Annotated in this window: 53 protein-coding genes (2 of these 53 running past the window's edge); 25 read left to right on the plus strand and 28 right to left on the minus strand. The window is 59.2% G+C overall.

The genetic code is table 11. The annotated features are described in order from the left end of the window. Nucleotides 1-313, minus strand: the start of a protein-coding gene (locus tag L7A20_RS05835; protein WP_237210424.1) for a type II toxin-antitoxin system PemK/MazF family toxin. It extends 326 nt beyond the left edge of the window; 313 of the gene's 639 nt are visible here — the first part of the coding sequence; its start codon is at nucleotides 311-313; its stop codon lies off the left edge, out of view. 143 nt (nucleotides 314-456) lie between these two features. Between L7A20_RS05835 and lepA the strand changes: the two genes are divergently transcribed. Both lepA and hemW read left to right on the plus strand, forming a co-directional pair. Further along, complete coding sequence (lepA, locus tag L7A20_RS05840; protein WP_237185701.1) at nucleotides 457-2,313, plus strand: translation elongation factor 4; 1,857 nt, start codon at nucleotides 457-459, stop codon at nucleotides 2,311-2,313. Further along, nucleotides 2,313-3,563 (plus strand): radical SAM family heme chaperone HemW, encoded by a 1,251-nt coding sequence (gene hemW, locus L7A20_RS05845; protein WP_237222736.1) that lies wholly within the window; start codon nucleotides 2,313-2,315, stop codon nucleotides 3,561-3,563. Before lepA ends, hemW begins: the two co-directional genes overlap by 1 nt. Nucleotides 3,564-3,652: 89 nt before the next feature. Here hemW and L7A20_RS05850 read toward each other — a convergent pair whose 3' ends face one another. After that, nucleotides 3,653-4,069, minus strand: a complete 417-nt coding sequence (locus tag L7A20_RS05850) for a DUF4870 domain-containing protein (RefSeq protein ID WP_237198969.1) — start codon at nucleotides 4,067-4,069, stop codon at nucleotides 3,653-3,655. A gap of 158 nt (nucleotides 4,070-4,227) precedes the next feature. Then, nucleotides 4,228-5,085 carry a DUF3097 family protein gene (locus tag L7A20_RS05855; RefSeq protein ID WP_237222828.1) on the minus strand — a complete coding sequence of 286 codons (858 nt, stop codon included), beginning with the start codon at nucleotides 5,083-5,085 and terminating at the stop codon, nucleotides 4,228-4,230. 177 nt (nucleotides 5,086-5,262) lie between these two features. On the opposite strand from L7A20_RS05855, the gene hrcA reads away from it, so the two are divergent. The 12 genes from hrcA (at nucleotide 5,263) to L7A20_RS05915 (ending at nucleotide 18,609) form a co-directional block, all read left to right on the plus strand. After that, entirely contained in the window at nucleotides 5,263-6,255 is a 993-nt protein-coding gene (hrcA, locus tag L7A20_RS05860) for a heat-inducible transcriptional repressor HrcA (RefSeq protein WP_237198967.1), read from the plus strand. A gap of 46 nt (nucleotides 6,256-6,301) precedes the next feature. Beyond that, nucleotides 6,302-7,432, plus strand: coding sequence for a molecular chaperone DnaJ (gene dnaJ / locus L7A20_RS05865; RefSeq protein ID WP_237222737.1), 1,131 nt, complete (start codon nucleotides 6,302-6,304; stop codon nucleotides 7,430-7,432). 9 nt (nucleotides 7,433-7,441) lie between these two features. Further along, a complete protein-coding gene (locus tag L7A20_RS05870) occupies nucleotides 7,442-8,200 on the plus strand; it encodes a 16S rRNA (uracil(1498)-N(3))-methyltransferase (protein WP_237222738.1) in 759 nt (252 codons plus the stop codon). Between the two features lie 82 nt (nucleotides 8,201-8,282). Beyond that, nucleotides 8,283-9,383, plus strand: a complete 1,101-nt coding sequence (locus tag L7A20_RS05875) for a PhoH family protein (protein ID WP_237222739.1) — start codon at nucleotides 8,283-8,285, stop codon at nucleotides 9,381-9,383. 10 nt (nucleotides 9,384-9,393) lie between these two features. Then, on the plus strand, nucleotides 9,394-9,894 hold the full coding sequence (gene ybeY, locus L7A20_RS05880; RefSeq protein ID WP_423817431.1) for an rRNA maturation RNase YbeY: 501 nt from the start codon (nucleotides 9,394-9,396) through the stop codon (nucleotides 9,892-9,894). A 3-nt stretch (nucleotides 9,895-9,897) separates the two neighbouring features. Further along, on the plus strand, nucleotides 9,898-11,175 hold the full coding sequence (locus L7A20_RS05885; RefSeq protein WP_237198962.1) for a hemolysin family protein: 1,278 nt from the start codon (nucleotides 9,898-9,900) through the stop codon (nucleotides 11,173-11,175). A gap of 39 nt (nucleotides 11,176-11,214) precedes the next feature. After that, nucleotides 11,215-12,297 (plus strand): GTPase Era, encoded by a 1,083-nt coding sequence (locus tag L7A20_RS05890; RefSeq protein WP_237222740.1) that lies wholly within the window; start codon nucleotides 11,215-11,217, stop codon nucleotides 12,295-12,297. A 156-nt stretch (nucleotides 12,298-12,453) separates the two neighbouring features. Continuing rightward, nucleotides 12,454-13,863, plus strand: a complete 1,410-nt coding sequence (locus tag L7A20_RS05895; protein ID WP_237222741.1) for an LCP family protein — start codon at nucleotides 12,454-12,456, stop codon at nucleotides 13,861-13,863. 209 nt (nucleotides 13,864-14,072) lie between these two features. Then, a complete protein-coding gene (gene leuA, locus L7A20_RS05900) occupies nucleotides 14,073-15,815 on the plus strand; it encodes a 2-isopropylmalate synthase (protein ID WP_237198957.1) in 1,743 nt (580 codons plus the stop codon). 111 nt (nucleotides 15,816-15,926) lie between these two features. Next, nucleotides 15,927-16,694, plus strand: coding sequence for a DNA repair protein RecO (gene recO / locus L7A20_RS05905; protein WP_237222742.1), 768 nt, complete (start codon nucleotides 15,927-15,929; stop codon nucleotides 16,692-16,694). Nucleotides 16,695-16,697: 3 nt separating this feature from the next. Further along, the gene (locus L7A20_RS05910) at nucleotides 16,698-17,477 is read left to right on the plus strand and encodes an isoprenyl transferase (protein ID WP_237222743.1); all 780 of its coding nucleotides are present in this window, start codon (nucleotides 16,698-16,700) and stop codon (nucleotides 17,475-17,477) included. Between the two features lie 46 nt (nucleotides 17,478-17,523). After that, on the plus strand, nucleotides 17,524-18,609 hold the full coding sequence (locus L7A20_RS05915; RefSeq protein ID WP_237222744.1) for a quinone-dependent dihydroorotate dehydrogenase: 1,086 nt from the start codon (nucleotides 17,524-17,526) through the stop codon (nucleotides 18,607-18,609). Nucleotides 18,610-18,713: 104 nt separating this feature from the next. Here L7A20_RS05915 and L7A20_RS05920 read toward each other — a convergent pair whose 3' ends face one another. Continuing rightward, entirely contained in the window at nucleotides 18,714-19,283 is a 570-nt protein-coding gene (locus L7A20_RS05920; RefSeq protein WP_237222745.1) for a DUF3043 domain-containing protein, read from the minus strand. A 100-nt stretch (nucleotides 19,284-19,383) separates the two neighbouring features. Here L7A20_RS05920 and L7A20_RS05925 point away from each other — a divergent pair, with 100 nt between their 5' ends. The 5 genes from L7A20_RS05925 to L7A20_RS05945 all read left to right on the plus strand — a co-directional run bounded on the left by L7A20_RS05925 (nucleotide 19,384) and on the right by L7A20_RS05945 (nucleotide 24,444). After that, nucleotides 19,384-20,778, plus strand: coding sequence for a M20/M25/M40 family metallo-hydrolase (locus tag L7A20_RS05925; protein ID WP_237222746.1), 1,395 nt, complete (start codon nucleotides 19,384-19,386; stop codon nucleotides 20,776-20,778). Between the two features lie 84 nt (nucleotides 20,779-20,862). After that, complete coding sequence (locus tag L7A20_RS05930; protein WP_237185683.1) at nucleotides 20,863-21,219, plus strand: HesB/IscA family protein; 357 nt, start codon at nucleotides 20,863-20,865, stop codon at nucleotides 21,217-21,219. A gap of 233 nt (nucleotides 21,220-21,452) precedes the next feature. After that, a complete protein-coding gene (coxB, locus tag L7A20_RS05935) occupies nucleotides 21,453-22,322 on the plus strand; it encodes a cytochrome c oxidase subunit II (RefSeq protein WP_185172909.1) in 870 nt (289 codons plus the stop codon). A 10-nt stretch (nucleotides 22,323-22,332) separates the two neighbouring features. Further along, complete coding sequence (ctaD, locus tag L7A20_RS05940; protein ID WP_185172910.1) at nucleotides 22,333-24,033, plus strand: cytochrome c oxidase subunit I; 1,701 nt, start codon at nucleotides 22,333-22,335, stop codon at nucleotides 24,031-24,033. 9 nt (nucleotides 24,034-24,042) lie between these two features. Beyond that, nucleotides 24,043-24,444 (plus strand): cytochrome c oxidase subunit 4, encoded by a 402-nt coding sequence (locus tag L7A20_RS05945; protein ID WP_237185682.1) that lies wholly within the window; start codon nucleotides 24,043-24,045, stop codon nucleotides 24,442-24,444. Nucleotides 24,445-25,147: 703 nt separating this feature from the next. On the opposite strand, the gene L7A20_RS05950 is transcribed toward L7A20_RS05945, so the two are convergent. The 4 genes from L7A20_RS05950 to L7A20_RS05965 are packed head-to-tail and all read right to left on the minus strand — an operon-like array spanning nucleotide 25,148 to nucleotide 29,438. After that, a complete protein-coding gene (locus L7A20_RS05950) occupies nucleotides 25,148-26,812 on the minus strand; it encodes a cytochrome b (RefSeq protein WP_237210433.1) in 1,665 nt (554 codons plus the stop codon). After that, complete coding sequence (locus tag L7A20_RS05955) at nucleotides 26,812-27,903, minus strand: ubiquinol-cytochrome c reductase iron-sulfur subunit (RefSeq protein WP_185172913.1); 1,092 nt, start codon at nucleotides 27,901-27,903, stop codon at nucleotides 26,812-26,814. The genes L7A20_RS05950 and L7A20_RS05955 overlap by 1 nt, the downstream gene beginning before the upstream one ends. 49 nt (nucleotides 27,904-27,952) lie before the next feature. Continuing rightward, entirely contained in the window at nucleotides 27,953-28,747 is a 795-nt protein-coding gene (locus L7A20_RS05960) for a c-type cytochrome (RefSeq protein ID WP_237193731.1), read from the minus strand. A gap of 52 nt (nucleotides 28,748-28,799) precedes the next feature. Next, nucleotides 28,800-29,438 (minus strand): cytochrome c oxidase subunit 3, encoded by a 639-nt coding sequence (locus L7A20_RS05965; RefSeq protein ID WP_185172915.1) that lies wholly within the window; start codon nucleotides 29,436-29,438, stop codon nucleotides 28,800-28,802. A 238-nt stretch (nucleotides 29,439-29,676) separates the two neighbouring features. Between L7A20_RS05965 and trpD the strand changes: the two genes are divergently transcribed. Beyond that, entirely contained in the window at nucleotides 29,677-30,717 is a 1,041-nt protein-coding gene (gene trpD / locus L7A20_RS05970) for an anthranilate phosphoribosyltransferase (RefSeq protein ID WP_237222747.1), read from the plus strand. A 68-nt stretch (nucleotides 30,718-30,785) separates the two neighbouring features. Here the strand turns inward: trpD and L7A20_RS05975 are convergent, their stop codons facing one another. After that, nucleotides 30,786-31,169 (minus strand): DUF3054 domain-containing protein, encoded by a 384-nt coding sequence (locus L7A20_RS05975; RefSeq protein WP_237185678.1) that lies wholly within the window; start codon nucleotides 31,167-31,169, stop codon nucleotides 30,786-30,788. Between the two features lie 226 nt (nucleotides 31,170-31,395). Between L7A20_RS05975 and L7A20_RS05980 the strand changes: the two genes are divergently transcribed. The 3 genes from L7A20_RS05980 (at nucleotide 31,396) to L7A20_RS05990 (ending at nucleotide 33,441) form a co-directional block, all read left to right on the plus strand. After that, nucleotides 31,396-31,854: an NfeD family protein gene (locus L7A20_RS05980; protein ID WP_237222748.1), complete on the plus strand. Its 459-nt coding sequence runs from the start codon at nucleotides 31,396-31,398 to the stop codon at nucleotides 31,852-31,854. A gap of 30 nt (nucleotides 31,855-31,884) precedes the next feature. After that, a complete protein-coding gene (locus tag L7A20_RS05985; RefSeq protein ID WP_237204942.1) occupies nucleotides 31,885-33,009 on the plus strand; it encodes an SPFH domain-containing protein in 1,125 nt (374 codons plus the stop codon). Nucleotides 33,010-33,102: 93 nt separating this feature from the next. Then, nucleotides 33,103-33,441, plus strand: coding sequence for an RNA polymerase-binding protein RbpA (locus tag L7A20_RS05990; RefSeq protein WP_135011868.1), 339 nt, complete (start codon nucleotides 33,103-33,105; stop codon nucleotides 33,439-33,441). Between the two features lie 68 nt (nucleotides 33,442-33,509). Here L7A20_RS05990 and L7A20_RS05995 read toward each other — a convergent pair whose 3' ends face one another. From L7A20_RS05995 to L7A20_RS06070, 15 genes are all read right to left on the minus strand, one after another. Next, on the minus strand, nucleotides 33,510-34,244 hold the full coding sequence (locus L7A20_RS05995) for a polyprenol monophosphomannose synthase (protein WP_237222749.1): 735 nt from the start codon (nucleotides 34,242-34,244) through the stop codon (nucleotides 33,510-33,512). Between the two features lie 115 nt (nucleotides 34,245-34,359). Next, nucleotides 34,360-35,409 carry a hypothetical protein gene (locus tag L7A20_RS06000; protein ID WP_237222750.1) on the minus strand — a complete coding sequence of 350 codons (1,050 nt, stop codon included), beginning with the start codon at nucleotides 35,407-35,409 and terminating at the stop codon, nucleotides 34,360-34,362. 34 nt (nucleotides 35,410-35,443) lie between these two features. Continuing rightward, nucleotides 35,444-38,284, minus strand: a complete 2,841-nt coding sequence (locus tag L7A20_RS06005) for a DEAD/DEAH box helicase (RefSeq protein ID WP_237222751.1) — start codon at nucleotides 38,282-38,284, stop codon at nucleotides 35,444-35,446. Nucleotides 38,285-38,391: 107 nt separating this feature from the next. Continuing rightward, on the minus strand, nucleotides 38,392-39,240 hold the full coding sequence (tatC, locus tag L7A20_RS06010) for a twin-arginine translocase subunit TatC (RefSeq protein ID WP_237222752.1): 849 nt from the start codon (nucleotides 39,238-39,240) through the stop codon (nucleotides 38,392-38,394). Nucleotides 39,241-39,340: 100 nt separating this feature from the next. Next, on the minus strand, nucleotides 39,341-39,592 hold the full coding sequence (gene tatA, locus L7A20_RS06015) for a Sec-independent protein translocase subunit TatA (RefSeq protein ID WP_237222753.1): 252 nt from the start codon (nucleotides 39,590-39,592) through the stop codon (nucleotides 39,341-39,343). A 5-nt stretch (nucleotides 39,593-39,597) separates the two neighbouring features. Then, nucleotides 39,598-39,912 carry a hypothetical protein gene (locus L7A20_RS06020; protein WP_237222754.1) on the minus strand — a complete coding sequence of 105 codons (315 nt, stop codon included), beginning with the start codon at nucleotides 39,910-39,912 and terminating at the stop codon, nucleotides 39,598-39,600. 147 nt (nucleotides 39,913-40,059) lie between these two features. Then, nucleotides 40,060-42,009 carry a helix-turn-helix transcriptional regulator gene (locus tag L7A20_RS06025; RefSeq protein WP_237222755.1) on the minus strand — a complete coding sequence of 650 codons (1,950 nt, stop codon included), beginning with the start codon at nucleotides 42,007-42,009 and terminating at the stop codon, nucleotides 40,060-40,062. A 72-nt stretch (nucleotides 42,010-42,081) separates the two neighbouring features. Next, nucleotides 42,082-42,483 carry an FKBP-type peptidyl-prolyl cis-trans isomerase gene (locus tag L7A20_RS06030; protein ID WP_237185669.1) on the minus strand — a complete coding sequence of 134 codons (402 nt, stop codon included), beginning with the start codon at nucleotides 42,481-42,483 and terminating at the stop codon, nucleotides 42,082-42,084. Between the two features lie 38 nt (nucleotides 42,484-42,521). Then, the gene (locus tag L7A20_RS11985; protein WP_272879214.1) at nucleotides 42,522-43,574 is read right to left on the minus strand and encodes an FKBP-type peptidyl-prolyl cis-trans isomerase; all 1,053 of its coding nucleotides are present in this window, start codon (nucleotides 43,572-43,574) and stop codon (nucleotides 42,522-42,524) included. Nucleotides 43,575-43,679: 105 nt separating this feature from the next. Continuing rightward, nucleotides 43,680-45,113, minus strand: a complete 1,434-nt coding sequence (gene pafA / locus L7A20_RS06045; RefSeq protein ID WP_237222756.1) for a Pup--protein ligase — start codon at nucleotides 45,111-45,113, stop codon at nucleotides 43,680-43,682. A gap of 52 nt (nucleotides 45,114-45,165) precedes the next feature. Next, complete coding sequence (locus tag L7A20_RS06050; protein WP_237222757.1) at nucleotides 45,166-45,363, minus strand: ubiquitin-like protein Pup; 198 nt, start codon at nucleotides 45,361-45,363, stop codon at nucleotides 45,166-45,168. Between the two features lie 29 nt (nucleotides 45,364-45,392). Next, entirely contained in the window at nucleotides 45,393-46,994 is a 1,602-nt protein-coding gene (dop, locus tag L7A20_RS06055) for a depupylase/deamidase Dop (RefSeq protein ID WP_237222758.1), read from the minus strand. A gap of 2 nt (nucleotides 46,995-46,996) precedes the next feature. Further along, on the minus strand, nucleotides 46,997-48,682 hold the full coding sequence (gene arc / locus L7A20_RS06060; protein WP_237222759.1) for a proteasome ATPase: 1,686 nt from the start codon (nucleotides 48,680-48,682) through the stop codon (nucleotides 46,997-46,999). Between the two features lie 87 nt (nucleotides 48,683-48,769). Beyond that, nucleotides 48,770-49,804, minus strand: coding sequence for a tRNA (adenine-N1)-methyltransferase (locus L7A20_RS06065; protein WP_237206641.1), 1,035 nt, complete (start codon nucleotides 49,802-49,804; stop codon nucleotides 48,770-48,772). Between the two features lie 65 nt (nucleotides 49,805-49,869). Beyond that, entirely contained in the window at nucleotides 49,870-51,015 is a 1,146-nt protein-coding gene (locus L7A20_RS06070) for a site-2 protease family protein (RefSeq protein WP_237222760.1), read from the minus strand. Nucleotides 51,016-51,115: 100 nt separating this feature from the next. On the opposite strand from L7A20_RS06070, the gene L7A20_RS06075 reads away from it, so the two are divergent. Next, nucleotides 51,116-52,000, plus strand: coding sequence for a PAC2 family protein (locus tag L7A20_RS06075; protein ID WP_237222761.1), 885 nt, complete (start codon nucleotides 51,116-51,118; stop codon nucleotides 51,998-52,000). Here the strand turns inward: L7A20_RS06075 and mshC are convergent. From mshC to L7A20_RS06095, 4 genes are all read right to left on the minus strand, one after another. Continuing rightward, complete coding sequence (mshC, locus tag L7A20_RS06080; protein WP_237222762.1) at nucleotides 51,997-53,301, minus strand: cysteine--1-D-myo-inosityl 2-amino-2-deoxy-alpha-D-glucopyranoside ligase; 1,305 nt, start codon at nucleotides 53,299-53,301, stop codon at nucleotides 51,997-51,999. The genes L7A20_RS06075 and mshC overlap by 4 nt on opposite strands. A 118-nt stretch (nucleotides 53,302-53,419) precedes the next feature. Further along, entirely contained in the window at nucleotides 53,420-54,250 is an 831-nt protein-coding gene (locus tag L7A20_RS06085) for an undecaprenyl-diphosphate phosphatase (protein WP_237204928.1), read from the minus strand. 89 nt (nucleotides 54,251-54,339) lie between these two features. Beyond that, the gene (locus L7A20_RS06090; protein ID WP_237211752.1) at nucleotides 54,340-54,642 is read right to left on the minus strand and encodes a hypothetical protein; all 303 of its coding nucleotides are present in this window, start codon (nucleotides 54,640-54,642) and stop codon (nucleotides 54,340-54,342) included. A gap of 153 nt (nucleotides 54,643-54,795) precedes the next feature. Then, nucleotides 54,796-55,758, minus strand: a complete 963-nt coding sequence (locus tag L7A20_RS06095; RefSeq protein ID WP_237185657.1) for an L-lactate dehydrogenase — start codon at nucleotides 55,756-55,758, stop codon at nucleotides 54,796-54,798. Between the two features lie 387 nt (nucleotides 55,759-56,145). On the opposite strand from L7A20_RS06095, the gene L7A20_RS06100 reads away from it, so the two are divergent. Beyond that, nucleotides 56,146-57,671, plus strand: the 5' portion of a protein-coding gene (locus tag L7A20_RS06100) for an MDR family MFS transporter (protein ID WP_237222763.1). Its footprint extends 541 nt past the window's final position; 1,526 of the gene's 2,067 nt are visible here — the first part of the coding sequence; it begins with the start codon at nucleotides 56,146-56,148; the stop codon falls past the right edge of the window.

Here is a 57,671-nt window from a genome sequence, read left to right on the forward strand (position 1 = left end):
CGCCGTCGAGAGCGGGGGAGTAGTCGAAGGCTACCGAGCCGAAGTAGTCGCCGGGGTAGCCGCCCTGTTCCCAGCTTCCGTTGGACTGCCCGGCAGGTGCCTGCTGGTTACTGCCGGGGCCGAAAGTACCAAATTTGCCGTTGCCGGCGTCCGGACGCCGCTGGGTGCGCGTGCCTGCCTGGCTCCTGCCATCAGAGGGGCGGGTGCCGGTGCCCTGCTGCTTATTCTTCTGGCTCTGGTACTTGTTCCATTCCCGGTAGATACGCTGGCCGATGTTCAGCGCCTGCTGGATAGTTCGCATGTTGATCTTCATGGTCACTACAATAATCGCTGCTCCTCGGCGCGCGAGCAGACACGCACCGGCTAAATGTGAGAAACTGGTTAACTGATTTCTACCGTCAGAGACCCGGTAGGCTCCCATGAGCTTTCTGAGAGTCGTGAAAGGACCCAACCCACGTGTCACCCTTGGCGACCAACCCGCCCAAACCGGCGGCCACTGACCCTTCCGTTATCCGTAACTTCTGCATCATTGCGCATATTGACCACGGTAAGTCCACCCTGGCTGACCGCATGCTGCAGGCCACCGGCGTGGTTACTCCGCGCGAGATGAAGGCCCAGTACCTTGACCGCATGGATATCGAGCGTGAGCGCGGTATCACTATTAAGTCCCAGGCTGTTCGTATGCCCTGGGAGGTGGACGGCGTCAACTATGCCCTGAACATGATTGACACCCCCGGTCACGTGGACTTCACCTACGAGGTCTCCCGTTCTCTGGCTGCGTGTGAGGGCGCCCTGCTGCTGGTGGATGCTGCTCAGGGTATTGAGGCTCAGACCCTGGCTAACCTCTACCTGGCTATGGAAAATGACCTGACCATTATTCCGGTGCTCAACAAGATTGACCTTCCGGCTGCCCAGCCCGATAAGTATGCCGAGGAGCTGGCTAACCTGATTGGCGTTGAGCCTGAGGATGTGCTGCGGGTTTCGGGTAAGACCGGTGAGGGTGTACCCGAGCTGCTTGACCGCATTGTTGAGCTGCTGCCCGCACCCGAGGGCCAGGCTGATGCCCCCGCTCGCGCCATGATTTTTGACTCTGTCTACGATTCCTACCGCGGTGTGGTCACCTACGTTCGTGTGGTGGACGGCAAGCTGGAACCCCGCCAGAAGATTAAGATGATGTCTACCGGTGCCGAGCATGACCTGCTGGAAATCGGTGTGATTTCTCCCGAGCCCAAGCCGACCGACGGCCTGGGCGTGGGCGAGGTAGGCTATCTGATTACCGGTGTGAAGGACGTCCGCCTGTCCCGCGTGGGTGATACCGTCACCGGTGCTCACAAGCCTGCCGCAGAAGAGCTGGGTGGCTACGAGGACCCCAAGCCCATGGTTTTCTCGGGGCTCTTCCCGATTGACGGCTCTGACTACCCGGCCCTGCGTGACGCCCTCGATAAGCTGCAGCTCAACGACGCCGCCCTGATTTACGAGCCTGAGACCTCTGCGGCTCTGGGCTTCGGCTTCCGCTGTGGCTTCCTGGGTCTGCTCCACCTTGAAATTGTGCGTGAGCGTCTGGAACGCGAGTTCAACCTCGACCTGATTTCTACTGCCCCCAACGTTATCTACGATGTGGTGGCTGAGGACGGCACCGCCCAGCGAGTCACCAACCCTTCCGAGTTCCCCGAGGGTAAGGTCGCTACCATCCGCGAACCCATGGTGGCCTGTACCATCATTGCCCCGAATGAGTTTGTGGGCGCGATTATGGAGCTGTGCCAGTCCCGCCGCGGCACCATGGGTGGCATGGACTACCTTTCACAGGATCGCGTGGAACTGCGCTACCGCCTACCCCTGGCCGAAATTGTCTTTGACTTCTTCGACCAGCTCAAGTCCAAGACCCGCGGTTATGCTTCTCTGGACTGGAAGTTTGACGGTGAGGAAGAAGCCGATCTGGTCAAGGTCGATATTCTGCTGCAGGGCGAGAAGGTTGACGCTTTCTCGGCCATTACCCACCGCGATAAGGCCTACTCCTACGGCGTGATGATGACCGGTAAGCTGCGCGAGCTGATTCCTCGTCAGCAGTTCGAGGTGCCGATTCAGGCTGCTATTGGCTCTCGCATTATTGCCCGTGAGAATATTCGCGCTATGCGTAAGGACGTTCTGTCTAAGTGCTACGGTGGCGATATTTCTCGTAAGCGTAAGCTGCTGGAGAAGCAGAAGGAAGGTAAGAAGCGTATGAAGATGGTGGGCCGTGTTGAGGTCCCCCAGGAAGCCTTCATCGCTGCCCTGTCTTCCGGTGAAGAAGGTAAGGACAAGGGCAAGAAGTAATGCCAGCCCAGCCTCTGGGCGCTCCGGCCCCTTTGGACGGCAGAATCCCCGTTGATTCTGCCGTCCACGGCGTTGAGCGCGATTTTTCTCTCTACGTGCACGTGCCCTTTTGCTCGGTACGGTGCGGCTACTGCGACTTCAATACCTACGCCACCGAGGATTTCGGCAACGGGGTGGGTTTGGGTACCTATGCCGAGGACGCCATCGCCGAGTTGCGCTTTGCCCGGCAGGTTTTGCGCGAGTCGGGTGTCGCTGACCGTCCGCTCTACTCTGTCTTTTTTGGCGGGGGCACTCCCACCAAGCTGCCCGCAGCTGACCTTGTGAAGATTCTGCGCGAAGCGGTTGAGCTGTTTGGTGTAGAAGAGGGTGCTGAGGTAACGACCGAGGCTAACCCCGACTCGGTGACCCGCGAGGACCTTGAGACTCTGAAGGCCGGTGGCTTTACCCGGGTGTCCTTCGGTATGCAGTCGGTGGTACCTGAGGTGCTTGAGGTGCTCGATCGTACCCACACTCCGGCGAATGTTCCCAAGGTGGTCGCCTGGGCTAAAGAGGTTGGGCTGCAGGTGTCGGTTGACCTGATTTACGGGTCACCGGGGGAGAGCCTAGCGCAGTGGGAGCAGTCGGTGCGGGCAGCGGTATCGTATGCCCCCGACCATATTTCTGCCTATTCGCTTATCGTTGAAGAGGGTACCAAGCTGGCTGCCCAGATTCGGCGGGGCGACTACGCCATGCCCGACGAGGACCTGATGGCGGATATGTACCTGCTGGCTGAGCAGATCTTCAATGAGGCCGGTTACCACTGGTATGAGGTGTCGAACTACGCCAAGTCACCGGAGTATCGTTCCCGTCATAACTATGCCTACTGGCGTAACCAGGACTGGTGGGGAATTGGCCCCGGCGCCCACTCTCATGTGAACGGCACCCGCTGGTGGAACCTCAAACACCCGGTACCCTACGCCAACCGAGTCCGGGCTGGTCAAAGCCCGGCTGCTGCCCGCGAGGTTTTGGGGGAGCAGACCCGCAGGTTTGAGGACATCATGCTACAGGTCAGGGTCATTGACGGCCTAGACATTTCCCGTCTACTGGAGGGTGGTGATGCTGCCCGAATCGAGGCGTCCCTGAACTGGCTTGAGGGGCAGGGTTTGATTGACCCCGAGGCAAGAGCGGGCGGACGCGTGCAGCTCACCCTCCAGGGGCGCCTACTGGGCGACGCGGTGACCAGGGAGCTCCTCCCCGATATTGACAGCTAACTTCTCTTGCCCTGCCAGGGGAAACTAAAGGGGGCGGTCTGACTCAGCTGAGTCAGACCGCCCCCTTCATGTTCTAGCAGCCCGGGTGCCTACTTACCGCGGCGAGTGAGCTTGCTGAAAAGACGGGTATTGCCCTTGTACTGGTAGGGGTTGCCGCGGGTTACCTTTACACCGGCGATCAGAGCTGAGATAGCCAGGTAGGTCCAGGCCAGGGCAGCAATCAGGCCAAAGAGCCAGCCGATAGCCGGAATGTTGCTGAGCATAATAGAGACGGCCAGAACCAGGGTGGGCAGCAGGGTGAAGTCGAGAGCTTCACGGGATTCCTGCTCGGTGAAGGGGCCGCGGCCTCGGTAGAGGTAGTAGATGACGGCCGCGGGAATACAACCTAGCACGCCCCCAAAGTGTGCAGCGGTTGCGATATTGCGGTCTGCGCTAACAGACAGGTGTGCAGCGGTTGCAGGTGACCCCTTGTAGGTGGTCGAGGAAGGTGCTGATGCGGTCTTCAAGAATTCTTCTCTTTGAGGTTGAAGGGCGAATGAGTGATGCGCAGGCTTTTAAGCCCACCAGTCACAATTTTAGTCAAAGCCGGGGGAGGGCGGTATATGTGAAGCCTACGAATTTATGGGGGAGCAGGACGATATTTGTCACACCGCCTGTACCCGCTCTAGCCTGCGGGCCCGTCAAGGGTGACGAAGTCAATGAGGTGTTCTACCGGCCCTAAGAGACTTGGTTCAAGGTCGGTGTAGGAATTGACCCTCTTGAGAATGGAATCCCAGCCGGCGCGGACGTCCTCGGGGGTATCCGCCGCCCGCCCGAAACGCCGCAGTATGCCTGTCTTCCAGTCTTCCCCGCGGGGAACTTCGGGCCAGGCCTGTAAGCCTAATACCTGGGGCTTGACGGCCTGCCAGATATCCACAAATGGGTGGCCCACAATCAGCACGTTATCGCGGGCACCGGCCACGGCCATGGCCTCTTGCGCGATGCGCTCTTCCTTACTTCCTGCCACCAGGTGGTCTACCAGAATTCCGAGTTTGCGGTGGGAGGCCGGGCCAAAACCTGCAACTGCTGCGGCGAGATCGTCGACCCCGTGCAGGGGTTCCACCACGATACCCTCAACCCGTAGGTCGTGGCCCCAGACCTTTTCAATGAGCTCGGCATCGTGCACGCCCTCCACCCAGATACGGCTGGCCCTGGCCGTCCGTGCCGGAGCGTTCTCCACCGCAACCGACCCCGACCGAGAAACCTGCCGCGTAGCGGCCTTGGGCTTCTGCTGAGGCTTGGTCAGGTCAATGCTGCGGCCTTCGAGCAAAAACCCCGGGCCCAGGGGGAAGAACTTGATTCGGCCCCGCCGGTCTTCGAGGCCCACCTGGGGGCCGGACACCGTAGCCCGCAGGGTCACTGCCGCCCCCACAAAGCCGGTGGCGGCGTCCTCTAGCACCATGCCGGGGGCAAGAGGTACCTTGGGCAGGGTAGGACGGTGGGAGGTGAGGTCAGCCTGACCCCAGGTATCGCGGTAGTCCATCGGTGTCTCTCTCACTCTCTCATCCAGGGGCATTAGCCATCAGCGTACCGAGTTCTGATTCTAGTTCAGTGGTATTAGAGTTAACGGGTAACTTAGCACTCAAGGTCATCAAGTGCTAATCTAGCCCCGCAGACCTCTTCGCCCACCAGGCGAAGACCTATGAGCCCAGGAGGTGCCGTGAACCACCCGAGACGCTTGCAAGTTCTGCAAGCCATCGTCGAAGAATACGTGCACACCCGTGAGCCCGTAGGGTCTAAAACCCTGCTCGAGCGGCACCAGCTGGGGGTCTCAAGCGCCACCGTGCGCAACGACATGGCGGCCCTCGAAGAGCAGGGCCTGATCCAGGCTCCTCATGCCAGTGCCGGGCGGGTGCCCACCGACCGGGGCTACCGCCTTTTCGTTGACCAGATATCGTCCCTACAGCCCCTCTCTGACGCTGAAAAACGGGCAATTCACACCCTGCTCGATAGCGCCGAAAGCGTTGATGAGATGATGAAGACCAGCGTGCGTCTGCTCTCATCGCTCACCCACCAGGTAGCTATGGTGCAGTACCCCACCGGCCCGGCTACCAGCGTGCGCCATATCGAGCTGGTCTCCCTCTCCAGCACCACGGTGCTGCTGATTCTTATTACCGACTCCGGCCAGGTTAACCAGCGCACCCTCACCCTTGCCCACAGCCCCGAAGAGCTTGCAGTGGCCCGCCAGCAGCTCCTTGACCTCTACGTCAACCGTACGCTCGACAGCATAGCCGCAGCACCGGCGTCCGCCCCCGGCAATAACCTGCTCAGCCCCCTCACCGAGGCCCTGCACCTACTCGCAGCCCAGGGTGCCTCTTCTCAGGTGCTGATTGCGGGCACCTCCTACCTTGCCGCCTCGACCGTAGATTTTAGAGGCAGCATCGCCCCGGTGCTCGATGCCCTAGAAGAGCAGGTTGTGCTACTCAAACTACTCACCGACCTAGACCACGATGAACGCGGATTTGCCGTGAGTATCGGCTCTGAGAACCGCAGCGAATCCCTGGCCGAAACCTCGGTCGTCGCCAGTAGCTACGGGCCCGGGGGAGCTGCCCACGTGGGAGTCGTTGGACCCACCCGCATGGACTACACCAGCACCGTCTCCAAGGTCAACGCCGTAGCCCGCTACCTATCCAAGATTTTGGGCCAGGCCTAGCCCTGCGCCTACCCCCTTTAAACCAGCCCATCGAAAGAGAGAACCAGTGAGCAGTCACTACGAAACCCTCGGCGTCTCACGCGATGCCAGCCCCGAAGAAATCAAGAAGGCCTACCGCAAGAAGGCCCGCCAGTTGCACCCCGACATCAACCCTTCAGAAGAAGCTGCCGAGGAGTTCAAGCGCGTCTCCCTCGCCCACGATGTGCTCTCTGACCCAGAAAAGCGTCGCATCTACGACCAGACCGGCAACGAAAACGGCACCGCCGGTGGCTTCGGTGCAGGAGCAGGCGGCTTCGGCGGGGGCTTTGGCGGCTTCCAAGACATCTTCGACACCTTCTTCAACTCTACCCCGCGCGGCCCCCAGAGCCGCGTCCGCCAGGGCCAGGACGCCCTCATCAACGTCAAGATTGACCTCAAAGATGCCGTCTTCGGAACCAACAAGCCCATCACCGTTGATACCGCCGTCACCTGTGACCTCTGCAAGGGCGAAGGAACCGCTGAGGGCATCCACCCCGAAACCTGCGACACCTGCCACGGCCAGGGCTACATGCAGCGCCAGGTCCAGTCGATTCTGGGCACCGTCGTGCAGCCCGTTGAGTGCCCCACCTGCCGCGGGTTCGGCACCGTCATTAAGCACCCCTGCGCTGAGTGTTACGGCGAAGGCCGCGTGCGGGAACGCAAGCCCCTCACCATCAAAATTCCCGCCGGCGTCACCAACGGCGCCCGCATCCGCCTGGCAGGCCAGGGTGAGGCCGGTACCGCAGGTGGCCCCAACGGCGACCTCTATGTTGAGCTGCGTGTCAACCCCGACCCCACCTTCAGCCGGGACGGCGATGACCTGGTAGCCACCGTAGGTGTGCCCATGACCGCAGCGGCCCTGGGCACCACCATCACCCTCGACACCTTCGACGGCCCCCAGCAGGTACAGATTCCCACCGGAACCCAGTCAGGTAACGTAGTCACCCTCAAGGACCTGGGCGTCACCCACCTGCGCGGCGGCGGCCGCGGCGACATCCGTGTGCAGATTGAGGTACGTACCCCCACCGACCTCACCGAGGAGCAGAAGAACCTGCTCAAGCAGTTCTCCGAGCTTCGCGGCGAGGACCTGCAGGTCAGCGAAACCGTCACCCACAAGCAGGGCGGCTTCTTCTCCCGCCTCAAAGACCACCTCAAATAGGACGACCCCATGAGCAACGCTGTCTACTACATCGAACCTGATGAGCTAACTGCCCTGACGCCAGGTGCCACCCTGCACCTGACCGGCGACGAGGGGCACCATGCCCTCGTCAAACGTCCGGAGCTCGGGGAAGGGCTCGACGTGGTAGACGGTGAGGGCAACCGCGCTATCACCCGGGTTACTGAGCTGGGTCAGGACGGCCCCGTGCTTGAGGTCCTCGAGCTCACCCAAGATTCGGTGGGGGTAGAGATATACCTTGTGCAGGCCCTGGCTAAGGGGGATAGGGATATCCAGGCCATTGAGATGGCCACCGAGCTGGGTGCCCACGGTATTGTGCCCTGGAGCGCCGACCGGTCGATTGTGCGCTGGAAGATGGAGCGGGCCGTCAAAGCACGGGCTAAGTGGCAGAATACGGTGCGGGCAGCAGCTAAGCAGTCCCGCCGGGCCCTGCTGCCACCGGTCTATGAACAGCACTCAACCGCAGACTTAGCCGATCTTGCCCAGGAGTTGGGGGAGGACGGCCTCTTCCTGGTTCTCCACGAACAGGCAGACTACCGTCTCACCCAAGCTCTTGAGCGGCACCTGACCGATCGGGTAAAAGAGGTCTACTTCATCGTTGGCCCCGAAGGCGGTATCAGCCCCCGAGAACTCGACCTGCTCGCAGAAGCCGGGGCCCACACGGTGCTGCTTGGCCCAGAAATCCTCCGCAGTTCCACCGCTGGTGCAGCCGCTATTTCTGCCCTCAACGTTGCGCTAGGACGCTGGTAAACCCCGTTCTGCTACAGGTAAAGTAAGAACTACCGCGTACGCTTTGTATTTCAAGGAGCTCTGACAGCCCGCACGGGCATCTATGACTACCTCATCTACGGCTAGCAGCCGCCCCCTCTCTGTTGCCCGCACCTTCTCCTTCCGGTCAACCGAAGAGATGGTCGCGGTGCTTGGCCCCCACGACGGAAATATCACCCTGATCGAGCAGGCCTTCCCCGGTCTCACTATTCGACCCAAGGGGCTAGACGTCATCGTTACCGGCCCCTCAGAAACCGTAGCCACCACCGTCCGTCTGCTGGCTGAACTCACCATTTTGGTAGAGAACGACACCCAGGTCACCGGCGAGGTGGTCAAGCGCATCATGGGCATGATGACCGCCAGCCTCTCACACCCAGCAACCGCGATCAGCCAGAATATTCTGAGCTCCCGGGGCAAGAATATTCGCCCGAAGACCATTAATCAGAAGTCCTATGTCGATGCTATCGATGCCAACACCGTGGTCTTTGGCATCGGCCCGGCAGGTACCGGTAAGACCTACCTGGCCATGGCCAAGGCGGTACAGTCCCTCCAGTCAAAGGAAGTCAACCGCATCATTCTGACCCGCCCAGCTGTCGAAGCTGGCGAGCGCCTAGGCTTCCTGCCTGGTTCCTTGAACGAGAAGATTGACCCCTATCTGCGCCCGCTCTACGATGCGCTGCACGACATGATGGACCCAGAGACCATTCCTCGTCTGATGGAGGCCGGGACCATTGAGGTGGCGCCCCTGGCCTATATGCGCGGTCGTACCCTGAACGACGCTTTCATTATTTTGGACGAAGCGCAGAACACTACGGTGGAGCAGATGAAGATGTTCCTGACCCGTTTGGGCTTTGGCTCCAAGATGGTGATTACCGGTGACGTCACCCAGGTTGATCTGCCCGGTGGTCAGGCTTCAGGTCTGAAGCAGATTCGCCAGATTCTTGAGGGCATTGACGATATCCATTTCGCGGTTCTGCAGGCCGAGGATGTGGTGCGCCACTCCCTGGTCTCGGATATTGTGAGTGCCTACGATAAGTGGGACGATGCCAAGACCTCGATGGAGCGCCGCCGCAATCGCAAGGTCAAGCGCCAGACCATTGAGGCTGCGGCCGAAAAGCTGCTGCAGCAGTCAGGTATTGATGTAACCCCCGAAGAGAAGGCCTAGCCCCGTGAATATTGAGTTTGATATTGAAGAGCCCGGCGCAGAGGCGGGCGACTTTGTGCGTGAGTCTTTTGAGGCTGTTGATACCGGTGTGCTGGAGAAGCTGGTAGCCCACGCCTTTACCCACATGAAGGTCTCGCCTGAGACCGAGCTATCTATCGCTATTGTGGGCGAAAGTGAAATGGAGCGCATCCACATCGATTGGATGGACCTGCCCGGCTCCACCGACGTGATGAGCTTCCCCATGGACGAGCTCACCCCCGGCACCGACGATCAGCCTGCCACCGGCGTCCTCGGTGACATTGTCTTGTGCCCGCCCGTTGCTGCCCGTCAGGGGGTGGACGCAGGCCACAGCACCCTCGATGAGCTCTGCCTGCTCACCACCCACGGCATCCTGCACTGCCTGGGCTTTGACCATGCCACGGCGGAAGAAGAGGCTGAAATGTTCGGTATTCAGCGCACCATTCTTGAAGAATTTCTGGGGCGCCCGGCACCTGTAGAGACGAGGCACTAACCGGTGCTTTATTCTGCTTTGCTGGCCTGTGCCGTCCTGCTCTTAGTTCTAGTGGGCTACCTGCTCACCGCCGTTGAGTCGTCCTACACCTATCTGCCCCGTTCTGAGGCCCAGCGCCTGGGGGAGGAGCCCGAGAACAAGAGTATTCGGGCTATTCTCGCTGACCCCGAGCCCTACTTCCGCTCCCTGCGAATCTGGCGGGTTCTGGCTGAGGTGTCTTCGGTCGTCTGTTTCTTCCTGCTCGTCCACGATCTTTTTAGCCGCACCTGGGTGAGCGTCCTGGTCACCCTACTTGTCATGACCGTTGTGGTCTTTGCCTTCTTCGGGGTTGCCCCCCGCCTGGTGGGGCGCACCAAGCATACTCAGGTCTTCTCGGCGATGGCCGGGGTGGTTTACGGGCTAGGCGTGCTGACCCGCCCCTTCTCGTCCGCTCTCACCGCCCTGTCCCGCAAGGTCAGCCCCAAGGACTCCGAGCAGGTTACCGGCATCTTCACTGAAGATGAGATTCTTGAGTTCGTTGACCGCGCCAGTTCTTCTGAGGCTATCGAAGACGACGAGGCAGAGATGGTTCAGTCCATCTTTGAACTCGATGAGACCCGCATCCGCTCAATTATGGTGCCGCGTGCCGATATGGTGACGGTTGACGTGACCGAAAGCCTGGACGACGCTATCTCCCTCTTCCTGCGGTCGGGCTACTCCCGCGTACCGGTGCTGGGGGAGTCCTTTGACGATGTGCGTGGCATGCTCTACCTCAAGGACGCCCTGGCCGCCTCACGCGAGGCGGGGGCAGACCTTAAGAGCTTGGGGATTACCTCTCTGATGCGCCCGGTCCGCTATGAGCCAGAATCCAAGCGCGTGATGGACCTGCTCAAGGAAATGCAGCGTGAATCTACCCACGTCGCTGTGGTTGTTGATGAGTACGGCGGAACCGCCGGTCTTGTAACCCTAGAAGATCTCATTGAAGAACTGGTCGGCGACATCTCTGACGAGTACGACAACGAGAAGCCCGAAATCACCCTGCAAGACGACGGCACCTTCAAGATCAGCTCCCGCCTGAGTATTTGGGAACTGGGCGAGCTCTTCGGCCTAGAACTTGATGATGAGGACGTCGATACGGTCGGCGGTCTGCTAGCTAAACACCTGGGTCGGGTACCGATTATCGGCAGCGAAGTTGTTGTTGAGGGTATTCACATTAAGGCTATTGGTTCTCGTGGGCGCCGCAATAAGATTGGCACGCTCTCTGTTTGGGCGGACCCTGCGCCGCAACACCCTGTAAAGTAAAGCCAAGACATTACTTAATCCCATCATTGGAGTATCTGCATGGAGTTTGCTTCCTTCCCCGACGACTACACTGCGGGCTTTGCCGTTCTGGTAGGCCGCCCCAACGCCGGTAAGTCAACCCTCACCAATGCGCTGGTCGGGCAGAAGGTCGCTATTACCTCCAACCGCCCGCAGACTACCCGACACACCATCCGCGGTATTGTGCACCGTGAGGACTTCCAGCTGGTGCTGGTGGATACTCCCGGTCTGCACCGCCCCCGTACCCTGCTGGGTGAGCGTCTGAACGACATGGTGGCGCAGACTCTCTCGGAGGTCGACGTCATTGGTTTCTGCATTCCTGCTGACGAAAAAATCGGCCCCGGTGACCGCTATATTGCGCAGCAGCTGGCTGCCTCGGGCAACAAGCCCATCGTCGCTATCGTCACCAAGGCCGATAAGGTGGGTCACGAGCAGCTGACCGAGCAGCTTCTTGCCGTTTCGGCGCTGGGCGATGAGATTATGAGCGCTGAGCGGGCAGCCCGCCAGCAGCGCCGCGAACGTCAGGAGCGCAAGAAGAAGGGGGAGGAGCTTCCCTTCCGTAAGGGCAGCGGCCCGGCAGCTACCCGCGATAAGGGCCAGGCTGTGCCTGCTCCTGTTAATGACGGCCGTGGCGGCTGGGCAGATATCATCCCGGTTTCTGCGGTCAAGGACTACCAGGTAGAAGAGGTCGCGAAGCTCCTTTCGTCCTACCTGCCTGACTCACCCCCGCTGTACCCCACCGGCGAGCTGACCGACGAGCCTGAGGCCACCCTGGTAGCTGAGCTGGTGCGAGAAGCGGCTCTGGAAGGCGTGCAGGACGAGCTGCCCCACTCGGTAGCCGTCACCGTTGAAGAAATGGAACTGCGCGAGGGCCGCAGCGAGGAGAACCCCCTGCTCGATATTCACGTGAACCTCTTTGTGGAGCGAGACTCCCAAAAGGGAATTATCATTGGCAAGCGGGGAGCTCGCCTGAAAGAAATCGGTCAAACTGCCCGTAAGAACATCGAGGCCCTGCTCGGCACCAAGGTCTTCCTCTCCATTCACGTGAAGGTGGCCAAGGATTGGCAGCGCGACCCCCGTGCGCTGGGCAAGCTGGGCTTCTAAGTTTTCCCCTCTTATCAGGAGTTTCCTCCCAGTTTTACCCCCTAAGCTGGGCTGAAGAAAATCGGTCACCCCCGTACCGTAGACGAATCGGAGATACCTTTTATGGCGCCACAGGGTCAGCCCCCGCAGCGAGTTGTTACGCCCCTGGGGCGTCATATGAGCAACCAGCCTCTCAAGTCCCAGCGGGTCAAGTGGATAGCGCTCTCGTGCGTTGCCCTTCTCGCTATGGTGGTTGCCTTTAGCGGTTTTGCCCTGGTGCGTTTGCGCAGCAACGTGCAGACCGCCGAGATGAACATTGGTGAGCTCTCGTCGGACCTTGCCAGCGGCCCTCTCGATATTCTCGTGATTGGTTCCGATACCCGCGCCGGTAACAACGGGGCCTACGGTACTGCTGAGGACGCCGCATCCGGGGCACGCTCCGATGTGATGATGCTGGTTCAGGTGAGCGAAGACCGTTCAAACGTCAACGTCATATCCTTCCCCCGCGACCTGATGGTCGATATTCCCAAGTGTACGGATGCCGAAACCGGTGAGGTCTACCCGGCTACCACCGAAACCCAGATTAACGAGTCCCTCGAACGCGGTGGCCCCGGCTGCACCGTGGCCACAATCAGCAACCTCACCGGCATAGCTATTGACCACTTCATGCTGGTGGACTTTAACGCCGTCAAAGCCCTATCGAGCGTTGTGGGTGGCGTTGAGGTCTGTGTAACCGAGCCGATTGACGACACCTACAGCGGGCTCAAGCTCCCCGCCGGAACCTCCAGCGTTGAGGGTGAACAGGCTCTGGCCTTCCTACGTTCTCGTCACGGCTTTGGCGACGGCAGCGACACCGCCCGTATCCAGGCCCAGCAGAGCTTCCTCGCCTCCCTACTTCGGAAGGTCCAGGCTGAGGGAACTCTCACCAACCCGGCTATGCTACTCAACATCGCTGAGGCTATTACCCAGAACGTCACCGTCGATAAGGAACTGACTAACCTGGGTAACCTGGTGAGCATCGGCTCTATCTTTGCCAACATCGACCTGAGCAAGGTCGTCTTTGCAACCGTCCCCAACGAGCCCTACGTCTACGACGAAAACAAGCTCCAGCTCTCTGCCGATGCAGAGGCTTTCTTCACCAAACTTCAGAATGATGAATCCCTGGTCGAGCCTGCCCCCGCGGCCACTGCCACCGCGAGTGAATCGTCCGCCCCGGCTGCTGAGCTGATCTACTCCCTGGGCGTGAGCGTCACCGACGCCACCGGTGTTGAAAACCGGGCCGAAGAGCTAGCCCCCAAGATTGAACAGGCTGGCTTTACCTCGGTCACGGTAGATACCACCGATGCGGTCTACACCGAGTCGGCAATTTACTACCCCTACGGCTATGACGCTGAGGCCCAGGCTATTGCCGACCTCTTCGGTATCACCTCGCTAACTCCCTCGGATCAGTACGTGGGTATTGCCGTTATTCTGGGGTCGGACCTGGCTGAGAACGATGCCATTGCCGCACCCACCTCGGAGATTGCGGCCGGGGCTACCGGCCAGACCGCTGATCAGGTAACCTGCCAGCAGTCCTTCAGCTACTAATCACCCACCCAGCGGTTCCATATAGTGGACGGGCGGCGGCAGGTTCTGCCGCCGCCCGTCTCTGCGTGATACCGTGACAGTATGAGTGAGATGACACTGGTACTCCTTATCTGCCGTATCGAAGCGCCCCGGGTATAGCTTCGATACGGGTCAGTGCTACCCGGGACGATACCCCTTCCTCACCGATCTCAACATCTAAGGTCATCACGATGAAAAACTTTCAGAAGCCCTCACCCATGCCCGTACACAAGTACGTGCCATTTGACCAGCAGATTCAGGTTTCCCTGCCCGACCGCACCTGGCCTAACAAGACCATGACAAAGGCCCCCCGCTGGTGCGCTGTTGACCTGCGTGACGGCAATCAGGCCCTGATTGACCCCATGGATACCGAGCGCAAGCTCGCCATGTTCAAGCTCTTGGTCAAGATGGGCTACAAGGAAATTGAGGTCGGCTTCCCCTCAGCTTCGGCCACCGACTTCAACTTCGTGCGCACCCTCATCGAAGAGGGCCACATTCCCAACGACGTCACCATCCAGGTGCTGGTACAGTGCCGTGAGCACCTGATTCAGAAGACCTTTGAGGCTATCGACGGGGCCCCCAAGGCTATCGTCCACTTCTACAACTCCACCTCTGTGCTGCAGCGCCGCGTGGTTTTCAACCAGGACCAGGACGGCATCTTGGACATCGCCCTCACCGGCGCCCGTCTCTGTAAGAAATACGAAGAGCAGCTGGCTGGCGACACCAAGATCACCTACGAGTACTCACCGGAGTCCTTCACCGGCACCGAGCTGGAATACGCGGTTCGCGTCTGCAACGCTGTCACCGATGAGCTGGGTATTGGCGAGGGCAACGAGGTTATTATCAATCTCCCTGCCACCGTTGAGATGGCTACCCCTAACGTATATGCTGACTCCGTAGAATGGGTCAGCCGCAACCTGACCAACCGTGAGCACGTCATTCTCTCTCTGCACCCCCACAACGACCGGGGCACCGGTGTAGCTGCAGCTGAGCTGGGCTACCTGGCCGGTGCAGACCGTATCGAGGGCTGCCTCTTTGGCAATGGCGAGCGCACCGGTAACGTTGACCTGATTACCCTGGGCCTGAACATGTATACCCAGGGCATCGACCCCGAAATTGACTTCTCCGACATCGACGAGATTCGTCGAACCGTTGAGTACTGCAACCAGCTGCCCGTTCACGAGCGTTCCCCCTACGGTGGCGACCTGGTCTTCACCGCCTTCTCAGGCTCACACCAGGACGCCATCAAGAAGGGCTTCGAGCGCATGGAGAAGGACGCTGCCGAGCAGGGTAAGAGCGTCGATGATTTGGTATGGGCTGTTCCCTACCTGCCCATTGATCCCAAGGATTTGGGCCGTACCTACGAGGCTGTGATTCGTGTGAACTCCCAGTCGGGCAAGGGTGGTGTGGCCTACCTGCTCAAGAAGGACTTTGGGCTCGATTTGCCCAAGCGCGCCCAGCAGGAGTTCTCTGCTATTGTGCAGGCTCAGACCGATGCCCAGGGAGGCGAGGTTGAGAGCAAGGCCCTGTGGGATATTTTTGCCGATGAGTACCTGCCGAGCAGGGAGGCGGACGCCCGCTGGGGTAAGTACCGCATTGAATCGCTCTCTATTGACTCTGAGGAGCACGGCGAGACCACCATGCGGGTTGGCCTGAACATTGCTGGCCATACCTACAACCGAGTGGGTCAGGGTAGCGGCCCCATCGAGGCCCTGCAGTCAATTTTGGCCAAGGAGGGCGTGGACGTCCGCGTGCTCGACTACTCGGAGCACACCCTGGCTTCTGCGGCGAGCGCCCAGGCGGCCTCATACATTGAGGCAGCGGTGGGGAGCCGGGTGCTGTGGGGTGTCGGTATCGACAGCTCGACCACTCGTGCCTCACTCAAGGCTATGATTTCAGCGGTGAACCGCGCGCTGCGTGACTCTGCTGAGTAGAGCATCAGTGTGGGCCGTGCCGGGACTTCCGGTACGGCCCACCTTTTGACAGTGCCCCGTATAACAGGTCAGGGTAGAGACCTGGCACACTGAATGTGGGAGAATAAAGACGTGACTTCAGCGCTATCTACGACTAAGACCATTCGTGATAGCGCTATTGTTTTACGCACCCAGGATCTGGGGGAGCACGACCGCATTATTATCCTGGCTACCCGGCAGCGGGGGATTGTGCACGCAGTAGCCAGGGGAGTGCGCAAGAGTAGCTCAAAGATTGGTGCTCGGCTCGAGCCCTTCATGCTGGTCGATATTTCGGCTGCCCCCGGTAAAAAACTCGCTACGATTTCGCAGGTTGTTACCCGCCGCGCCTATTTGGGGCCGATTATCAACGACTACACCCGTTACACGGTCGCGGCTGTCTTAGCCGAAGTGGCAGAGCAACTTCTCAACCACGAACAAGAGCGCTTAGAGGAGCAGTTCACGCTGTTGGCCGGGGCCCTCTCAGCCCTAGCGCGGGGTACCTACCCGCCCCACCGCGTCCTTGACTCCTACCTGCTGCGAGCCCTGCACAGGGCGGGTTGGAGCATGGCCATTGGTGCCTGTGCCGCCTGCGGCAGTCTGGATGACCTCACCTATTTTTCCCCCTCCCTGGGGGTGCTGTGCACCGGGTGTGCGCGCACCGGTGACTTCCCTCAGCTCAGCCCACTGGCTCCTGAAGAACCTGCCTATTTAGCGGCTCTGGCCACCGGCGACTGGCCCGGCATTTTGAGCGAGCACCCGCCCGCGCTCCGGCAGCGGGCAGAACGGCATATCATGGACTATGTGCAGTGGCAGCTTGAGCGGCCGCTCAAAACTCTGACCACCCTAGAGAAGGAAATCTAGTAGATGACACCGGTGAAGCCCTACAGCCACCCCAGCGGCGCCGTAGCTCCTGCGATTCCGAGCAAGTTCGTGCCCCAGCACGTGGCCGTGGTGATGGACGGCAATGGACGCTGGGCGAATGAACGCGGCCTACCCCGCAATGAGGGCCACCGAGCCGGTGAAGCAGCCCTGCTCGATGTGGTGGCTGGTGCTATCGAAATGGGTATTCCCTATGTTTCTGCCTACGCTTTTTCAACCGAGAACTGGCGTCGTAGCCCCGATGAGGTCGCCTTCCTCATGCGGTTCTCCTCTGAGGTTCTAGAACGTCAGCTAGAGACCCTCAAGAGCTGGGGGGTTCGCATCCGCTGGGCTGGCCGTCGGCCCAAGCTCTGGAAGTCGGTTATCAAACTGCTCGAAAAGTGCGAAGAAGAAACCAAGCACAACACCCTGTGTACCTTGACCATGTGCGTCAACTACGGGGGTAGGGCAGAAATTGCGGACGCCGCCGCCCTGATTGCGGAGGACGTCGCAGCCGGCCGCCTCAAGCCCAAGCACGTCAACGAAAAAATCTTTCAGAACTATCTCGACGAGCCTGATCTGCCCGACGTTGATCTTTTCCTCCGCACCTCTGGTGAACAGCGTTTCTCTAACTTCCTTCTCTGGCAAAGTGCCTATGCCGAGATGGTCTTTATGAACGTGCTCTGGCCCGATGTTGACCGTACGGTACTGTGGCAGGCGGTAGAAGAATACGCCCGCCGTGACCGCCGCTACGGTGGGGCCGTTGATAAGGTGACCCAACCCTAAGTTTCCTCCCACACTAGGCGAAAGCCGCGGCTGAAAGGGGTCCGATATGCGGATCTACCCAACCCTGTTCAAACTCTTCTTCAAACCCATGGACGCTGAGAAGGCTCACCATGTGGGCATGTGGGGAATACAGACCCTTCGCCGCACCGGCATTTCTCGCCTGGGGGGTCGCTACTTTGCGCCTCACCCGTCACTGGCTACCGAGGTCATGGGCCTTACTTTCCCCTCGCCTTTCGGCGTTGCCGCTGGTTTTGATAAGGGCGGTAAGGCAATTCCGGCGCTAGGTAACCTGGGTTTTGGGCACATTGAAATCGGTACGATTACCGGCCAGGATCAGCCGGGCAACCCCCAGCCCCGTCTTTTCCGTCTGGTAGATGATAAAGCCATTATTAACCGCATGGGCTTCAATAACGATGGGGCGGCAGCAGCTGGCCCCCGTGTTGCAGCTGCCCGCGCGGATCTTGAAGCCGAATATCGGGGTAAGGTACGCCCCGTTATTGGTGTCAATATCGGTAAAACCAAGGTGGTAGCCCTTGAGGACGCTATCGAGGACTACCTGGTGAGCACTCGGGTTCTTGCGCCCCAGGCTGACTATCTCGCTGTGAATGTCAGCTCGCCGAATACCCCGGGTCTGCGAGACCTTCAGGCGACTGAGACCCTTGAACCTCTACTTGAGGCTGTACGTGCTGAAGCCGACCGCGTCGTGCAGGGGCGCCGTGTGCCCCTGGTCGTGAAGATTGCTCCTGATCTGGCCGATGAAGATATTAAGGACGTTGCCGCGATGGCTCTGCGTCTGGGGCTAGACGGCATTATTGCCACGAACACCACGATTGCCCGTGATGGGCTGGGCCTGGTTAGCCCTCAAGCTAAGGTTAAGGAAATTGGTGCGGGTGGCCTCTCAGGTGAGCCCCTCAAGAAGCGTTCCCTTGAGGTTCTCCGCCTGTTGAAAGCTGAGGTGGGGGACCAGCTGGCTCTTATCTCGGTAGGTGGCGTTACCACTGCTCAGGACGTCGCTGACCGCCTGGATGCGGGCGCCAATCTGGTGCAGGGTTACTCTGCTTTCATCTACGAAGGCCCCCTGTGGGCAGCTCATATTAATCGTGGACTATTGAAATTGCGGAAAACCCGCTAGACTAGACACGTGAGATCATGACACAAAGGGGCGCTACCTCTCTAGAGAGGTAGCGCCCCTTTGAATTTAAGGTTGAAAGCTAGCGCATTTACTCCGTCGTGGCCTTACTTGGGGTATTCGCCGCGCTTAACCTGAGGCTTGGGCAGGCGGAAACGGCGAATCATCATGACGCGGTTGAAGGCGTAGAAGCCGGAGCGGGGCTCAATGGAGCCAAACTTTTCGGTCAACTTCTTCTTGAGCCCGCGCCACATAATCATGTAGTCGATGACCCAGAGTAGAATCATGCCCCACATCAGCAAGATAGTGTACTGCTGCATGCTGGGGGAGAAAAGGCCCACGATAAAGACAGCCAGAATAACGATGATCATGATGTCACCTACGTTGAAACGGGCATCAACATAGTCACGGATGTAGCGGCGCTGGGGGCCACGATCGTTGGCGGGCAGGTAGCGCTCATCGCCGGTTTGCAGGGCCTGCTGTTGCTTTGCCCGGAACTCGCGGTCAGCTTCACGCTGGGCGTCCTTTGCAGCCTTGCGGTCTGCGGGAACCAGGGGAGTGCGGCGGGCAGCTTCACGTTCTTTACGGGAAGGGGTAGGACGTCCCTTGGGCGCGGTGTACCCCGGCTGGGTGGTTTCAGGGGCTTCGCTTGCTACCGGAGTAGCCTCGGCAACCACAGAACCAGCATTTTCTGATGATTTCTTATTACGACCAAACACCCCTTAAGAATAACCAAGTTCGTGCGTAGATATACAGTCAGAGCGTATTCTGAGATGTATGACAACACACGATTTTGATTTTTCTGCCCGCCCGGCTCTAGCAACCTACATCGAAGAGAACTTTGAAGCTCAGCTTGAGCATCTAGCTGAGCTCGTGGCTATCCCTTCTGTTGCCTGGGAGTCTTTTGATCTTACTGAGGTACAGCGCAGTGCCGAAAAGGTGAAGAGCCTGGCGGAGGACGCCGGTTTTGAAAGTGTTGAGATTCTCTCAGCAACCTACGGGGAAGGCCAGCAGGGTATGCCTGCGGTCGTAGCCCACTCACCGGCTGCACCTGGCTTCCCCACCTTCTTGCTCTATGCCCACCACGATGTGCAACCAGCTGGCGACCGCTCCCTCTGGGAGACCGAGCCTTTTGTCGCCACTCGCAAGGGCGATCGCCTCTACGGCCGCGGAGCTGCGGACGACAAAGCTGGTGTCATTGCCCACCTGGCTGCCTTTAAGGCTGCGCGTGAAGTATTGGGCGACGACTTTAAGGTTGGCGTCACCATCTTTATCGAGGGCGAGGAAGAGGCTGGTTCACCCAGCTTTGATAGCTTCCTGCATACCTACCGCGACAAGCTTGCTGGCGACTACATCGTTGTAGCAGACTCAGCTAACTGGAAAACCGGCGTACCTGCTCTTACCGCGGGCCTGCGTGGTGTAGCAAGCGGTGATATTTCTGTACGCGTGAGCAGCCACTCAGTTCACTCCGGCATGTTTGGCGGCCCCCTGCTGGACGCCAACACCGTCCTTATCCAGCTACTCGCCACCCTGCACGATACTCAAGGTTCAGTTGCAGTTGAAGGTTTGGTTACTGCACCTGAACCTGACGTTGAATACCCTGAGGTCGATTTCCGCACCGATTCTGGCATTCTCGACAGCATGAAGCTGGCAGGTCAGGGTTCTATCTCCTCCCGCCTCTGGTCCCAGCCCGCTATCTCCGTCATCGGCATGGACATCACCTCGGTTGCCGAGTCCTCAAACACCATTGCTGCCACAGCCAAGGCGCGCATCAGCGTCCGCCTGGCTCCCGGCCAGAATCCCGCCGCAGCCCACCAGGCACTTGCCGAGCACTTCGCCCGCCACAACCATCACGGGGCAGAGGTGACCTACCATGCCGAAGACTCCGGTCAGCCCTACCAGGCCGACCTTTCTGGCAGTGGCGCCCAGCTAGCCCTGGCAGCGCTGGGGGAGGCCTGGGGAGTTGAGCCTGTCACCACCGGCATGGGCGGGTCCATCCCCTTCATTGCGACCCTCACCGAGGTCTACCCCGAGGCCCACATTCTGATTACCGGCATCGAAGACCCCGATACCCGCGCCCACAGCGCCAACGAGTCCCTCTTCATCCCCGACTTCCAGAAGGCAATCCTTGCTGAAGCCCTCATGCTGGCGGCAGCTCACACCGCCAACTAGGAATTCACTTGACTGCGAACATCTCGCGCCCCGTACCCAAGAGGCGTAAGATTGACATCAAAACACCCCACGAAAGGATTGCTTATGTCTGAGGCAGTACTCGAAGATCTCCCCACCCACGGCGTTAACCTCACCGAGGTTGCAGCCGGTAAGGTTCGTTCCCTGCTTGAGCAGGAAGGACGCACCGACCTGCGCCTGCGCATCGCCGTGCAGCCCGGCGGCTGTTCAGGCCTGATTTACCAGCTCTACTTCGACGAGCGCGTGCTCGACGGTGACGCCGTCCGCGACTTCGACGGCGTAGAAGTCATCGTTGATCGTATGAGTGTTCCCTACCTCGAAGGCTCAACCATCGACTTCGAAGACACCATTCAGAAGCAGGGGTTCTCCATCGATAACCCCAACGCCCAGGGCTCCTGCGCCTGTGGAGATTCCTTCCACTAAGCGTCTACCCAGCCCGCTTCACACGTGGGGGTATGCTCCGGCATACCCCCACTTTTCTGTTTCAGCCCGCCCAAACATGAAATACTTATGTAATGACACGTCAGTTCATTGACAGGTTGTCACCAGAAACGCCCGTTTGAGGGTAAGCTCGTATTGAAAGAATTAACACCTGGGTTAATGCTGTCCACACACAGCACCAGGTGACACGCACATCGCTACAGGAAGGGCCGTCTGTGAGTTCGCAGCATCGAACCAGCAGCAAGGGGCTTAAGGGCAAGGCAGTAGCCGCTGCCACAGCCGTTTCAGCGCTGCTCTTGACCGGTTGTTCAGAACAGGCATCAGTGGGCTGGCTGCCCACTCAGCGTGGTGTAACCGATAACGCCGATACCATCATGGACCTCTGGATTGGTACATGGATCGCTGCGTTGGCTGTAGGTCTTGTGACCTGGGGCCTCATGCTTTGGTGCATCATCGCCTACCGCCGTCGCAAGTACGAAACCGGCTACCCCCGCCAGGTGAGCTACCACGCTCCGCTGGAAATTTTCTACACCGCTATCCCGATCATCCTGATCGTCAGCTTCTTCACCTTCTCAGACCGTGCCGAGCGCGAAATCACCGCTCCCAAGTCTGAAACCGCCGATGTCACCATCGAGGTTTACGGTAAGCAGTGGGCATGGGACTTCAACTACCTCGACGAAAACGTCTACTTCGCCGGCGTCCAGGCTCGCCTCGACAAGGAAGGCAAGGAAGGCGTTGAGGAAACCCTCCCCACCCTTTACCTGCCGGTCAACTCAACCGTAGACCTGCAGCTCAAATCCCGTGACGTCATCCACTCCTTCTGGGTTCCCGCCTTCCTCGAGAAGCGCGACACCATTCCCGGCATGACCAACCACATGTACTTCACCACCGGTTCCGAGCCCGCTCGCTACCAGGGTAAGTGCGCCGAGCTCTGCGGTGAGTACCACTCAGAGATGCTCTTCAACGTTGAAGTTGTCAGCCAGGAAGACTACGATGCCTACATCCAGTCACTGGAAGATGAAGGCAACATTGGCCGTCTGGGTGACGAGTACAACCGTAACCCCAACATGAACACCAACAACTAAGAGGTAACCCGTGACTACTCTTGAGTATTCAGCTGAGACAACCGGTAGCGTTGTCCCGCGGGTGGTTCCTAAGTCCAAGGGACGAATCATCGTCAACTGGCTGACTTCCACCGACCACAAGACCATCGGGTACATGTACCTGATCGCCGCGTTTATTTTCTTCTGCTTTGCCGGTGTCATGGCTCTGCTTATGCGCCTGGAGCTCTTCACCCCCGGTATGCAGTTCCTCGAAACCAAGGAACAGTTCAACCAGCTCTTCACCATGCACGGCACCCTGATGCTGCTCATGTTTGGTACCCCGCTGTTCACCGGTTTCGCTAACGTCCTGGTACCCCTGCAGATTGGTGCACCCGACGTTGCCTTCCCCCGTCTGAACTCCCTGGCCTTCTGGTTCTTCCTGTTCGGCTCACTGGTAGCCATCGCTGGCTTCCTTACCCCCCAGGGTGCAGCTTCCTTCGGCTGGTTCGCTTACGCTCCGCTGAACAGCACCACCTACAGCCCCTCTGTCGGTGGTGACCTCTGGATCTTCGGTCTGGCTCTTCAGGGCTTCGGCACCATCATGGGTGGCGTCAACTTCCTGACCACTATCCTCTGCATGCGTGCCCCCGGCATGACCATGTGGCGTATGTCGGTCTTCACCTGGACCACCCTGATCACCGCAATCCTGATCATCATGATCTTCCCGCCGCTGGCGTCCGCCCTGTTCGCCCTCGGTATGGATCGCCGTCTCGGTGGCCACATCTTCGACCCCGAAAACGGTGGCGCCGTCCTCTGGCAGCACCTCTTCTGGTTCTTCGGTCACCCCGAGGTTTACGTTCTGGCTCTGCCCTTCTTCGGCATCGTTTCAGAAATCATCCCCGTCTTCTCACGTAAGCCGATTTTCGGTTACAAGGGTCTGATTTTTGCAACCATCGCTATTGCGGCTCTGTCAGTTACCGTATGGGCACACCACATGTACGTCACCGGCGCGGTCATGCTGCCCTTCTTCTCCTTCATGACCATGCTGATCGGTATTCCTACCGGTGTGAAGTTCTTCAACTGGATCGGCACCATGTGGCAGGGCTCCATCACCTTTGAGACCCCCATGCTCTGGGTTATCGGCTTCCTGATTACCTTCCTCTTCGGTGGTATCACCGGTATTATCCTGGCAACCCCGCCGCTGGACTTCCACCTATCTGACTCCTACTTCGTGGTCGCTCACTTCCACTACGTCATCTTCGGTACCCTCGTCTTCGGTATGTTCGCAGCACTCTACTTCTGGTGGCCCAAGTTCACCGGCAAGATGCTGAACGAGCGCCTGGGCAAGATTCACTTCTGGCTGCTGTTCATCGGCTTCCACATGACCTTCCTCATCCAGCACTGGCTCGGTGTCGACGGCATGCCCCGCCGCTACGCAGACTACATGCCTGAAGATGGCTTCACCTGGATGAACCAGCTCTCAACCGTAGGCTCCATGATTCTGGCAATCTCCATGATTCCCTGGTTCTGGAACGTCTACACCACCGCCCGCAACGGCAAGCGTGTTGAGGTTGATGACCCCTGGGGCTTCGGTGGCTCACTGGAATGGGCAACTTCTTGCCCGCCCCCGCGCCACAATTTCACCGCCCTGCCCCGTATCCGTTCAGAGCGTCCTGCACTTGACCTGCACCACCCTGAACTGTCCACCAACAATGACGTCGCTGCAGCAGCCCGCCAGGCAACTGCACGCTAGGAGGCCACTGTGAAACTTCTTGCTAAGATTTTCGGTTTCATCGGCGTCTTCCTGATTCCCGTTGGCATTGTCTACGGTCTGATGACTGACTTCACCGAGTGGGCCGGTTTCCCCGCGATTCTGGCTACCGCCGTGATGTGTCTCTTCCTCTGGTACTTCCTGAACTTCACCGACAAGAAGCACCCCGACATGCCCTACGAGAACCTCGAAGGTGAAATCGCTGATGGCGCTGGCGACTACGGCTTCTACTCACCGTGGTCATGGTGGCCCCTCTTCATCGGTGTTGCTTGCACCATCGTTGTTGTAGGTCTGGCTATCGACTGGTGGATCGTACTTATCGCCATCCCCTTCGCAGCAGCAGCTGTTCTGGGTTGGGTTTACGAATACAACCGCGGCGACCACGCCCACTAAGAGTCTTACGTGGCTCAAGGGGTGGGGCCCCTATCCGAAAGGATAGAGGCCCCACCCTTTTTGTGTCGTTTTTAGATTGCTGAGGGGAGAGTGGCAGGACGGCACAGGACGGCACAGGACGGCACAGGACGGCACAGGACGGCACAGGACGGCACAGGACGGCACAGGACGGCACAGGACGGCACAGGAGCCAGCCTGGCCCTACCAGCCCACACTAGGAGTGCGACACGCCGAGCCGCCTAAAGAATCTTTATTATGTGATTACCGGCCAAGAGCGCACGCCACCATGGTTCCCTGAGCTGGGAGACCATCCCTGTGGCGGGCGCTCAGCGGCATAGCCCCGGTTGAAAAGAGATACGCTGTGCCCCGCATCCTCAAATGCACAGCACAGCGGTTCAAAGGTTATAAGTCCCCTGTGAGCTGGGGGAGAGCCACCTCATTTACCCTGCATCTTGCGCAGAATGGGCCCAGCACACGCGACCTCGGGAGTGCGCTACTCTTTCAGAACTGTCAGCCATGTAGGGCAACAGCCCCAATACCCACCCACCGACTAGTAATTGGCGTTTACAAGGTGCAGAAAGCCCGTAGAGGAGATGATTGGCTCGGTGATTGGTAACTCTTCACGCAGGGCCAGCGAAAGCCTGTTAAAACACGTGTGGGGCACCCCGTCAGGGGTGCCCCACACTGTTACTACAACCGTATATTATTTTTCGATTGAGTCAGCCTTGTGGCCGTCAACCTCATGTGCACCGTGGTGCTCATGGTGAGCTGCTTCGAGCTCAGCGGGAGTTACGGCAACTACGCGGTCTTCGAACCAGATCTTTGAGAGACCTGCGCGGGTCTTCTCGATCAGGCCAACCTTGCCCTTCTTGTTGGGCTGAGCCGGGATGGGCTCGGGTGACTCGAAGGAGACCAGCTCGTAGCGGCGGTATTCGTCGAGAGGCTTGTGAACCTCGATGAACTCACCGTGGGGGAGCTGGACGACCTTACCGGTTTCGATACCGTGCAGTACAAGCTCACGGTCCTTACGCTGCAGAGCCAGGCAGATGCGCTGGGTGATGAAGAAGCCGATGAGGGGACCGAATACGAAGGTAAAGCGGAGCCAGTAGGCAACGTCGTTCAGCGATACATGGAAGTGAGTTGCAATCAGGTCGGAGCTTGCCGCGATCATCAGGGATGCGTAACCAATGATGCCTGCTACACCCACACCGGTACGGAAGGGGGCGTTGCGGGGGCGATCCAGGATGTTGTGGACTCGGTTATCCTTGGTAACCCACTGCTCGATCCAGGGCCAGAAGACCATGGCCATCATGACTGAGCCAGCCATCAGAGCGAAGGGGAGGAGGACGCTCAGAACCCAGGTACCACCGAGGAATTCGAATTCCCAGGGCCAGGGCCAGACGCCAGGCCACAGACGCAGGGCGCCGTCACCGAAGCCTACGTACCAGTCAGGCTGGGTACCGGCCTGTACCGGTGAGGGGTCGTAGGGGCCGTAGTTCCAAATCGCGTTGATGGTAAAGGTTGCGCCGAGGAAGGCGATGATACCGAACACGATGAAGAAGAAACCGCCAGCCTTGGCTGCGTAGACGGGGCCTACGGGGAAGCCAACGACGTTGTTCTCGGTGCGGCCGGGACCGGGGTACTGGGTGTGCTTGTGCAGTACAACCATGAACATGTGAATAGCCACGAGCAGCAGAAGCATCGCGGGGATAATCATGATGTGCAGGGTGTAGAGGCGACCAATCACAGCCGTACCGGGGAACTCGCCGCCGAAGAAGAAGAGCGAGATGTAGGTACCAACCAGCGGGATTGACTTGAAAATACCGTCAATAATGCGCAGACCGTTACCTGAGAGCACGTCATCGGGCAGTGAGTAGCCAGTGAAGCCAGCCAGAATACCGATGATGAGCAGGGTACAACCAACAACCCAGTTCAGTTCACGAGGACGGCGGAAGGCGCCGGTGAAGAAGACGCGCAGCATGTGCACGGTCATCGCCATCATGAACATCAGAGCTGCCCAGTGGTGAATCTGACGCATCAGCAGACCACCGCGGACGTCAAAGGAGATGTCCAGGGTAGAGGCGTAAGCGGCAGACATGTGGGTGCCCTTCATGGGAACGTAGGAACCGTCGTAGGTTACCGACACCATGGTGGGGTTGAAGAAGAAGGTGAGGAAGGTACCTGAGATAATCAGGATAACCAGGCTGTAAAGCGCAACTTCACCGAACATGAATGACCAGTGGTCGGGGAAGATTTTGCGACCAAATTCCTTGATGATGCCTGAAGCACCAACACGCTGATCTACGTAGTGGGCGATACGACCGGTTGAGGTCTTCGCCTTGTAATCAGACTGCATTGAAGTCGACATTATGCTTCACCTGCCATTTCCTTGATGTGCTTTGCACGCTCCCAGTAGCCGGGGCCAACGGGCTCGTGGAAGTCACTCTGGGCGACCAGGTAGCCTTCGGAGTCAACTGCGATGGGCAGCTGGGGCAGGGCGTGGCCTGCGGGGCCGAAGATAACCTTGCACTCTTCTGCCGCGTCAAAGGTTGACTGGTGGCAGGGGCAGAGCAGGTGGTGGGTGCGCTGCTCGTACAGAGCGATGGGGCAGCCTACGTGGGTGCAAACCTTGGAGTAGGCGTAGATGCCGTCGACGTTCCAGTTTTCGCGACCGGGGGTGACCTTCTTGATGTCAGCGGGATCCAGACGCATGAGCAGTACAACTGCCTTGGCCTTTTCCTCGAGGTAGCCGTTCTCGTGGGTCAGGCTAGAGAGGGTTTCGGGCAGGACGTGGTAGGCAGAGCCCAGAGTAACGTCGGCAGCCTTAATGGGGGTGCCGGAGGGGTCGCGCACGAGGCGGACGCCTTCGTCCCACAGGGTGTACTTGAGTACTGAGGGGTCTGCGGGGCCCAGGTCACGGAACAGGGTGACGAAGGTCAGGGGAGCGAGGATAACGGAACCGATGAGGGTATTACGAAGAAGCGGGCGACGCTTGATGCCTGATTCTTCGATGATGGTTTCAACGATTTCCTGAGCCTCTGCGCGGTCCTCTTCAGAGGTAACCGCGTGACGCTCTTCGACCATTTCGTGGTCGGGCATGAGTGAGCGTGCCCAGTGGACGATACCGATACCGATACCGAACATGGCAAAAGCGATGCCGAGACCCAGCAGAAGGTTCTGCAGACGAAGCATGTTGTTTGCTTCGGGGTTCATGACATCGTAGAAGTTGCCGCTTACCTCTACACCGAAGTAGCCAATCCAGAAAAGCAGGGAGCCCAGCATGGAGATGACGAATAGCAGAACTACCTGTCGCTCGGCACCCTTAGCTTTTTTGGAATCGACGTCGGTGAGTCGGGGAGCATGCGGGGGAAGTCCGGGGTTAGCGAACTTCTCCTGACTTGCCTCTTGAGAGGTAACTACGGCAGCCTTTTCATGTGCGCCGTCACTATGGTTTCCCATGTGTTGCCTCAAATCTTCCTTGGTACGAAATTTATGTGTGTGCGTGAGCTTATGCAGCTCGTGAAGTCAGCCAGAGGGTGAATGCAATGACGATGACCAGGCCGAGGGTCCAGATCAGAAGACCTTCAGACACGGGGCCGAGTGAGCCAAGCTTGAAACCACCAACCGATGCGTTAACTTCCTGGGACTTCAGGTAGGTAATGACATCGCGCTTTTCTTCGGGGGTGATGTTTGCGTCGTTAAAGACGGGCATGTTCTGCGGGCCAGTTTCCATAGCCTCGTAGATGTGCTTTTCTGAAACGCCCATCAGGGTAGGAGCAAACTTACCGCGGGTAAGAGCACCACCAACGCCAGCAGCGTTATGGCACATAGCGCAGTTTGCGAGGAATACCTTTGCACCGTTGGCTGCATCGCCCTTGGAAACATCGAGGTACTCTTCCTCGGGGATGGTGGGGCCTGCGCCGAGTGATGCAACGTAGGCTGCGAGCTGCTTAGTCTGCTCATCGTTGAACTGGCCGGGCTTCAGCTGAGCCTGAACGCCCTGCATCTGCATGGGCATGCGGCCGGTGCCTACCTGGAAGTCAACAGCAGCAGCGCCAACACCAATCAGTGAGGGGCCGTCTACTGAGCCTTCTGCGTTAGTACCGTGGCAGGTTGCACAGTTGGCCAGAAAGAGTTTCTGGCCTTCTGAGATGTCTTCTGCAGTGTAGGTGGTGCTTGTAGCGGCTTGAGCCTCGTTAGTAGCCGTGGCAACTGCGTAGAGGCCACCAGATAGGAGGAGGGCAAGGGCAAGCAACACGAGAGCTGCGAGCGGATGACGTCGCTTTTGAGAAAGTGCCTTCACGTCGTTGTTCCTTTGTGTGTGTGCTAGTTGGTTTACTTTTAGCGGTTACCGGTTACTTGAGGAAGTAGACGATAAGGAACAGGGCGATCCAGACGACGTCTACGAAGTGCCAGTAGTAAGAAACAACGATTGCTGAGGTTGCTTCGTAGTGACCGAAACGCTTAGCAACATAGGCACGGCCGATGATCAGCAGGAAGGCGATCAGGCCGCCGGTTACGTGGAGTGCGTGGAAACCGGTGGTGATGTAGAAAGCTGAGCCGTAAGCGCTTGACGCGATAGTCATACCTTCAGCTACAAGGTTTGCGTATTCGTAAGCCTGGACGGAAACGAAGAACGCACCCATGATGAAGGTGAGCAGGAACCACTCAACCATGCCCCATTCACGGACATTGAAGAGGGAACCGGTGCGGCGGGGCTTGAGCTGTTCAGCCTTGAAAACACCAAACTGGCAGGTAACGGAGCTCAGCACCAGCACGATGGTGTTGGCGAGAGCGAGAGGGACTTCAAGCAGCGGGGTGTTCTCAGCCCAAATATCGGGGCGAGAAGCGCGCAGAGTGAAGTACATTGCGAACAGGCCGGCGAAGAACATGAGCTCTGAGGCAAGCCAAACGACGGTGCCGACAGACACCTGATTGGGTCGATTCAGAGCGGCGTGTGCCGACTTACTTGGGGTATGGGTTGCAGTTGTCACATAGACATTATGTCTGTAAAAGTGCCCGTGAACCAATAGGTAAGGGGGTTTGCTAGGAGGTGTGTTGTAAATCCTGCATATCTTCCCCCTAATCTAGGGGTTTTTAGTGCAGGCTTGGCGACACGTTGTGTGTAAAACTTACGTAACCCAACGTCCAGCAACCCTGGTACGGAAAGTCCCCGCGGACGTCCGTCTCACGAGCTCGCCCGGGAACTAAAAGAACCGTAGAATGTGAGCCATGACAGGCACCATCACGTGGAAACTTATTCTCAATCAACTCGTAGCCCAGCAGAACCTCTCGTCAGACCAGATTAACTGGGCCATGCAAGACATCATGGCGGGATCAACCCCGGAAGCTATTATCGGAGCTTTCCTAGTTGGACTTCATGTTAAAGGTGAAACTCCTGAAGAACTTGCTGCACTTGCGCAAGGCATGCTTGATAAGGCAGAACACATAGAAGTTACCAGAGATGCTGTAGACATTGTGGGCACTGGGGGAGACCAGCAGAATACCGTCAATATTTCCACTATGGCCTCACTGGTGATTGCGGGGGCGGGTGTACCCGTCATTAAGCACGGCAACAGGGCCTCTTCATCATCAAGTGGAAGTGCAGATGTGCTGGCTGAACTAGGCATAAATCTAAACCTAAACATTAAAGATGTGGCAGGTGCAGTAGAGGCTGCGGGCATCACCTTCCTGTTCGCCCAGGTCTTCCATCCCTCCATGCGGCACGTAGCACCCGCCCGCCGCTCCATTGGCGTACCCACAGCCTTCAACTATCTTGGCCCCATGACCAACCCCGCTCGGGTTCGAGCTTCAGCCATCGGTGTAGCAGACCCCGAGATGGCTGAGAAAATCGCCGCCGTTTTCGCTTCCCGCGGGGACCATGCCCTGATTTTCCGAGGGAATGACGGCCTGGACGAAATTACCATTACCGGCAAGTCGCAAGTTTGGGAAACTTTCAACGGGGGAGTTGAACACCATTCACTAACTCCCACCGATTTTGGTATCGATTGTGCCAGCCTGGACGATCTACGCGGGGGAGATGCCCAGCATAACGCCCAGGTTGTTCACCAGGTTCTCGATGGGACTCCCGGCCCAATCCTCAACGCGGTTTTGCTGAATGCTGCAGCTGGCTTGACTGCTTACCGCCCGGTTAACAATAGGCCTTTCGCAGAGCGCTTTGAGGAAGCCCTGCAGGACGCTCGCCACTCAGTGGAGTCAGGTAAAGCTAAGGCTGTGCTTGAATGTTGGATTGCTTACAGCAACAGTAAATAACAACATAAAGGTGTGGCCCCAGACTTTCTGGGGCCACACCTTTTTAAAGACTGTCTACATCAAGAAATTTAGGCCTTGCGGCGTACCAAGCCAAGGATAAGGCGCCAGCCCACCAAGAAGACCAAGAGAGTAAGAGCTGAGACAAGAACAAAAGCAGTTGCCGCAGTATCGCCGAAGGAGAGGCGTAGGCCAAGCCCAAGCACCAGGGTGCTGACCCACATCATAAAACCTTCAAGCAAGAGGGGAAGCTGCCGCCTGGAGCTCACGGCCCACACACCAATATGGCCAGCGCAGGCTGCCAGCAAGAAAGGTGCGGCGGTGGCTAATAGCTGGGATAGCGGTTCCTGGTGGCTAGTGAGCCCGATGGCAATAAAAAGAAGGACGAGGGCCAGGTCAACCACGGCACGAACCGGCTGGGAAAAATATTTACCTGAATCAACTGAACTGAGCATAGTTTTACTCTAACGCAGGAGCGCTAAGCTCAGCAGCTGCGGAGTAAGCCGAGGGCGTCAGGGGAGCATTTTTAGCTTTACTTTACATAATGTATATTATCGGCTTTATGGAAAGCCTGGCTGAGCTGGCCAAATCCTCTCATACCTCACGTAATGACTAGCACAGAGAAACCACATCAGGGAGAATAGATAAGTACTAACACACACCGACCTGTGGGAGGTACACATGATTGATTGGTTCACACAGAACCTCTGGGCTTTCTGGCTCACCGCTGCGATTGTTCTAGCCATTATCGAGATTTTGATGCTCGACTTCATCTTTCTAATGATGGCCTTAGCTGCCCTGTCGGCAACACTGAGCACCACTTTCCTCGACTCCTTTGTTGGTCAGGTTGTTCTTTTTGCAGTTGTTAGCATCGCCCTTCTCTTAGGGCTCCGCCCACCGCTTATTAAGCGTTTCCATCAAAGCTCACCCAATATTGCGATGAACTCTGATGGGCTTATTGGCCAGGACGCTCTTATTACCCAGACGGTCACAGAGCAGGCAGGTCTTGCCCGTATCGCCGGTGATACCTGGACGGCCCGCCCCGAAAGCAACCAGCTGGTTCTCCCTGAAGGGTCAACAGCAACCGTGGTAGCCATTCGCGGTGCAACTGCCTACCTAGCCCCTCATACCACAAAATAACCTTTAACTTAAAGATTAAGGTCGTAACCTATGACAGCTTCAACCATCACCACAACCATCCTGCTTACAGCCCTCGTCCTCTTGGTGCTCATCACCCTGCTTAAGGCTGTACGTATTATTCCCCAGGCCCGTGCTGGCATCGTCGAACGTCTGGGTAAGTACCACACCACCCTCAACCCCGGCTTCCACGTCACCGTTCCCTTTATCGACCGCGTCCTGCCCCTCATTGACCTGCGTGAACAGGTCGTGTCCTTCCCCGCCCAGTCTGTCATCACCGAAGATAACCTGGTCGTCGGTATCGATACCGTGGTCTACTTCCAGGTGACCGACCCCAAGGCCGCGACCTACGAAATCACCAACTACATCCAGGCGGTAGACGAGCTGACCAGCGCCACCCTGCGCAATGTCGTCGGTGGTCTCAACCTCGAAGAAACCCTGACCTCCCGCGACCAGATTAACAGCGAGCTGCGAGGGGTTCTCGACAGCACCACCGGCCGCTGGGGCATCCGCGTCTCCCGCGTCGATATCAAGGAAATTCAGCCCCCGCACTCCATCCAGGACTCCATGGAAAAGCAGATGCGAGCAGAGCGTGACCGCCGAGCCGCAATCCTGACCGCTGAAGGCCAGAAGCAGTCCCAGATTCTAACCGCCGAGGGTGACTCCCGTGCTGCGATTCTACGAGCAGAAGGTGAAAAGCAGTCCCAGATTCTAACCGCCGAGGGTGACGCTAAGGCAGCTATCCTGCGTGCTGACGGTGAAGCCCAGGCTATCCAGAAGGTCTTCCACGCAATCCACGCCTCGAATCCCAGCCAGAAGCTACTGACCTACCAGTACCTGCAGACCCTGCCCAAGCTAGCCGAGGGCGATGCTAACAAGCTCTGGTTCATTCCCACCGAGCTGGGCGATGCCCTGCGCGGTATCGGCAACGCATTCTCACCCCTGGGCAATGAAGGCGCACCTGAGACCGAGGAAGAGTCTACCCCTGCGACTCCCCCGTCCTCTCCCCTGGTTGACACCCCGGTGATCCGTGTGACCCCTGAAGACCTCAACCCCAACCTCGACAAGCTCGATAGCGGCGTTGAAATCCCTCAGGAGGGCGAGCTCCCTACCGACGAATCAGCTGAGGGCACAGACCCCCACAGCCCCGGCGCCTAAAGGTTATAATGGGTATTTGGCCTGCACGGTTTACCCGCCTTTGAGTAGTCACAAACCTGCAAGCACTTCAGTCACCGTTTATGGAGGAAGAAAATGAGCGATCGCAGCCTGCGCGGTATGCGCCTGGGTTCACAGTCAATGGAAACCGAATCAGGCGTGGAGCCGGCTCCCCGCCAGCGTGTGGAATACCGCACCGAAGACGGTGAACGAGTCTTCGTTACCTTCGCGCAGGAAGCTGAGATTCCCGCAACCTGGACAGCCAAGTCCGGCAAGGAGGCCTTCCTAGTTTCTGGCGACGGCAAGGTTGAAGAGAACGCTGAAAAGCCTGTTCGTACCCACTGGGACATGCTCCTGGAGCGCCGTAGCGTCGAAGAACTCGAAGAGACCCTGCAGCAGCGTCTTGAGATTTACCGGGAGCGTCACGCCCTCTAGGCTAGCTTCCCTCTAAGACGAAGGGCCCCGCCAGTTATCTGGCGGGGCCCTTCGTCTATCAACTGCTATTACTTCTTGATGATGGAGCGGACGCGCTCTGCTCGGGCGGTCAAGCCCCAGCGGGTTACCTTGGTCATGGAGTCAACGATGATGTTGCCATCCATCTTGGAGCTACCGATTTCACGCTCTACGAAGGTGATGGGTACTTCTACAATTTTCAGGCCGGCCTGCTCGGAGCGCCAGGCCAAATCGACCTGGAAGACATAGCCCTTGGAGTCAATGCCTTCGAGGTTAAGCTTCTGCAGGGCTTCGCGGCGGTAGGCGCGGTAGCCCGCGGTGATGTCTTTGACCTTGGTGCCCAGAATCAGGCGGGTATAAAGGTTGGCGCCGCGGGAAAGGATCTGGCGGTGCAGGGGCCAGTTTTTGGTTTTACCACCGGGTACGTAGCGGGAACCGATAGCTAGGTCAGCTCCCCCTTCGATTGCCTGCAGGAGCAGGGGCAGCTGTTCGGGCTGGTGGGAGCAGTCGGCGTCCATCTCAACGAGCACGTCGTAACCAGCCTCAAGGCCCCAGTCGAAGCCTGCTAGGTAGGCACCACCCAGGCCATCCTTGACGGTGCGGTGGAGTACGTTGATGTAGCTGTCTTCTGCTGCCATAGAGTCGGCGAGCTGGCCGGTGCCGTCGGGGCTGTTGTCGTCGACGACGAGGATGTCGCAGTCGGGCACGGCTGCGCGCAGGCGCTCTACTACGATGGGAAGGTTTTCCTTCTCATTGTAGGTAGGAATCACGGTTAGTACTCGCATGCGGTCTCCTTGTCATGGCCCATCCGAAACGGAGGACGGCGTGTAAACCAGTTTTTCATTATATAGGGTGCAGATGCCCGAGCGTGTATCGCGGGACCGGGAGCTGAGGTGACGCCTAGCCCACTTTGTGGCCGCTGCGGTACAGGCTGACCAGTTCAGGGCGGGGCACGTCGGGGGCAAGGACAGGGAGCAGGGGGGTGCGGGCGCGCGGGTCGGTGCTCCAGGCGGCTATGCGGCTGTCGGGGGTCTGCACGATGAGTTCGGTGATGGTCCAGAGGGCGCAGTGGGCGGGGGCTCCGGGCACGAGCTGGCCGGTGAAGGGGTTGGGGGTAGACGCGGCGCGGTAGACCGCGCGGGTGCAGGCGGCAAAAGCGGCGCGAGCCGATACTGCCTGTTCTGTCTGTGCGGGATTGACGGCGGCGTTTACCAGCTCCCAGCCCAATAGTGAGGGTCGGGTACCGGGGTCTGACCCTAGGGTAACTGCAGCACCCGCCGCCAGGGCCCGGCCAAAGGCTTCGCCGGAGCGGTCGAAGTCGCCTGAGAAACCGAGGGTGACCTGTAGGTTTTTGGCTTGTTCCAGGTCACTGTGGTCTAGTTCGGTGAGACCCTCCAGGCTGGGGCTGATACGCAGACGGGCGAGGCCGTCAAGAGGCGCCAGATGAGCCAGGTACTCCCCTACCTGAGCCGCCTCGGTGACCACCAACATGAGCTGCAGGCGCTTTTCGGCCAGCAAAGCCAGTAACTGCGAGTTAAGCTCTCCAGGAGATGAGACAAAAATACCGCGGACGCCGGCGGGCAGCTCCCGGCCCCCTTCAAGGCTGCCTACGGGAAGGTAGTAGTCAGCAACTACCGCAGGGTGCGCCGCCGGGAGCTCCTGCACGAAATCAGTGAGCAGCAGGCGGGCATAGCCGTAGCCAGCTGCCGCTAGCTCATCGAGCAGGGCGGGAGCGTCCGCCCCGGTCGTAGAAGCAGCCGCTAGAGCAAAGCTGGGGGTGACCAGGCGTCCGCCCAGCTCCTGCACGGTCATGGAGGAATCCGCGATGGAGCGGGCACCGGCATCCTGCCCCACCCACTCCACCCGCCCCTCGTTCATGACCAGGGCGGTAGCAAAGGGGTCAGCGGGGCTGTAGACAGAGCCATCGAGCATGACAGTTGCGGGCATCATTGCCGTCCTTTCAAAATACTGACAGTACAACAGACTAAAGCTGGGTCGCTACCACGCCGCGGCGAAGCAGGTTGATAGCGGCCTCGCACTGGGTGCGTAGCTGGGGGTCAGACAACGCCACGTGGGCAATCTGATCAAGGCTGTCGATGACCTGTTTGGTCCAGCGCACGAAGTCGCCAGCGGCCAGGTCGGTACTATCGATCGCCTGGGCAAGGCTCTTGCCCCGCGCCCACTTATAGACGGGCCAAACCATACCGAAGTCGGGTGAAGCGGTCTGCGGTAGCCGGTGGAGTTTTTCGGCGTCGTTGAGCTTGTTCCAGTGCTTCAGCACGGTCATCAGTGCCCCCTCAACCCCCTGACCCGGGTAGCGAGAGAGCAGGCCCAGTTCGTCACGTTTGGCCTCGTAAACCAGGGCAGAAACCACAGCAGCGGTTGACGCAGGGTCCAGCCCCTGCAAGAATCCGTCCTCGAGACATAGCGAGGTCAGTAGGTCCTTCTCACCGTAAACCCGGCGCAGGGAGGCACCCCGAGTAGTAAGGACGCGGCGCCCCTCAACAGTTTCAACGTAACCGTAACTAGCTAACAGCTGGGTAATACGCTCAAAGACCTGGGCAATAGTGTTGGTGCGGCGCTCAATCTGACGGCGCAAACCATCGGTATCGCGCGACAGGCGGTACCAGCGCTCAGCCCACCGGGCATGATTCTCGCGGTCAGAGCACCCGTGGCAGGGGTGGTTGCGCAGGGCCCGGCGCAGCTCTTCAAACTTCTGTTCGTCCCCGCGCTCGCGCTCGTTGAAGTACTTCTTCTGAGACCCCGAGCGGGCAGGAAGCCCCTGATAGAGGGCCTCACGCATACGAGAGGCCATGTCACGGCGGTCCTTGGGGGTCTTACCGGTGAACTTCTTTGACACCTTAATCTTCGAAACCGGCAGAACAGGCCCGTCGAGGTCGCGGGGGTCAAGGCGGCGCAGCTGTGCCGCCATCGTCAGAATGGACGGGCGCGGGTCGTCCAGAGACTCGGCCCTGGCCAGCACCACGGCGGGGCCCGCATTACGGCCCCGAGGAATCTCGATGATATCGCCGGGCAGCAGGTCAAGGACGGACGCCACCGCCTGGGACTGCCGCAAACGGCTACGGCCCTTCTCGGCCTTTTTCTCAAGATCAGAAAGGTCACGGCGGATGCGAGCATACTCGGTAAAATCACCCAGATGGCAGGTCATCGCCTCTTCGAAACCTGCCAGAGCCTTTTCGTTCTTCCTCACCCGAGAAGCCACCCCCACCACCGACTTATCGGCCTGGAACTGGGCAAAAGAACTTTCTAGAATCTTCTTGGTGCGTTCAGTACCAAACTGGGCAATCAGGTTGGCGCTCATATTGTAGGTGGGTTTGAAGGAGGAGTTGAGGGGGTAGGTGCGCTTCGAGGCCAGGCCAGCTACCTGCTGGGGCTCTAGACCGGGGCGCCACATAACCACAGCGTGACCCTCAACGTCGATACCGCGGCGGCCCGCGCGTCCGGTCAGCTGGGTGTACTCCCCCGGCGTGATATCCACATGGGTCTCACCGTTGAACTTGGTGAGCTTCTCAAGCACCACCGACCGGGCCGGCATATTGATGCCCAGCGCCAGGGTCTCGGTTGCAAAAACCATGCGAATCAGCCCCTCAGAGAAGAGGGTCTCAACAACCTCCTTGAAGACCGGCAACAGGCCCGCATGGTGGGCCGCTACACCCCGCATCAGGCCTTCACGCCACTCGTAAAAACCGAGCACCGCCAGGTCACTGGTCTCAAGGCTAGCGGTAGCCTCAGCTATATAGGCCCGAATAGCCTGGGCCTCGGCCTCGGTTGTTAGGCGAATGTCGGCATCGATACACTGCGATACCGCAGCATCGCAGCCCACCCGCGAGAAAATAAAACAGATACCGGGCAGCAGACCCGCCTTGTCGAGGGAACGAATCATCTCTGGGCGACTAATGCGCTGGGGGCGGACGGGGGTGCTCACCTCATCCGCGCTGCTGCGGCGCTCGCGGTCATAGCCCTGGGACTGGTAGCCCTGGTTACGATTACGTTTGCCCTTGCCCAGGCGGGAGAAGGACTTGCCGCCCGGACCCCGCGAGGGGCGGGGGCGGCGTCCGACCCGCACCAGCTCTGGGTTGACCTCGGGCAGGTCGGTGGCGGCTGCGGCGTCCTCGACAGTGGTATCGCCAGCGAAGAGGTCCATGAGGTGGCGGCCCACCATCACGTGCTGCCAAAGGGGAACCGGGCGGTGTTCAGAAACGATAATGTCGGTCTGCCCGCGCACGGTATCGAGCCAGGCACCGAACTCCTCAGCGTTAGAGATAGTAGCCGATAGGGCGATAACAGAGATCGATTCGGGCAGGTGAATAATGCACTCTTCCCACACCGCCCCGCGGGAGCGGTCAGCCAGGTAGTGCACCTCGTCCATCACCACATAGCCTAAGTTGGCCAGGGTGGCGGAATCTGCATAGAGCATGTTACGGAGCACCTCGGTGGTCATCACGACCACGGGGGCTTCGGAGTTAATGGAGGTGTCGCCGGTCAGCAGCCCCACAGCGTCCTCACCGTAGGCTGCCACCAGGTCGTTGTACTTCTGGTTACTCAGGGCCTTGATGGGGGTGGTGTAAAAAGCCTTCTTGCCCTGCGAAAGAGCCAGGTAGATAGCGAACTCACCCACAATGGTTTTGCCGGCCCCGGTGGGGGCAGCAACCAGCACCCCTCTGCCGTCTTCAACCGAGGTGCAGGCCTGGCGCTGGAAGTCATCCAGGTCGAAGCTCAGGGACTGCTCAAACCGGTAGAGGGCGGTCTTTGAGAAGGTGGCGCGTTCTTTAGCGCGCAGGTACTGTTCAGCGTAGCTAGCCATATGTCTAATCTTAGGCGCTAGTTTTCGAACAAGTGCGCCCCACAGTCAGCTTTCGTTCCAGCGCGAACAAAAAACCGCCCCGGTGCTGTACACCGGGGCGGGAACGTTTAGGAGCGACCCAGCTGGTCGAGCTCTTCGAAGCTGGTGGCCCGGTTGAGTTCTTCGTCGCTAAGACCTGCTTCTATACGAGCCCGCTTCTTAGCTCGGCGTTTATCGTTGAGGAGAGATATCCCAATCGCAAGGAAGAAGAAAAAGAGCAGAGGAAGCATGAGGTAGACCATGGACATGATTTCGCCGCCAGGCGCAGCCATAGCCGCAATGATAGCCACGATTAGAACTACCCATCGCCAGGACTTAAGCATCGCCTTACCGCTAATTAATCCAATGAAATTAAGACCAACCAGGAGAACCGGAAGAACAAAAGCGATACCGAAAGCAAGCATAAACTTGACCACAAAACTGATGTAAACATCGGCTGTCAGTAAGTTGGTTGCACCGTTAGGGCTGAACTGGGTCAATGTTGAAATTGCGCTGGGGAGTAACCACCAGGCCAGGCCAGTTCCTAACAAGAACATCGGAAGTGCTGTAAAGGTAAAACCTAGTGTGTAGAGCTTCTCTTTTTTATACAGAGCCGGAGTGATGAAGGCCCAAAGCTGATAAATCCAAACGGGACTTGCAATAACCAGACCAATGTAGAGCGAAATTCGAATCATCTGGTCGAAAGGTGAAATTGCAGTGGAGTAGTTCAGAGCAGCAGTACGACCCTCTTCAGTGTTGATAGCGTACACCGGAGCACTGATAGCATTCATAAAAGGCTCATAGAGAAAAAATCCGCCAATAGCGCAGATTACAGTTGCTACTGTCGCTTTAATGAGGCGGTTTCGGAATTCGCGAAAGTGCTCGCCGAGGGCCATGGTGGCCTGGGGATTATTCTTTCGGCTGGTTGATTTAGCCATGGGTGCCTTCTGCTGAAACTCTTGGAGCCCATAAACCCGCACCCTGGTGGCCAGGGTACGGGTCGGGCGGTTAACTCACGAACGCTCTAGTGGCGAGAACTTAGTTCTGTGAGCCCTTGTTCTGGTCGGTAGTGGTGGGGTTATTGATGACCTCACCGGAAACAACGGAGTCGTTGGTATCGCCGTTTGCTTGGTTATTCTTATTGGAATCGCTCTTCAGGCCGTCAACTTCAGATTTGAAGATGCGCATGGACTGGCCGAGGCTGCGGGCCATGCCGGGAAGCTTGGGAGCACCGAAAAGGAGAATGACGATGATGACTAGGACGACCCAGTGCCAACCTTGAATATTCATTAGTATCACCTTTCTTGAAGACGTTTGAGGTCTCCGAGGAGTTGGGGCTGACCTAGTTCATCACGGCGCTGGGAGCGACGGCGAGCTCGGTCGAGCGTTCGAGTGTTTTTGCCCTGGATGTAGTCTGCGTAGGCGGATCCTACGGGGGTGAAAAGAGCCGGTTGAGGTTCTTCTCTGAGGGGCTGGGCGTGGCTAGCCTGCCCCAGTGCATCCGTAATGGTGGACTCCCACTCTTGGGCGGCGTCGAGTGCCCCCAAGGCTTTGCGGAAGACGCGGTATAGCAGCCAGGCTAGCAGGCAGAGCGAGCTCACGACGAGCACGGTCCACAAAACTATCCAAAACCACCAAGGCATAGTGACAATTATATATGCCAATCGGCAACAGTTTTGAGAATATTTTGCTGTGGCCTTGCACTGATTCTGCTGGGTGTTGGGTTGCCAGCGGTTGCAGGGCTTTATTTTGACCGGCTAGTCACCCAGCAGCTCAAGCAGGCTAGCCCGCAGGTGGTCGGGGCTTAGTAGTCGGACGGTGGGTCCAAGATCTATCAGAAGTTGCAGGGCCCACAGCGTATGGGCAACCGGTATTTTGTAGAAGGTCACACCGTTTTCTTCGGCGATTTCAAGCGCATACCGCTGCAAAACGCTGTGGGTCTTTTCCCGTAGGGCAGGGGGTAGGCTTTTCGAAACGGCCAAAATCATCATTTCGGCAGCTACCTGCCCCTTGGTGAGCTGGGTGAGCCAGCTTCGGGGGCTGATAGGGGCGGACGTGCCCTCCCCCGCCTCGGGTTCAGTCAGCACCTGCTGGGTGAAGCTATCACCCTCAACCGGGGCCATACTCAATATCTGGTCAAGCCTAAAGTGCCGCACCTGCCCGCTCAGCCGGCACCAGGCTTGCAGGTAGCGGGGCCCGTTATCAACGATGAGGGCCAGCGGTTCAATGACGCGGCGGGAGACAGACCGGTGGGAGCTGTAGGTGATATCGAGGGGAATCTGCTGATCAAGAGCCCGCTGTACTAGGGGGTCAAGATCGGCCCGATAGACCCCTACCCGTTCAGGCATGGGCGCAACCTCGGGTAGGTTCTCGGTAGCAACCGAGGCCCACACTTTCTGTCGTAGGTGGCGGTAAAAGGACTCTGTATCGAGACTGGCCGACAGGTCGAGAGCCAGGCTCAGCGCCAGGGCCTCGGTTTCGGTCAGTGATACACCGCGGGTCAGCACCTGCTGCCCCCGCAGGGTCACGAACCCCGCAGAGTTAATGTCTAGGTTCAAAGACTCGAACCCGAGGCTGCTGGCTAAACCTTCCAGCTGGGTGCGGGCCTTCTGCTCCGTCGTTGAAAAGAAATCTGCCAGGGTAGCAAGGGGCAGACCCCCGGTACTCTCAATCAGGGACACCATGAGCAGAAGCCTCATGAGCTGATCGGAAGCACTTTCACGGGCCCGCTGAGCAGCTACAGGCTTCCAGGCCTTTGTTCGTTCAGGAGCAGCGATATTGGGCGCCGGGGTGTGCCAGGCTCGCAGCTCCTGCCGTAGTCTTTCCTCTTCATCAGCGACCTTCTGCTGGTAGTCCCCCACCACGCCAGGAGCTGATGTGCCCTCCGGGAGCCGGTGGGTGCGTCCGCCCTTCATCGCCTGCAGGGCAGACTCCACCACCCCGTAGGAGGGAGCCAGCTGCACCCCGTCCGCCCCCTTCCCGGGCAGCAGGGGCACGGTAGCTACCTGCGGAACCTGCTCAGGTTCAAGGGCAGCTAGCTCCCGCACCATCGAAAAAGAGGCAGGGGGCTGCGGCCCCTCAACAGCCAGAACAGACAAACCTGCCGCCCGATCAAGCCTAAAAATACGCTGGCCCTGCCGGGCCCTATCCCAGCCCACCAGGTACCAGTGACCAAACCGCAAACCCAGCCCCCAGCAGGTAACCGTGCGCACCTCGTCCCTACCGGTATAGCGAAAACTCACGCCCTTACCCTCAGCCACCGCCGCCAGGCACTCGGCAACCCCGGGGACCGTGGTAAACCGGGCGGGCTCCCCCAGCTCACCACCCAGACGCTGGCCCACACTCGCCCCCACCTTGAGCAGGGCAGCACGAGCCAACCGCTCCACCTCGGTCCCCTCCCAGGCCCGCGCACAGTGGCTCAGCACCACCACGTCCAAGGCCGAAAAATCAGCCACCGCCTGCGACTTAGCCTCAAGCCGATACACAAAGCCCAGCCGAGAACGATCAGCCCGCTCAGCCACCAGCTCAACACCCAGGGCCCGTAAGACCTGCTTATCGCGCTCAAACATACGCTCAAACGCAGCATCGGTCGCCGCCTGGTCATAACCCGGCACCCGCTGGCGCACAGCATCCCGATCCAGCCCCCAAGGGGCAGACGAAAGCACATCAAGTAAGGCAGCAGCACGTTCAACAGCTTTAGAAGTCACATACATAAAGATAGCCCCCGGCTCTTTCGAACCGGGGGCCAAACACGCGCAGGCACAAGCCCGCAGCGAGAATTAACGCTTGATGACGTCTACCAGGTCAACCACAAAAATCAGTGATTCGTTAGGGCCAATAGCAGAACCGGCACCGCGGGAACCGTAAGCCATCTCGCTGGGGATCTCCAGGCGACGGCGGCCGCCCACCTTCATACCCAGCAGGCCCTCGTCCCAGCCGCGGATCACCATACCGACACCAACCTGGAAACGCAGGGGCTCACCGCGACCCCAGGAAGAATCAAACTCTTCACCGGTGGAGAAAGCTACACCCACGTAGTGAGCTGAAACAGTATCGCCAGCCTCAACGACCTCGCCAGCACCCTCAATCTCATCGATGATGATGAGTTCTTCGGGGGTGCCACCTTCGGGGAAATCGATTTCGGGCTTGCTACGGTCGAGATTACGCTGACCAAATGACATGAGGTTTTACCTTTTCTAATCGAGTGATAACAGAGGTCTTATTCGCTAGCTGAAGCGGTAGCTTCAGCGCTCGCAGACTCAGAAGCAGACTCGGTAGCGGTTGCGCTGGCATCTGCGGACGCGTCGGCTGAGGCGCTAGCTGATGCTGCGGCGGTGCGGGTGGGTGAGGAGCCCAGGATGTCTACCACGAAGACCAGGGCACCTTCGGGGGCGCCGCTGGTGGCGGCGTCCTCACCGTAGGCCAGCTCGCTGGGGATGACCAGCAGGACGCGGGAACCGACGGTCTTACCGGCCAGGCCCTGCTTCCAGCCCTCGATGACGCCGTTCAGGGAGAGGGCGGTGGGGGTAGCGCCGAAGTTACCGTCGAACTGGGTGCCGTCTGACCAGGTCACGCCAACGTAGTTGACGTAGAGGGTGTCGGATTCACTCACGGTTGCACCGGTGCCGGTGATGAGGTCTTCGGTGTAAAGCTCGGTGGGGGCATCGCCGCGGTCTGGTGACAGGGTCAGGGTGGCGGTGCCGTCATCGGCAAGGGAGAAGCTTTCCAGGGCGGATGACTTCTTCTCGTTCTCGGTGCCTTCAGCGCTCTTGAGCAGCTTACCGGAGACGGTGTAGACCTCTACGTTGGTGGCGGTGCCTGCTGAAACGGTGGGGGTTGCCTCAGCGGTTGAGGTGGAGGTGGTATCGATGTTGGTGGAGTAAGAGAAGGACATACCGACCTTTGAGCCGATCAGAATGTCGTATAGCTCGGGGGCGGCGTTCTTCAGGTCTTCGCCCACGGGGATAATCATGGGTGCGTCGGTGTAGGTGGTGCCCAGGGAGGTGCCGTCGGCTCCGCTGAAGACGGTGGCGTCAACGAGCAGGCTGTCGCCGTCCTCGATGGTGGCGCCGTCGCCGTCCTCAATCTTGTAGGCTTCGGTGCCGTTGGCTGCGAAGGGGGTTGCGAAGGAAACCGAGGGTTCGGCGGTTGCCCCGTTCATGGAGTAGTCGACATCTGAGAGGCTGCTGCCGCTGCCGGAGCCGCCGCAGGCAGACAGAACGAGGGCGAGCACGGCGCCGCTGGATGCGAAAAGGGCTGACTTTTTCTTCACTGGTTTCACTTTCCTTGAGGTTGCGCTCTTCAGCAGAACGCTTTTCTTCACCGCGTACATACTAGCGGATAGAGCTGGGTGGGGTCTGGTAATTTGCCGGTTTGCCTAGATAAAGGGTGGGGACCAGGTGTCCTGGGGGCCGGGGTTGAGGGTGGCCAGCAGGTCATCCATGGCGGCGCTTTCGGTGGCGAAGGGGTCCTTGCACATGACGGTCAGGTGGGGCTTGTTGTTGAGTTTCAGGTGCACCCAGTCCACGGTGAAGGGCTCGCCGGCATTGCGGGCAGCACTGATGAAGCGGCCGCGCAGGGAGGCCCTGGTGGCAGGAGGGTGCACGGTGGCATGGGCAATGTCATCGGGGCTGACCAGGTTCTTGACCAGGCCCTTGCGGGTGAGCAGGCCAAAGACGCCTCGTGCGGGGTCGATATCGTGGTAGGCCAAATCAAGCTGCTGGATTTTGGGGTCGTCGTAGCCGCTGGCCCCGCGGGCGATGTAGGTATCGAGTAGCTTCTTTTTGATGGCCCAGTCAATTTCGGTATCGATCTGGGAGGTATCGCCGCTTTCCACCGCATCCAGGGCCCGGCCCCAGAGATCCAGGATATAGGGCACGTCCTCGTGGTGGGCCCCTTTCTCTTCGATGTAGCGGGTGGCGGCCACCTGGTAGTGACGTTGCAGGGTCAGGGCGTTGGCTTCACGGCCGTCCGCCAGGGGGAAGGTTGCTGTGCCGGTCAGGTCGTGGGAGATAACGCGCAGGGCGGTGGCGGTGTCTTTGATTTCGAAGTTCTCGAGGGGGTAGTAGTCCTCAAGCATGCGAAGCACCAGGTCGGTAGCCCCGAGTTTGAGCAGGGTGGTGGCCTGCGACATGTTGGAATCCCCGTTGATGACGTGCATACGACGGTAGAGCGAGGCGTCGGCGTGGGGCTCGTCGCGGGTGTTGATGATGGGGCGGGCCCTGGTGGTGGCTGTTGATGAGCCCTCCCAGATGTAGTCGGCGCGCTGGGAGAAGGAGAAGCTGGGCTGCCCCTCTGGCCCGAGCGGACGTCCGCCCCACTGCGGGGGGCCTGCCGGGTGTACCTTACCCGCCCCCACCACAATCTGGCGGGTAATCAGGAAGGGAATCAGGGAGCGGACCAGGCGGGAGAACTCCACCTTGCGCTCTAGCATGTAGTTCTCGTGGGAGCCGAAAGAGTTGCCCGCCGAGTCAACATTGTTTTTGAAGAGGAAAATCTGCCCCTGATAGCCCTCTGCTTCGAGGGAATCTTCTGCCTGGTTGACCAGGTCATTGAGCAGGTACTCCCCCGCCTTGTCCTGAATCAGGGCATCGCGAACCGAGGCGGTCTCGGCGGTGGCGTATTCGGGGTGGGATCCCACATCGAGGTAGAGTCGCCCGCCGTTGGGCAGGAAGACGTTGGAGGAACGCCAGGTGTCTACCACCGGTTTGAAGAGCTTGCGGGCGGCCTCTTCTGGGGCCAGAGGGCCAAGCCCTTTCGGGATGTATCTGATGCCGAACTCGGTTTCGATGCCGAATATTCTGCGTTCCACGGGTCTTCCTTAGGCGTTGGGGCGGGTACTGGCTGCTTGTGAGGGACTGGGCCTACTGGCCGCCCTTTTGGACGAAGCCCTTGACGAAGTCTTCGGCATTTTCTTCGAGCACACCGTCGATTTCTGCCAGCAGGTCATCGATATCTGATACTGCCTGCTCGTTCACCTCGGTGTTCTGGTGGGCGATGGCTACCTCTTCTACCTGCTGGGAGGTGGTTGAGGTGGTGTGCTGGCGCTGGATGCGGTCCATAATGTCTCTCTTTCTGTGAGGTATGACGGCTAGCTGTGCTGCTGGCCGGCCAGTAGGGCAAAAAGCTGGTCTGCGTGTTCTAGCCCCAGGTGAGGTTCAACGATTTCGGCGGTAAAGTGCTCGGGGTTATCCATGGTCAGGCGGTGCAGGTCGATGGAGAGCGGGTTGCGTACCGAGAGGGTGTCCCAGTTGGCTCCCACGACCTCGTCGGGCCAGGTGGTGATAAGCTTACCGCGCAAATAGGCACGGGTGTCACGCGGTGGCTCGGCAGCAGCCCGGGCAATCTCTTCGGGGCTGAAGAGGGTCTTCATGCGGCCCAGGGCTACCAGCTTGTGGTACAGGCCCTTGCCGGGGCGGACGTCCGAATACTGCAGGTCGATGGCGGCCAGCTTGGGGTTATCCCAGCTCAGGCCCCGGTCAACGTAGCCCTTCAGTAGGGCGTACTTGGCAACCCAGTCCAGGCGGTCGGCCAGGGATAGGGGGTTATCTGCCAGGGCCTCTAGCACCTCGCCCCAAAGCTGCAGAATCTCGGCGGTTGCCTCATCGGGGTTGGTCTCTAGCGCGATGGCAGCATCGAGGTAGGCCCGCTGAATCTGCAGGGCGCTCATGCTGCCCCCGCCCGCGAGGGGCAGCTTGGCGCTCAGGGTCAGGTCGTGGCTGACCGTGTGCATGGCAGCAACCGGGTCAGCCAGTTTAATGGCAGGAGCAGTCTTGGCCTCGATGAGGTTCAGTACCAGGGACATGGTGCCGAACTTGAGCAGGTTGGAGGTGTGCGACAGGTTAGCGTCACCGGTAATCACGTGCAGGCGGCGATAACGGTTGCTGTCGGCGTGGGGCTCGTCGCGGGTGTTAATCAGCGGGCGGCGGACGGTGGTTTCCAGGCCAACGGTGCGCTCAAAGAAGTCAGCACGCTGGGAAATCTGAAAACCTGCCTGCTCCCCCGCTGGGCCCAAGCCCAGCCGTCCTGCCCCCACCATGACCTGGCGGGTAGCAAAGAAGGGCAGCAGGCTAGCTGCCAGGTACTCAAAATCGACGGTGCGGGGCACCAGATAGTTCTCGTGGGAACCGTAGGACTGGCCCTTGCCGTCCGTATTGTTCTTGTAGAGGTTGACCGCGGGCATAGCCGAGCTCTGACTAGAGGTTACCTTTTCAATGGTGGCTACGGTTTGTGCGGCGATGTGGTCGCCTGCCGCATCCCAGAGGACGGCGTCGCGCGGGTTAGTCACCTCGGGCGAGGAGTACTCGGGGTGGGCATGATCCACGTAGAAACGGGCCCCGTTGGGCAGAATCGAGTTCATGGTAACCGCGTCCCAGTCGATACGCTCGGCAAAATGCCCGGCCTCGCTCAGGGCTTCTGCCGCGATGTCTTCGCTGGTGAGCACGTGGGCGGTATCGGTTAGCTGGGTGGGGTGGGCCTGCTCGCGCGGCATGTCGAAACCGCGCGCATCGGCTAGCGGGGCTTCTGAGCCGTACTCCCAGCGGGTTTCAAGGGCCGCTGAGAGCTCCTGCTTGAAAAGGGTGTCGTAGGTGTTGACCACAAAAGCAGAAAGCACCGTGGGGTTGGCGTGGGGCTTTTCCGGGGCGTGCACCCCGTACTCGGTCTCGGCCCCCATGATACGGCGAACAGTCATCGCTAGACCCCCGCTCCGGTATCGACGGCACGAGCCGGGGCTGCGTTAAGCACGCGCAAACGAATGTTGAGGGTGGAGAGGACGTCCTCAATTTCGCTGGCCTGGGGCACCTCGACCTGGTCCTCGAATTCTGCGCGCACGGCCTCAAGCAGGTGCTCGGTGCTGATGCCCTCAGCCCCGGTAGACAGGTAAGACTTAATCGCCAGCTTCTTAGCCTGATCGACGATATTGCGGATCACTGCGCCCGAGAGGAAGTCGCCCCTGAAGAGCCAGCGGCTCACGCCGTTCTCTAGATCAACGCTGATGTAACGGTTCGCCGGCTCAGCGGAGAAGAGGTGTTCAATGACCGTCTCAATCATGCTGGCAACAGCTTTCTGCTGGGACCCGGCTCGTGCCACCTCAGCCTGACTAATCGGCAGGTCCTCTGTCAGGTAAAGCCCGAAGATTTCGGCAGCGCCGGCCCTGTTGGGGCGGTTAATGCGGATCTTCACGTCCAAACGCCCCGGGCGCAGCACGGCCGGGTCAATCATGTCTTCGCGGTTGGTCGCACCAATCACAATGACGTTATCCAGGCTCTCAACCCCGTCAATCTCAGCCAGAAGCTGGGGCACAATGGTGGTTTCTACGTCCGAAGACCGGCCCGAACCGCGGGTGCGGAAGAGCGACTCCATCTCGTCAAAGAAAACCACCACGGGGTGGCCCGCTCGTGCCTTGTCGCGGGCAGCAGAGAAGATATCGCGAATCTGTCGCTCGGTCTCACCCACATACTTATCCAGCAGCTCCGGGCCCTTGATGTTCAAGAAGTAGCCGGTCTTTTTACCATTCTCAGACCGCTCCGCAGCCCGCGCAGCCAGAGAGTTAGCCACAGCCTTGGCAATCAGGGTCTTACCGTTGCCGGGAGGGCCGTAGAGCAAGATACCCTTGGGCGGGGTGAGGCGGTACTGGCGGTAAATATCGGGGTGCAGGAAGGGCAGTTCAACGGCGTCCCTAATCAGGTCAATCTGGTCACCCAGGCCACCGATATTGTCATAGGTAACATCGGGCACCTCTTCCAGTACCAGCTCCTGGGCATCGGTATGGGGAACCAGAGATGTCACCATCTGAATACGCGAATCGTAGGTGACGGTATCACCCACCCGCAGCTCGTCCGGGTCCAGAGCGCCCGAGATGCGGGCCACAGCCTTTGACTGGTTGGGAAGATCTACCACCAGGTGATCGTGATCGAGCACCTCACGCACCGTCACCACATCACCGTAGCCCTCAAACCCCAGCGACACCACGGCCTGGGTCTGCTCGTTGAGCAGGACGGTCATACCCGGCTTCACCTGGGCAATCGGCAACAGGGGTGAGCAGGTGATACGCACCAGACGGCCGCCCAAGAGCACATCAAGATGCTCCTCAATCTCAGCCGGGGTCTTCCCGTCCGCCAAATCCTGGTAGGTCATGGTGGCACCGTGAACCGCTAAGACCAGAGCAGAGTTCAGAGGAGGCGCAACCTCCTGAGCCAGCGCCATGCGCAGGTGCTCAATCTCGTTCTTGGTCTTGGTCAGAGCCGTCACCAGTTTTTGATTACGCTCACCAGCGGCCCGCAACTGCCGGTCAAGGTTGCGGCGGTTATCGTTGGCTATGTTGAGCTGCCGCAGAATTCGCTCGTAATCAACCGACGAGACGGTCAAACGTTCATTCATGCTGGAGGCACTTCCTTCTGGTAAGACTCACCGGTGAGCCAGAACCCCGCCACCCCAAAACTCGGGTAGCGGGGCCGTCATGGGGTTTTAGTTTTCGGAATCCTGGTCAGTCTGCGCTGCCTCAGCCTTCTGGGCTGCTGAAGCTGCCTTCTCAGCCAGGTTCAGGGCATCTCGGCCAGCCCGGCGCAGCTTGCGGTCAGAGACGTTACGCTCACCCAGGGCTGCCGGAGTCCAGGCGTTGAGATCCTCTTCTGAGAAATCGGTCTTGGAGGCACGACGCTTAGGGGCCAGACGCTCCGCCCCGTCGGCCAGACGACGGGCGGTAATGAGGAAGCCGGTGTGGGCTACCATGCGATGGTCGGGGCGAACTGCCAGGCCCTCAACGTGCCAGCCGCGCACCATGGTTTCGTGGGATTCGGGCTCGGTGAAGCGGCCATCGGCGCGCAGGGCCTCAGCCACGCGGGAGAGCTGGGTTACGGTTGCAACGTAGCAGATGATGACGCCACCGGGCGCCAGGGCGGTGGCTACAGCATCCAGGCACTCCCAGGGGGCCAGCATGTCGAGGACGGCGCGGTCTACGCTACCGGGTTCTTCAACCTCGCCCAGTGCTTCAGCCAAATCGCCCAGGGTCAGCGACCAGGCGGGGTGCTCCCCACCGAAGAAGGTCTCGATGTTGCCGCGGGCGATATCGGCAAATTCTTCTCGGCGTTCGAAAGAGCGCAGGTGGCCGCCGTCCCCCACGGCCCGCAGCAGGGCGATAGAGAGGGCACCGGAGCCGACGCCAGCTTCAATCACGCGGGCACCGGGGAAGATATCGGCCATGGCCACAATCTGGCCGGCATCCTTGGGGTAGACCACGGCAGCGCCGCGGGGCATAGAAAGCACAAAATCCTTGTAGAGCGGGCGCAGGGCCTGGAACTTGAACCCCTCGGAGTTTTCAATCACGGTGCCCTCAACGTTGCCGATGAGCTCGCTGTGCTTAAAAAAACCGCGGTGAGAGTGGTACTCCCCGCCTTCAGCCAGGGTAATGGTGGTCATGCGTCCGCGCTCGTCGGTTAGCTGGACGCGCTCTCCCGGGCGGAAGGGGCCACGACGGTTGACACTACCGGTAGGGGTGCTCATAAGGTCAGATTTCTCTTTCGTTTTTGGTCTGGTTTCTTCTATTGTCTCAGAAAAGCGCGGTGGGGTCATTTAGATGAAGACGTGCCAGCGCCCACGGTGGCGAGCACCGCCTGAGTCATGGCCTGGGAGGTCACCAGCCCTACGGGGGTGGCGGCGTCCATCACTACCCAGGTGAGGTTCTGCCCCCGCTGCTCTTCGGGCAAGCGGTAGTGGGCAAAGCCGCTGTACTCATCGAGGGTGTCGATGTAACCGGTCTGGATGCCCAGAGTGCGGGCTGCAAGGGGCTGGGCGATAGCGGCCAGGGGCTGCTGGTCAAGAGAGCCCAGCGAGGCAGCGAGTGTTGTAGGGTCAACGAGGGCAAGGGGGCGCACAGATGCTCCCTGCTGCTCTACCAGAAGCAGGTGGGATACGCCGTCCCAGCGCTGGTGGGCACCACCGATGCTGCTGTGCGGGTCAGCGAGCTGGGCGGGGACCATCAGGGCGGACGCCCGTAGGGGGTGGCGAGGGTCGGAATCCTGCGCGAGTTGTTTGAGGGAGTGGTTGGTACCGCTCCACAGATAAAAGGCCAGGGTAGCGGCCACCAGTAGTACCCAGGGGGATCGCCACAGGCCGGTAAAGAGCAGGGCGCTAGCTAAGAGGGCAAGGAGCAGAAGGCCCGTATAGGCCGTCACCCGGGTTGCCACCGACCGGCGGCCTACCAGGATAAAGACAAGGGCTTCGAGGGCATAACCGCCGTCGAGGGGGAAGGCAGGTATCAGGTTAAAAATACCGATAGCAAGGTTGACCTGGGCAGCTAAGGCGAAGCCAAAGAAGTCGGCGGAACCCGTCACCAGCCAGATAAGCTGGCACAGGGCCGCTACCGCAAAGTTCACCAGCGGGCCAGCCACCGACACCAGCAGTGAGGTAGCTGCCGAAGCGGTCTGCATCTTGGTCTGCCCGCCCCACATGTTCAGGGAGATGGACGAAATCCGCACCCCCCGTGCCCGGCCCACCGCAGCGTGTGCCAGTTCGTGGGCGAAGACTCCCAGCGCCAGGGTACCTGCAACCACACCGGCAGCCAGATAGCCCTGCACCTCTGTTAAAGACCGCAATGACGCCAGGTTCATACCGTAACCCACCACAACCAAAGCCATGAGGGGGAACCAGGAGGGGCGCAGATATATTGGCGCCCCCGCGAAAGAACCAATCCGAAGACCCGGATGGGACGTCATACCTTTACCTCCTGAGCGCTACATCACCGGAGCTACCGCCCCGGAACTCTCTAGTCTATTGCCTATAGAGGTTACGGCCTATCAGGAGTAGGATATGGGGGTGATTAATCAGCCCCTCCCCCTCAACGCTCTGAACCATTTTGCAAGCACCTCCACCCTACCGGCTCACGCCCCCACCGTGCTCCTGGTCGGTTTCACAGGGTGGAATGACGCCGGTGACGCCATCATTGACGCCTTCCGCGCGCTGTGGGAGCACTACCCCGCTACACCGGCACCCGGCTTTGACGTGAGCGGCTGCTACAACTACACCGAAACCCGGCCTCTTCTGAGCATCGATGAGGACGGCACCCAGCGCATTACCTGGCCCGATACCGTCTTCACCGAGGCACACACCACCGCCGGCGTCCGCCTGCTGACCCTCTCGGGCCCCGAGCCCTCCATGAACTGGCAGGCCTACATCGAGCGTTTTAAAGACCTGGTGCAGCGGGAACAGGTTGACCTGGTTGTTTTCTGCGGGGCCCTGCTCGATGAGGTCCCCCACACCCGGCCCCTGCCGCTGAGCGTTACCAGCTATACCAGTAGCGTCCTCGCCTTAGAGGGCGTAGAAGCCAATGCCTACCAGGGCCCAACCGGCCTGATCGGCGTGTTGGCGTTCGAAGCCGGGCAGGCTCATATACCGGCCCTCTCCCTCTGGGTCTCGGTTCCCCACTACCTGCCTGAGCCGCCCCACCCCAAGGCAACCTTCACCCTGCTCTCTGCCCTCGAAGCGATTCTGGGCTTCCCCATGCCCCTAGAGCGCAGCGCAGACGACATCGCCAGCTGGAACCACCAGGCCGACGCCCTGATCGAGGACGAGCCCGAGCTGGCCAGCTACGTACGAACCCTAGAATCAATAGCTGAGGCCAACGACGATATCGCTGACCTCAGCCAAATAGATATTGCGGCCCAGTTCGAGAAATTCCTCAAGGACCAAGACGACAACTAGGCAGCAGGTGCCAGATCAACACCCAGGCGGGCCATGAGCAGGTCGGCTACCAGCTGACCGCCGGCACCACCGTTCTCAAGGGTAGAGAGGGCCCACTGGTCAAGGGCAACCAGGGCAGCGGGGGTGTTGAGGTCGTCGGCAAGATGCTGGCGGACGCTCTCAAGCAGGGAAAGCGCGGCCTCATCGGCCTGCCCCTCGGCAGCTGCCGCAGCCGAACGGTAGAGTTCCAGACGCCCCTGGGCCTTGGTCAACAAATCTTCCTGCCAGAACCAGTCGGTGCGGTAGTGGTTATCCATAATCGCCAGGCGGATAGCAGCAGGTTCTACACCGGCAGCCCGCAGCTTCGACACCAGCACCAGGTTACCCAGGGACTTGCTCATCTTCTCCCCGTCAAGACCCACCATGCCGGTGTGCATGTAGTGGCGGGCCATAGGCTCACCGTTCAGAGCAAAGGAATGGCTCGAACCCAAATCGTGGTGCGGGAAAATCAGGTCAGAGCCACCGCCCTGAACAGAGAAGGGTGCGCCCAAGAACTCACTCGAGATCACGCTGCACTCGATATGCCAGCCGGGGCGGCCGCGTCCTAGCTCCCCCGCCTCCCAGGCAGGCTCCCCCGCCCGCTCAACGCGCCACAGCAGGGGGTCAAGGGCATTACGCTTACCGGGGCGATTAGGGTCGCCGCCGCGCTCGCCAAAAATGGTCAGCATCTCTTCCAGACTGTAATGGGCCACCTGACCCAGCGACCAGCCGCCTTCGCGGCCTTCACCCAGTTTCTGGGCGGCCTCAATATCGAAGTAGATATCACCGTCGGGCTGGGTAACACCATGCTCATCGGTGAAACCGGGCACGCGGTAGGCCACGCCCTCGTGCAACAGTTTCTGCACGGCAGCCGCCACAGAGGGCACCGAGTCGACAACGCTCACGTAGTGGTCGGGGGCAATGACGTTCAGGGCCACCATATCGGTACGGAAGAGTTCTGTCTGTTCCTCTGCCAGCTGACGCCAGTCCACACCGGTAGCCTCAGCACGCTCAAGCAGGGGGTCATCAACGTCAGTAACGTTCTGCACAAAAGTAACGTCAACCCCGGCATCTCTCCAAGCCCGGTTCAGCACATCAAATGCTACGTAGGTGGCTGCGTGACCCATGTGGGTGGCGTCGTAGGGGGTAATACCGCAGACGTAGAGCCCTGCACGGCCCTCGCGTTCGAGGGTTAGTCGACCCTCTGCTGCGGTGTCATAGATGGTAGGCAGGGGTGCCTGCCCTGGAAGTGACGGAATGGTGGGCTGGTCCCAAGCTCGCATGAAAACCTTTCGATAGTTGCTATGTGCCTACTCCGGGGCAACCCGGGCGGTACTTTCTCTTCCTAAAACAATACCCGCCCAGAAAGGTATTTCCAGGCGGGTAAAAAGTGAGACAGGTCTACGCGGCGAGGACGCCGGTGCCCAGCAGGATGTACAGGGCAAGACCCAGGGCGATACGGTACCAGACGAAGATGCTGTAGCTCTTGTTGGAAACGTACTTGAGGAACCAGCCAATGATCAGGTAGCCGACTACAAAAGCAACCAGGGTTGCAACCATGGTAGAACCGAAACCGTAGTAGCCGGAGAAGCCCTCAGAGATGCTGCCTGCCAGCTTGTAGAGACCCGATGCGAAAACTGCGGGGATTGCCAGCAGGAAGGAGTAACGGGCGGCAGCCTCACGGGTGTAGCCCATGAGCAGACCGGCCATGATGGTACCGCCGGAGCGTGAAACACCGGGAACCAGGGCCAGCGCCTGCGCGAAGCCGTACAGAATACCGTGCTTGATGGTGAGGTCTTTCAGCTCGCGCTGTTCGCGACCGATACGGTCTGCAATACCCAGGAAGATTGCGAACACAATCAGCATGGTTGCGGTAATCCAGAGGCTGCGGAAGGTTGAATCGATGTAGTCCTCCAGCAGGATGCCCAGAATACCAATCGGCAGGGAGCCGATAATGATGAACCAGCCCATGCGGGCGTCCGGATCCTTCTTATCGACCTTGCCCACCAAAGAACCGAACCAGTTCTTGATGATGCGAACGATGTCCTTCCAGAAGAAGACCAAAACAGCCGCTTCAGTACCCAGCTGGGTGATAGCGGTAAAAGCCGCACCGGGATCCTCACCGTTCGGCAAGAACTGACCCACGATACGAATATGACCCGATGACGAGATCGGCAAAAACTCAGTTAGACCCTGGACGAGACCCAGGATGATTGCTTGTATCCATTCCACAGCAGAAAACTCTACGCGAGTCAAAGAAAAAGCACAGCACCGCTCGCGGTGCTGTGCTTGGAATAACAGGTAGAACTTAGGTAACCGGTCTACTTCTGCTCTTCATCGAGGTAGTACTCCACCTCATCATCATCGTCTTCGTCGTCTTCTTCATCGAAGTCGTAGTCAAAGTCATCGTCGTCGTCTTCATCTTCGATGAAAACTTCGAGCGGTGTGACCTCTTCGTAGGCGTCGAACAGGGCTTCTTCGTAGCGTTCAAAGGCGTTTGCGATGGCTACGTAGGTGTTGTCGACGGCGGCGTCGTGTTCACCGCGGCTATTGATAATAGCGTTGAGGTGCTCTTCGAGGGCGGCGGTCAGGTGAGCCAGTTCGGCACGAGGGTTATTACTCATACAGTAGACGTTACCCCCTTTCTCGGTAGGTGGGAAATACCGGGCGGTGAAAATTTGGTGAATCACACATAACAGTGCCGCCCCGCTCGGGTGGGAGCGGGGCGGCACTGTCTATAGGGCTAGGCTTCGGATGCGCTAGTGGCTTATCCGGTATTAGAAGCCCAGGGTTGCCAGTGAGGAGTTGATGGCGTTGGCTGAGGCGCGCAGACGCTCGATTTCCTCATCGGTCATGGGGACGTCGAGTACACGCTTGACGCCGTCACGGGAGACAACTGAGGGCAGTGAGAGAGCGGCTTCGCCCTCGATGCCGTAGCGGCCGCGTACCTGGGTTGCGACGTTGAGTACGGCGTCCTGGCCGTGCAGGATAGCTTCGGCGATGCGGGTCGCTGAGATACCGATGGCGTAGTTGGTGGAACCCTTACCTTCGATGACCTTGTAGGCTGCACGCATAGCTTCTTCTGCCAGTTCTGCCTTGACCTCTTCGGTGAAGACCTTTTCGCCGTCTTCGTTGGTCCACTCATCAAGGGGAACCATACCGATGTTGGCTGCTGACCAGACGGGGAATTCTGAGTCGCCGTGCTCACCAACGATGTTGGCATGAACTGACTTGATGGAGACACCAGCCTTTTCAGCGATCAGCCAGCGCAGGCGGGATGAGTCAAGCACGGTGCCGGAGGCAAAGCAGCGCTCGGTGGGCAGGCCGGTGATCTTCTGAGCAACAACGGCGAGGACGTCGCAGGGGTTGGTGACGATCATGAGGATAGCGTTGGGGGCTACCTCCATGACCTTGGGAAGCATGGACTTGAAGATATTGACGTTTGCTTCTGCCAGTTCGAGGCGGGGCTGGCCGGGCTTCTGGCGAGCACCTGCGGTAACAATGATGAGGTCTGAGTCGCGCAGGATTTCTACGTCGCCACTGCCTGAAACTTCAGCTTCGTGGGCGAACATGGTGCCGTGGGCGATGTCGAGGCCTTCTGCCTCAGCGCGCTCGCCGGCGATGTCGTAGATAACGATTTCATCAGCTGCACCGCGCAGGGTTGCTGCGTAGGCGGTTGCTGAGCCAACACCACCTGCGCCGATAACGCCGAGCTTGGTGTTCTTCTTTTCGAGAGCCATGGGAGGTTCCTTTCAGCAGATGCTGTGGGGTTGTTTTGTGTTCGTTACATCTCAAGTATGCCAGAAAAAATGCGCTTTTGTGTGGGTTTATGTGCTTTTCATTTGGGGTTTTACTGACCTTTACTCAGAAAAGCCCACAAACCCAAATATGTGCAGGTTGACCCTTTGTGAAAACTCACACCCGGCCTTACGTAGATAATTTCAAGCCACCCTACCCACTGTGGCGCACAAGACGCTTTCAGAAGGAAGTATTTTTGCAGAACTGCATTTAAGCTTGTTAAGTTCGCGAACCCAAGACTACGCAACCGCCCGCCACAAGCGTCCGCGCACCGTAGACCAAGCAAAACCGCGCGAACCCGCAATTCACTCCAGACCTAAAGGTTCGTCATGTCTACAGCACCAGCTACACCAGAGCAGACAACCGCCCAAGACCAACCCCTCATGACCCATCGGCAAATCATGCTGGTCATCGTCGGTCTTATGGCGGGCATGTTCCTCTCATCCCTCGATCAAACCATCGTCTCTACAGCTATCAGGACGATCGGTGATGACCTCCACGGCCTAGAACAGCAGGCATGGGTCACCACCGCCTACATGATCACCTCCACGATCACCACCCCCATCTACGGCAAACTCTCCGACCTCTTCGGCCGCCGGCCCCTCTACCTCTTCGGTATCGTCGTCTTTATTCTGGGTTCGCTTTTTTCCAGCTTCTCCACCTCGATGATTATGCTGGCAACCTTCCGCGCTTTCCAGGGCATCGGCGCGGGCGCCCTCATGTCTCTGCCTATGGCGATTATGGGCGATATGCTGGCTCCCCGTGAGCGCGCCAAGTACCAGGGCTACTTCCTGGCCGTCTTTGGCATCTCCTCCGTGCTCGGCCCCCTCACCGGTGGCCTCTTTGCCGGTAGCGACGAAATTCTGTGGATTACCGGCTGGCGCTGGGTCTTCCTCATCAACGTCCCCATCGGTATCATTGCCCTGGCTATGGTCTGGAAGTTCCTGCACCTGCCTCGCATCACCGATGCTGCCCTCAAGCCCCGCGTTGACTGGTGGGGTGCAACCAGCGTTGTTGTAGCTCTGGTCCCCCTCCTGCTCGTGGCTGAACAGGGTCGCGAATGGGACTGGACCTCCGCTGCGTCCATCACCTGCTTCGTCATCTCCGCCCTGGGTCTAGCAGCCTTCCTCATCATCGAATCCAAGATGGGCCAGGACGCCATCCTCCCGCTGGCCCTCTTCCGCTCCGGTGCCTTCTCCATGTCGTCCCTTCTGGGCTTCCTGGTTGGCTTCGGCATGTTCGGCGCCATGATGACCATCCCCCTCTACCTGCAGATTGTCACCGGGCTAACCCCCACCGAGTCGGGCTTCGCAACCCTACCCATGATGGCCGGTATTATGACCGCGTCCATCGTGTCGGGTCGCATGGTCGCTAGCACCGGTAAATACCGCATCTTCCCCATTCTGGGCACCGCCCTCATGGTGGTTGCCTACTACTACCTGACCTTCATGACAGCGGACCGCCCCCTCTGGTTCCTCATGCTGGGCATGTTCATCATGGGTCTTGGCCTGGGTCAGCTCATGCAGTCCCTGACCCTGGCAGCCCAGAATGCTGTTGCTCCCTCCTACATGGGTGTGGCGTCCTCCGCCGCTACCTTTTTCCGTCAGATCGGTGGCACCATGGGTACCGCCGTCCTGCTGTCGGTTCTCTTCTCAGCTATGCCCGGCAACATCATGAAGGCCATGGGCAACGAGGACGACCTGCGTTCGGGTCTTGACGCCGCTCTGACTCCCGCCGTGGCCTCCGCTCCTGAAAACCAGGGCATCATGGAGCAGATGTGGAATCAGATTGTGGAGCCCGCCCAGAGCTCTATCGCCTCTCAGCTCTCAGCGGCCTCTGACCAGGCTCGCACCGC

The sequence above is a fragment of the Rothia nasimurium genome (genome assembly GCF_928381415.1).
Taxonomy (GTDB): Bacteria; Actinomycetota; Actinomycetes; order Actinomycetales; family Micrococcaceae; genus Rothia; species Rothia nasimurium_H.

Bases quoted from the DNA above. Each gene is read 5' to 3' on its own strand.
- hemW (WP_237222736.1), top strand. From the start codon at position 2,313: ATGCCAGCCCAGCCTCTGGGCGCTCCGGCCCCTTTGGACGGCAGAATC.
- L7A20_RS05855 (WP_237222828.1), bottom strand. From the start codon at position 5,085: ATGGACTACCGCGATACCTGGGGTCAGGCTGACCTCACCTCCCACCGT.
- L7A20_RS05870 (WP_237222738.1), top strand. From the start codon at position 7,442: ATGAGCAACGCTGTCTACTACATCGAACCTGATGAGCTAACTGCCCTG.
- L7A20_RS05875 (WP_237222739.1), top strand. From the start codon at position 8,283: ATGACTACCTCATCTACGGCTAGCAGCCGCCCCCTCTCTGTTGCCCGC.
- L7A20_RS05890 (WP_237222740.1), top strand. From the start codon at position 11,215: ATGGAGTTTGCTTCCTTCCCCGACGACTACACTGCGGGCTTTGCCGTT.
- L7A20_RS05895 (WP_237222741.1), top strand. From the start codon at position 12,454: ATGAGCAACCAGCCTCTCAAGTCCCAGCGGGTCAAGTGGATAGCGCTC.
- leuA (WP_237198957.1), top strand. From the start codon at position 14,073: ATGAAAAACTTTCAGAAGCCCTCACCCATGCCCGTACACAAGTACGTG.
- L7A20_RS05910 (WP_237222743.1), top strand. From the start codon at position 16,698: ATGACACCGGTGAAGCCCTACAGCCACCCCAGCGGCGCCGTAGCTCCT.
- L7A20_RS05915 (WP_237222744.1), top strand. From the start codon at position 17,524: ATGCGGATCTACCCAACCCTGTTCAAACTCTTCTTCAAACCCATGGAC.
- L7A20_RS05925 (WP_237222746.1), top strand. From the start codon at position 19,384: ATGACAACACACGATTTTGATTTTTCTGCCCGCCCGGCTCTAGCAACC.
- L7A20_RS05930 (WP_237185683.1), top strand. From the start codon at position 20,863: ATGTCTGAGGCAGTACTCGAAGATCTCCCCACCCACGGCGTTAACCTC.
- L7A20_RS05950 (WP_237210433.1), bottom strand. From the start codon at position 26,812: ATGTCGACTTCAATGCAGTCTGATTACAAGGCGAAGACCTCAACCGGT.
- L7A20_RS05955 (WP_185172913.1), bottom strand. From the start codon at position 27,903: ATGGGAAACCATAGTGACGGCGCACATGAAAAGGCTGCCGTAGTTACC.
- trpD (WP_237222747.1), top strand. From the start codon at position 29,677: ATGACAGGCACCATCACGTGGAAACTTATTCTCAATCAACTCGTAGCC.
- L7A20_RS05975 (WP_237185678.1), bottom strand. From the start codon at position 31,169: ATGCTCAGTTCAGTTGATTCAGGTAAATATTTTTCCCAGCCGGTTCGT.
- L7A20_RS05980 (WP_237222748.1), top strand. From the start codon at position 31,396: ATGATTGATTGGTTCACACAGAACCTCTGGGCTTTCTGGCTCACCGCT.
- L7A20_RS05985 (WP_237204942.1), top strand. From the start codon at position 31,885: ATGACAGCTTCAACCATCACCACAACCATCCTGCTTACAGCCCTCGTC.
- L7A20_RS05990 (WP_135011868.1), top strand. From the start codon at position 33,103: ATGAGCGATCGCAGCCTGCGCGGTATGCGCCTGGGTTCACAGTCAATG.
- L7A20_RS05995 (WP_237222749.1), bottom strand. From the start codon at position 34,244: ATGCGAGTACTAACCGTGATTCCTACCTACAATGAGAAGGAAAACCTT.
- L7A20_RS06000 (WP_237222750.1), bottom strand. From the start codon at position 35,409: ATGATGCCCGCAACTGTCATGCTCGATGGCTCTGTCTACAGCCCCGCT.
- L7A20_RS06005 (WP_237222751.1), bottom strand. From the start codon at position 38,284: ATGGCTAGCTACGCTGAACAGTACCTGCGCGCTAAAGAACGCGCCACC.
- tatC (WP_237222752.1), bottom strand. From the start codon at position 39,240: ATGGCTAAATCAACCAGCCGAAAGAATAATCCCCAGGCCACCATGGCC.
- tatA (WP_237222753.1), bottom strand. From the start codon at position 39,592: ATGAATATTCAAGGTTGGCACTGGGTCGTCCTAGTCATCATCGTCATT.
- L7A20_RS06030 (WP_237185669.1), bottom strand. From the start codon at position 42,483: ATGTCATTTGGTCAGCGTAATCTCGACCGTAGCAAGCCCGAAATCGAT.
- L7A20_RS06050 (WP_237222757.1), bottom strand. From the start codon at position 45,363: ATGGACCGCATCCAGCGCCAGCACACCACCTCAACCACCTCCCAGCAG.
- dop (WP_237222758.1), bottom strand. From the start codon at position 46,994: ATGACTGTTCGCCGTATCATGGGGGCCGAGACCGAGTACGGGGTGCAC.
- arc (WP_237222759.1), bottom strand. From the start codon at position 48,682: ATGAATGAACGTTTGACCGTCTCGTCGGTTGATTACGAGCGAATTCTG.
- L7A20_RS06065 (WP_237206641.1), bottom strand. From the start codon at position 49,804: ATGAGCACCCCTACCGGTAGTGTCAACCGTCGTGGCCCCTTCCGCCCG.
- L7A20_RS06070 (WP_237222760.1), bottom strand. From the start codon at position 51,015: ATGACGTCCCATCCGGGTCTTCGGATTGGTTCTTTCGCGGGGGCGCCA.
- mshC (WP_237222762.1), bottom strand. From the start codon at position 53,301: ATGCGAGCTTGGGACCAGCCCACCATTCCGTCACTTCCAGGGCAGGCA.
- L7A20_RS06090 (WP_237211752.1), bottom strand. From the start codon at position 54,642: ATGAGTAATAACCCTCGTGCCGAACTGGCTCACCTGACCGCCGCCCTC.
- L7A20_RS06095 (WP_237185657.1), bottom strand. From the start codon at position 55,758: ATGGCTCTCGAAAAGAAGAACACCAAGCTCGGCGTTATCGGCGCAGGT.